Source organism: Aquisphaera insulae, assembly GCF_011064615.1.
In the GTDB taxonomy this organism is placed as follows: Bacteria; Planctomycetota; Planctomycetia; order Isosphaerales; family Isosphaeraceae; genus Aquisphaera; species Aquisphaera insulae.
Map to the genome: position 1 here is coordinate 57,672 of NZ_JAALJH010000018.1, position 57,671 is coordinate 115,342.

The following is a 57,671-nucleotide window of genomic DNA, read 5'->3' on the forward strand; positions in this document are numbered from 1 at the left end:
GACCGCGAAAGGCGACGAGAAGCGGATACAGCTCGGGGGCGCGAATCAGGGCTGCGGACTCCATGAGATTCGACCCGATCAGACCCGCGGCAAGCTCCTCGCGGAGCATCGGCAGCATCCTCCGATCGCCCCGACGGGCGAGGCCGAGGATCGCCTCCTCCCTCGTCTCGAGATCCTCGTCGGCCAGTCGGGCGGCGAGGGCCGCGCGGATTTCCGGCGTGTCCAGGTCCGTCTGCGATCCGAGCCCGAACGTCGCCCAGTCCCGGACGTAGTCGACCGGATCACGCGTCAGCTCGATCAGTGCCGCAACGGCCTCGGGGTTCGCGAGACCCGTCATCGCGAAGGCGACGGCGTGGCGGATGTCGGGATTCCCGTGCTTTCGGAAACGGCCTGCGATCGCGGCCGTTTCCTCCCGCCTGAGATGCGACAGGGCCGTCATGATAGCGGCTAGACTCTCCTCATCCCGCTCTGCTTCGATCATCATGCGAAGCGTGCGGTAGCATTCCTCCGGAAATGTCCGTTCGGGCAGGCCAAGCTGCCCGAGGATGTGTGCCCCGACACGACGCTCGACCGGACAGGTGCTTCGGCAGAGCGCGACGGCCCGGTCCATGATCTCTCGCGATCCTCTCCACTGCAGGATCGAGATGGCTTGCCAGGTAAGATCCTCGTCACTCTCGCAGAGAGCCGACGTCATCAGCTCATCGACCGTTCGCGGATCGTCGGGCGGGTTCAGGGGCCAAGCGACGGTGATCGGCGCGTCTTCAGTCACGATGGAAGACTCCCATCTGCGTCGGGGGCCCCAGCCGGTCATCGACCGGCCCGATCGGCAGGAAGCGGACCTCGTAACCATGCCGAGCGGCGATCCTCTCCGCCCAGGCGTGGAACTCAGCCCTTGTCCACTCGAAACGGTGGTCGGGATGGCGGAGGCGATCGGCCCCGACGTTCTCCCAGGTCACGTTGTACTCGCGGTTGGGCGTCGTGAGGATGATCGTGGATGGCCGGGTGAACGCGAACAGGACTCGCTCGAAGGCGGCCAACCGGGGCGGGTCCAGGTGCTCGACGACTTCCACGACGGCCGCGGCGTCGAACCCCTCTAGTCGCCGATCACGGTAGATCAGCGAGCCGTGGAGCAGCTTGATGCGGGCCGCCTGGCGCTCGGGAAGGCGGTCGAGCTTCAATCGGTCGCGGGCATTTTCCAGCGAGCGGATCGACACGTCCATGCCGACGATCTCGGCGAATTCGGGATCCTTGAGCAGCTCTCGGAGCAGCTTCCCCTCGCCGCAGCCGAGGTCAAGGACCCGTCGGGCTCCGCTCGACCGGAGTGCAGCCAGGACGGCGCCGATCCGCTGTTCGTGGAGGCTCAACGGCTTCTCGAGAATGCTTTCGGCCTGGTCGCTCCGTCGCGGTTCCTCCTCGTTCGTGCTCGCTTCCGCGGGTTCTTCCTCCTCGACCAGCCGGGCGAGGGCCTGCCTGTAGAGGCTCGGTTGCGACCGGAGATAGCGGCGGGTGATCGCCTCCCGCGCGGGATGGTTGGCCAGCCAGCCGGCCCCCTTGGTCAGGAGCTTCTCGATCTCGTCGTCGCCCACGAAGTAGTGCTTCTGGTTGTCGAAGACGGGGACCAGGACGTACAGGTGCGTGAGCAGGGCGGAGAGCGTGACATCGCCGGCGACCGTCACCGAGTAGTACGGGCCCTCGCCCCACTCCGGGAACCGATCGTCGAGCGGATGCCGTGTGGCCTCGACGCGGTAGCCGAGCGGTTCGAAGAGGGCGCGGAGGAAGGGTTCGCCGCCGCGGACGGGGAGGACGTCAAGCCGGGCCTCGAGCGGGATCGGCGTCCTCGCCAGCTCGGGCCGATCGTTGCATCGGCCCTGGAGCGCCGTGCCGAGCACCTGGGAGATCGCGACGCTGAGGAACGACGAGGCGACATACGGCCGGTCGTTGACGTACTGGTCCAGCAGCCCTTCCCCGGCTCCCCTGCCCCGGACCACGCCGACCGGGTCCACGTCCAGCAGCAGGCACGCCGTGCAGCGCTCCGCCGACGCCTCGGGATAGAAGGCATGTGCCTTACCGAAGCTCAGCTCGTAGGTCTGGAACCGCCCCGGATGCTTATGCAGCAGGTAGCTGAGATCCGCGGCGGGCCGGTGGGTGGTGGTAATCGTCAGGAGCATGGCGCTCTCGATCCGGGATCGCGGGATGGGTGCAGGGGCGTAGAGCATCATCCTCGATGCCGATGAAGCGTTGAAGGGCCGCCCAATCGGCCCTGAGAACCGACAATCCGTCGGGAAGTCAGGTTCGCCTCGCCCGGAGGATGTTCGGAGGCCGCTGGTCCGCCCGGAACAGCAATCTGGCGGCGATCGTTCGATCGGCCCGAAAGGTGGATTGCCTGAATGCCCGAAGCCCCTTAAACTAGGACCTGAGTCGATCGCTCTGCCATCATCCACTTGCTCCGGCCGTTGATGGCTGCTCATGCAAGGGGATGACCGCAAAGAGGCGATCTGACAACTCGTTACGAGGACGGAGAGGTGACCGAGAGGCCGAAGGTGCGGCACTGGAAATGCCGTGTACAGTAACATGTACCGTGGGTTCGAATCCCACCCTCTCCGCTGACAACACGAACTGAAAGAGCCTGCGTTCGATCAACGCAGGCTCTTTTCTTTGCGCCTAAAAGCCCGCTTCATCTCGCAAGCCACGACGGTCAAACGGGATAAAGAGTCTCTGGGCAGCCAGCCGTGGTGGAACACTTCGGGACCGCGGTGGTCCGAGAGCAAGCCCCGTCCAGCGTCATGCTTTCCGGTGGTCTTCCACTTCTTGGTTGCCTTTGAAGGGTCTCTCTGACAACGATCTTGCGGTCGACGCCCGGAAAGCAGCCACACCGGACAAGCCGATCTTAGAGGCGCTCAAGGAAGATCTTGGAGGGTTGAACCGATCGCTCGCCTGAGCTTCTTGATAGGCGTCCACCAGAGGATGACCGCGCTGTCTGACGCTGGTCACCATGATGTGTACTCGATCGATTTACGGCGGTTAAGGGTGAAAAGCATCGTTTCTGACAGGCATATTTCGGGGCCGATCAGTCCTCTTTGAGTTGTTGTGCGTAATTGATTGACGAGCCGGGGGGCGATCAGGCGAGCCGAGGGGCGACGGGATGGATGAGCCGGACGACGGCGTCGAGCAGCTCCGGGCCCGCGAGGGTCCGCGACAGCGTCGCCAGGACGTTCGTCCAGGCCTCGAACGCCCGCGTGCCCCGCTCGGTCTTCGTGCAGTGCGACACCTTCCGCGCGATCACCGCCGGCCGCAACGCCCGCTCGGCGCGGTTGTTCGTCGGCTCGATCGACGGGTCGTCCAGGAACCGCAACAGCGACCAGGCGTCGTTGCACCCGCCCAGCCCATCCAGCAACCGTTGGTTGTCTACGTAAAGGTGCTGTAGTCGTCGGGATCCTGGGCGCCGGCCCGGGAATCGACGCCCTCGATCGAGACGGCCAGCGCCTGGACCAGGGGCCATGACAGGCCGGCCTTGGTGAGGTCGACGGAGAGGATGCCGAGGAGGTAGTTGCCGGAGGGGAGGAGATCGACGATCGCGGCGTACTGCACCGCGCCCGAATTGGCCCGCGGCCGAAGTCGCTGATCAGGGCCCTATCGCCGCCGAACTGGGCGCTATCCAGGGCGAAGGAGAAGGCCGAGAAATCCGCTCCGCTCCCCGTCAGGGCGCCGCTGCTGGGCGTGACGTCCAGGCCGAAGAGCCGAGCTCGTAGCTCGACTCGGTGCCGGAGGGGGCGAAGTTCAGGTTGACGTCAAAGCTCAAGATGTCGCCGGAGACGCCCGCCGGACCGAGCGAGTAGACCGCCGTGATGTCCGCCATCGCGGGAGGGCTCGCCATCTGGACCCCGACTTACGCGGCCAGCCGCAGGGCCCGTGACAACATGCGAGTCTCCTCGTCCGTGGTTCGTGGATCGCGATTTGAACCATCCTTACGCCACGAGCCGAATGAGCTTCGCCCGGGGGCGAGGTCTCGTCACCATGCGCCGGGGCCGGTGCGTTGCCTCATCGTCGCGGGAACCATGGCACGGGACGCCTTGCGAATCCGTCAAACCATCCAGTTCGATTGATCTCGGCAACATCGGTTCCGAATCCGAGAGCGATCCACGTTCGGTTGATCGCGACGGTGCTCCCGCCCGGGCGGGAGCCTTCAGGGCCGCGCCCGAGCGGGCGAGTTACCGGCCCGGGGGCGTCGTGCCCAGGCTCGTGGGGCCGCCGCCGGCTGCGGAGCTGAAGGGGGCGAAGGTCGACTCGGGATAGGGGAGGACGCCGTGGAAGCGGCCGTAGTCGGACTCGGGCGGGGCGCCGACGATCTGCACGACCGGGTTGTCGCCGGCCAGGGGGCCGGGTTCGCCGTAGAAGTTCGGGCAGGTCGGGGTCGGGCCGCCGGGGCCCATGAAGTGCGGGAACGGGTTGATCCCGCCGATCCGTCGCAGCCTCGGCGCGGGGTGCGGGTAGCCGGGGCCGCCGTAGAACGGATAGCCTCCCTCGGCGCCCGTCCCCAGGGCCTGGCCGCCGTAGCCGTATCCGCGGTGCCAGTTCAGGCCGAAGCCCTGGAAGCCCGGATGAATGCCCGGCGGCCCGTAGCCGAGCGTCCCGGCGGCCGGCATGGTCGCTTCGCCATGATGGGCGTGCGGGAGCTTGCAGCCCCGGGCGCACCGCCGGACGTCGTCGGCGAGGGCTCGATTCGCGATCCCCGCGAAGCCGACCGCTCCGGCCAGCATCACCACCAGTCTCGTCGCGGTCCTGGCTCTCGACGGCATGATCCTGCTCCTCCTGTGCTTTCCTGGAATCGGGGCGTCACGCGACGCGAGGCACACCGCGACCGGTCAGAAATACCCGCTGAAATCGATCCGGTTCGTCTTCGCGGAAACGAACTCGGCGACGTTCGTGACGGGCAGGCCGTACTTGTACCCCGCGCCTCCCTGCGAGCCGGGGCCGAAGGCGGTGATCCAGTCGAGCGTTCGGGCGAAGGTCGCCGGGTCGTACTTGACCCGCTGGAAGATCCCGGATGGGCCGGGGATCGCCACCGACCGCGCGCCGTCGAGGTTGAACAGGAAGCCGGATTTCACCTGCGAGGGGACCGGGTAGTACTTCTTCGTCAGGACGTAGAAGACGATCCACTCCCCCGGCTTCCACTGCTGATCGCCCGTCAGGATCGGCGTGGTGTAATTCTGCTGGGAGAGCCTCACCTCCAGGCCGTCCGCCGCGACGAACGTCCGGGCGGTGCCGTTGCGGACGACGACCGACAGCACGTTGTATGTCTGGCCGGGGATCGGCTGGTCGCGCTGGACGATGACCTGGTGGAAGGGAGGTTTGACGACCGAGTTGAACCGGTCCGGGTTGGTGATCCGGTAGATCAGGTAGCCGTGGCTCGGCTTCACCGCGGACGGATGGGCCTGCCGTGACGTCTCGGCGGCGACTCGATGCCCGGCCGCGCTCGCGACCGTGCTCGGGAGCTGCTTCGCCTCGAGGCTCTCGAGGTTCGGGCGATACCTGGCGGAAGGACGGTCGGGCACGAGACGTGGACTCCTTGACCTGGCCGTTGTCCGTTCGCAACGTCCCGGCTGACGGGCCGCGCCTGGCTCCTATATCGGCCTTCTTCATCCCGGTCGGTTGCGAGAATCGCAGGGGCTTCTGTGGGTTGTGTCGATTGTGCCGAAGGTGCCATGTCGGGCCGTCGTTTCATGGCGACCATCGCCGGGGGCTGCTAAGATCAGGGGCAAGACACCGGTTCGGTGCCCTGCCTCCTCGCGGCGCGTCCGCCCGCCTTCCCTCCGAGGAACGAATGCACAAGCTCCTCCAGCCCGACCCGTTCCGGATCGCGCCCCGCGACCACGTCCCCGCTCGAGATCACGCCCCGGTCGAGGTCGCCGAGGGGACGCCCGCGTGGCTCCGCGAGGACATGGCCGCCATCGTGGGCAAGGATCGGGTCCTGTCGCGGACGATCGACCTGGTCATGTTCGCGTCGGACGCGAGCCCGTACCGGATGCTGCCGAAGGTCGTCGTCTTCCCCCGCGATACGGACGAGGTCGCGCGAATCTTCGAATACGCCCGGCGGAAGAGGCTGCCGGTGACGATCCGGTCCGCCGGGTCCAGCCTCAGCGGCCAGTCTCAGGGGGACGGCATCCTCATCGAGGCGAAACGACACTGGGCCGGCTGGAGCGTGGAGGACGGCGGCAGGCGGATCCGCGTCCGGCCCGGGACGGTGATGTTCCGCGCCAACCTCGCGCTCGCTCCCTATGGCTACCGCCTGGGCCCGGACCCGGCCAGCGGCGCGGTGGCGACGATCGGCGGCGTGATCGCCAATAACTCCAGCGGCATGTGCTGCGGCACGGCCCAGAACTCGTACCGGACCATCCGCTCGCTGTCGTTCCTGCTGGCGAACGGCCGCCGGATCGACACCGCCGCGTCGGACGCCGAGGCCGCGTTCGCCGCCGCCGCACCGGAGCTGGCGAAGGGGCTGATGGAGATCAAGCGGGAGATCGAGGCCGACGCCGAGCTGACGGAGCGGATGCGGAAGAAGTACCGCATCAAGAACACGACCGGCTATCACATGGAAGCCTTCCTGGACGGGTCGACCCCGCTGGATATCTTCCGCCGCGTGCTCGTGGGTTCCGAGGGGACGCTTGCGTTCCTGGCCGAGGCGGTTTTCGACACCGTTCCCGACGACAAGTATCGCCTGACCTCGATGCTGATCCTGCCGGACATGTACGCGGCGGCGGCGGCCGTCGGGCCATTCGTCGAGCGGGGAGCGGCCGCGGTGGAGATGTCCGACCGGGCCTCAATCCGGGCGGTCCAGGGCCGGCCCGGCGTGCCGGAGCGGTGGCGGGCCCTGCCGCCGAAGGCCACCGCCCTGCTGGTCGAGTTCCGCGAGCCGTCGCCGGAGCGGCGGGCCGAGGTCGAGCAACTCGCCGGGAAGGTCCTCGCCGGGATCCCGCTCCTGGAGCCGGCCGAGTTCACGAAGGATCCGGCAGTCGCCGCGCTAATGTGGAACGTCCGCAACGGGCTCCTGGCCTCGGTGGGCGGTGCCCGCCCCAGCGGGACGTCGGTCATCCTCGAGGACGTCTGCTTCCCGAAGGATCGGCTCGCCGACGGCACGATCGACCTCCAGGCCACGTTCGGACGCCATGGTTACGACGGCGTGGTCTTCGGGCATGCCTCGGCGGGGAATCTCCACTTCCTGATCACGCCCTCGCTCAACGAACAGGCCGAGATCGCCCGCTTCGACGGCTTCATGCGCGACATCGTGGAGCTCGTCGTCGGCAAGTACGACGGCTCGCTCAAGGCCGAGCACGGCACCGGCCGGAACGTCGCCCCGTTCGTCGAGCGCGAGTGGGGGCCCAAGCTCACGGGCCTGATGTGGAAGCTCAAACGGCTGGCGGATCCCGAGGGGATCCTCAATCCGGGGGTGGTCCTCTCGAACGATCCGCAGTCGCACCTGGCCAACCTGCACACGATCCCGACCGTGGAGCACGAGGTCGATCGCTGCATCGAGTGCGGCTATTGCGAGCCGGTCTGCCCGAGCCGCAACCTGAGCACGACGCCCCGGCAGCGGATCGTCCTCCGCCGCGAGATGATGCGGCAGCCGGCCGGTTCCGAGGTCACCGCCGCGATCCTCCGCGACTACGAGTACCAGGCCATCGAGACCTGCGCCGGCGACGGGACGTGCGCGCTCGCCTGCCCGGTCGGGATCAACACCGGCAACCTGATGAAGCAGTTCCGCCACGAGGAGCACACGCGCGGGCAGGAACGCGTGGCCGAGGGCGTGGCCAGGCACTGGGGTTCGATCGAGAAGGCGGGCCGCGCGGCCCTCACGCTGAATCACGCCGCGCAGGCATGGATCGGGGGCATCCCGGCGCAGGGGCTGACCTCGGCCGCGCGGATGGTCGTCAGCAAGGACCTCATACCCGGGTGGCTGCCCAACATCCCCGGGGCTTCGAAGGCGAAGCTCCCCGCCACGGCCCGCGACGGCGCGGCGGCGGTCTATTTCTGCGCCTGCGTCAACCGGATGTTCGGCAACTCCGACGGCTCGTCCGCCCTGCCCGGCCTGGCCGAGGTGATGGTCGCCGTCTCCGCGCGGGCCGGCCTGCCGCTCTGGATCCCGGGCGACATCGCCGGGACCTGCTGCGCGACGGTCTGGCACTCGAAGGGTTACGAGGACGGCAACACCTACATGGCCAACCACCTCGTCGAGCGGATGTGGGCCTGGAGCGACTCCGGCCGCCTGCCGGTCGTCTGCGATGCCAGCTCGTGCTCGTTCGGCATCAAGACCGAGGTGCTCTCCTACCTCACGCCGGAGAACCGCGAGCGGCACCAGAAGCTGACCCTGCTGGACTCGATCGTCTGGGCGAACGATCATCTGCTGCCGCGGCTGAAGGTCCGGCGCCGGGTCGGCTCGGCGGCGCTGCACCCGGTCTGCTCGACCCACCACATGGGGATCGTCAAGAAGCTCCAGGAGCTGGCCGGGTCCCTTGCCGAGGAGGTCGTGACTCCGATCCACGCCACCTGCTGCGGGTTCGCCGGCGACCGCGGCTTCCTCCACCCCGAGCTGACCCATGCGGCGACGGCCGAGCAGGCGGCCGAGCTCTCCGGCCGCGAATTCGACCGCTACGTCTCGAGCAACCGGACCTGCGAGATCGGCATGAACCTGGCAACCGGCAAGGACTATCGCAGCGTCATCTTCCTGCTGGATGAGCTGACGCGCGAGCCGTGACCTGGCCGAGGGGGCAGATGATGGCATCGCGCCCGCCGGGGAGTTAGGATGACCTCATCGCCCGCCCCTCAAGGTTGCGGACGACCTGCCTTCCCCCGCCTCGTGCGACGTGGCCGTGCGGGCCCCCGCCCCCGGCTCACGCCCTGGACTGCGCCAGAGAGAAGCTCCGGACGACGACGGCCGGCCCCCGGACGCAGTGATCCATCCAGGAGAGATGCGATGAACATCCGAAAGACGTTTGCCGTACGGGCCTGCACGCGCGTCGCGGCCGTGCTCGTCGGGCTTGCGGTGCTGGCCGTTGCCGCGCCGGTCCGGGCCGGGGACGGCCCCGCGGCGCCCAAGCCGCCGAGGAAACTGACGGTCTACATCGTCCCCCACTCCCACACCGACATCGGCTACACGGAGATCCAGACCCAGATCGAGAAGAAGCAGGTCGACAACCTGCTCCAGGGCATCGCGCTGGCGAAGCGGACCGCCGGCAATCCGGAGGGCGCCCGGTTCGTCTGGAACGTGGAGGTCCTGTGGGCGGCCGATCTCTTCCTTCATCGTCTGGGCGACGCCCAGAAGGCGGAATTCATCGACGCCGTCAAGCAGGGCCACGTCGCCCTCCACGGCATGTACCTCAACGAGCTGACGGGCCTCTGCCGGACCGAGGAGCTGCTGCGCCTCTTCCGCGAGGGCACGAAGATCGCGGACCTGACCGGCGTGCCGATCGAGGCGGCCATGACCAGCGACGTCCCCGGCCACACCTGGGGCACGGTCACGGCGCTCAACCAGGCCGGGATCAGGTACTTCTCGCCCGGGACGAATTACATCGACCGGGTGGGCGGCGTCCTGGCGAAATGGGAGAACAGGCCGTTCTACTGGGCCTCGCCCTCGGGCAAGGAGAAGGTCCTGGTCTGGCTCTCCACCAAGGGCTATGCGCTCTCGCACCTCATCCACGAGCTCACGCCCAAGTACATCAACGACTACGTCGCGGAGCTGGACAAGATCAATTACCCCTACGACATCGCCTACCTCCGATGGTCGGGACACGGCGACAACGCGGCTCCGGATCCGGGCCTCTGCGAATCGGTCAAGAAGTGGAACGCCGAGCACGAATGGCCCAAGCTGAAGATCTCCTCGACGACCGAGGCATTCCGCGCCCTCGAGACCTGCTACGCCGACAAGATCCCGGTCGTCCGCGGCGACTGGACGCCTTACTGGGAAGACGGCGCGGGGTCGACGGCCCTGGAGACGAGCCTCAACCGCTGGAACGCCGACCGGCTCACGCAGGCCGAGGCGCTCTGGAGCATGATCGATCCGGCCGGCTTCCCGGCGCGGGCCTTCGACGCGACCTGGAAGAATGTCCTGCTCTACTCGGAACACACCTGGGGGGCCCACTGCAGCATCACCGAGCCCTCGATCCCGCTGACCCAGGACCAGTGGCGGATGAAGTCCTCGTATGCGGTCGGCGCCGACGTCCGGTCCCGCCAGCTCGTGGACCAGGTCCTCGCCCGGCGGTCCCGCCCCGGCAACGATGAGGCGGCGTTGAGCAACGACGTGGACGTCTACAACTCGTCGTCCTGGCCGCGAACCGACCTCGTCCTCGTGCCCAAGGTCCTGTCCACGGTCGCCAGCCAGATGGACAGGGTCCTCGACGACCAGGGCCGGCCGGTCCCCTCGCAGCGGCTCTCCGGCGGCGACCTCGTGTTCGTCGCCACCGACGTCCCGCCGTTCAGCGGCCGTCGGTACACGGTCGCGGCCGGTCCCGCCACGCCGCTACCCGCGGGGGCGGTCGCGGCCTCGGCGAAGGACGGCACGCTCGACAACGGCCTGATCCAGGCGAAGATCGACCCGCGCACCGGCGGCGTCGCGGAGCTGCACGCGAAGGGCATCGACGGCAACCTCGTCGATCCCTCGTCGGGACATCAGCTCAACGAATACCTGTACCTGATCGGCGATGACCTGAAGGGCGTCAAGACGTCCGGGGCGCCGACGATCAAGGTCGTGGACAACGGACCGATCGTCGCCACGATCGTCGTCGAATCCCCCGCGCCGGGTTGCCATTCGCTCCGCCGCGAGGTCCGGGTGATCGCCGGTCTCGATCGCGTGGAGCTGTCCAACACCGTGGACAAGAAGCGGCTCGAGGCCGCCAGCTACATGGCGAAGGAAGGCAAGGAGAGCGTCAACTTCGCCTTCCCGCTCAACGTCCCGGGGGGCAAGATGCTCCTCGACCTGCCCATCGGCGTGATTCGGCCCGAGGTGGATCAGATCCCGAGCGCCTGCAAGAACGACATCCCGATCGGTCGCTGGGCCGATGTGTCGAGCCCGGCCGCCGGCGTGACCTGGGTGACGCTCGACGCGCCGCTCGTGGAGCTCGGCGAGCTGTCGGGGCGACTGCTCGGATCCATCCAGACGCAGGAGCCGTGGCGAAAGACGATCGAGCCGACCCAGCAGATCTATTCGTGGGTGATGAACAATCACTGGCACACGAACTACCGCGCCTACCAGGAAGGCCCGGTGATCTTCCGCTACGCCCTCAGGCCGCACGGTGCGCTCGACCTGGCCACGGCCTCGCGGTTCGCGACCGGCCTGAGCCAGCCCCTGGTGGCGACCCTGGCCCGCGGGCCGAAGCCGTCCGGCACCCCGCTCGTCCGGGTGACCGGCGAGGGCGTGAACGTCGTCTCCCTCAAGCCCAGCGACGACGGCAAGGCCTGGATCGTCCGCCTCTACGGCGCCTCCGGCGAGGACCGCACCGTCGACCTGAAATGGTCCGACGGGGTTTCGAAGAAGACCTCGCTGAGCAACACCAGCGAGAAGCCCCTGTCCGACCTGGACGGCCCGATCACCGTGCCGGGCTGGGACATCGTCACGGTCCGGGTGGAGCGGGCGAGTTGAGCCGAGATGAAAGATGATGGGCCGCGCCGGTTACTGACCGGCGCGGCCCGGTCCGTATCTCGTGCTCTCCTTCGTCACGCCCCCGGCGTGACCTTGATCAGCGCCGCGCCGTGGCGGGGCAGCTTCACGGTGTAGCCCTCGGGGCTGACCTCGAGGTCCTTCTGCCGCCAGAGGTCGCGGACGGCCTTCGGGGACTTCGCCTCGATCTCGGACCAGCTCACGGTGGCCGTCGCTTCGTCCTCGCTCAGGTTGAACAGGCCGACGGCGATCGAGCCGTCCTCGAGGGGGCGGGCCCAGACCTCGGTCTCGTTTGACCGCTTGACCACGCGGTGTGCCGGGCGGCCGAGCGGATCCTGATTGACGTCGAGGACCTCGTCGTTGGTCAGCAGGTTGAGCGTGAAGTCGTCCAGCCGGGTCAGGTCGCAGCCGATCAGGAGCGGCGAGGACAGGAGCGACCAGAGGGTGATGTGGGTGTACTGCTCCGAGGGGGTCAGGTGGGTGGGGTGGAGTGCCGGGCCCCAGCCAACCCAGCCGACGACGAGCATGTCCGGGTCGTTCCAGCGGCCCGGGCCGGCGAATTTCTCGTGGCCGTCCTGCTTGAAGCCGATGCCCGCCATGCTGCCCCAGGTGTCGGTGATGTCGCCGGTGGTCCGCCAGCAGTTGCCGTCGACCTCACCGCCCCACTCCCAGACGTTGTCCATGCCGTACTGGCAGAGGCTGAAGAGGATGTCCCTGGGCTGGGCGCGGAGCATCCGGCCCATCAGGTCGTATGGCTTCTTGTAGTAGTCGCGGCCCGACCCGTGTTCGACGTTGCCGTAGCTGCACCAGTCGTATTTGAGATAGTCGAAGCCCCATTCGGCGAACCGCTCGGCGTCTTCCTTCTCGTGCTTGTAGCTGGCCAGGCAGCCGCCGCAGGTCGTCGGGCCGGGCGAGGAGTACAGGCCCGCCTTCAGGCCCTTCGAATGGATGTAATCGGCCAGGCCCTTCATGTCCGGGAACCGCGGGTTGGAGTTGATCTTGCCGGCCGCGTCCCGCTCCGGGCCGTGGAGCGTCGGGTCGCTGTCGCCGCTCTTGGTCATCCAGAAGTCGTCGATGTTGATATACGTCCAGCCGTGATCGCGGAGGCCGGCGTTGACGAAGGCATCGGTGGCGTCGCGGACGTTCTTCTCGTTGACGGCGCCGGCGAAGCAGTTCCAGGAATTCCAGCCGAGCGGCGGCGTGAGGGCCAACCGGTCGCCGACGACGATCCTGAGCTCACGCGTCGCCGAGCCCAGGGCGTTGGTCGCCGTGACCTTGACCTTGTGCTCGCCCTTCGCCGCGGTACATCCGGTGATGATTCCGGTGGCCGGGTCGAGCGAGAGGCCCTCGGGCAGGCCCTCGGCCGCGAAGGTGACCGGCTTCCGGCCGGTGGCCGCGACCGTGAAAAGGAAGGGGCTGCCGGGCCGCACGCCCACAACCTTCGCGCCGTTGATCCGCGGCGAGGGGGACGGTCGGGGCGTCAGGATGTACGGCTCCTCGTGGACGACCAGGAGCGCGGGCTTCGCCCCCTCGTAGGTGATCGTTGCGTCGGCCCAGTCGGCGTGATCGAAGTTCATGCCATCGCCGCCGTCCGTGACCTGGAGGACCAGCCGCTTCACGCCTGTCAGGTTGGCGTCGACCTCCCTGGCGGGATCATGCGTCTTCAAGACGCCGCTCGACCAGAGGGCCTTGCCGTCGCCGACGAGGCGAAATTCGACCGCGCCCTGGCCGGTCACCTCGTCGTCGACACCGACCCAGGCGTGGAACCTGGTCGCCGAGCCCTTGAGGTCGACGACCAGCCGGGATTCGGCGTGCGTGCCGAGGCCGTGATCGAAGGCTCGACCCTGGATCTTCAGCGGGTTTCCGTCGACGCTGCGATCCTTGCCGGGATTGCCCCATCCCTGGGTGACACCGGACAGGTCGAGCGCCGAGACTCGCAACTCGTCGGCCCCGACGGTGGCGACCGACATGATGAGGAAGGCGATCAGGCATGGAACGGACCGAGCCGCCGAATCAGGTCTGGGGAGCTTCATCGAGACGTCCTTCTTTCCTATGGGAGGCGTGCGGCCGGGGAAGCGGCCGCCTTGCCTCAGCCTAAGGCCTGGAGGTACGCCCCACAAGGACGCGTCGGTCAGGGCGGGTCGTAGCCGCCGGGGTGCCAGGGATGGCATTTCGAGAACCTCTTCAGGCCGCGGAAGAGGCCCTTGACGAACCCATACTTCCGGAGCGACTCGGCCATGTAGCGGCTGCAACTGGGCCGGAATCGGCAGACGTCGCCGAGCAGCGGGCTGAGCGTGAGCTGGTAGACGCGGATCAGGCCGAGCAGGAGGGCGACCGCGAGCTTGCCCGGCCAGGAAAGCGATGACCGGAGCGCCCCGGAGGTCATGGCGCGACCTCGCCGACGGGCTTGGGACGCGGGAGCCTGAGGCGTCGGGCCAGGTCGCGAACCAGCTTCGAAAGCGAGGCCCGAACGGCGTCGAAATCCGGCTCGCCGGGGCGGGGGATGACGACCAGGTCGATGCCCGGCGGGAATTCCTCCTTGCCCAGGCGGAAGGCCTCGCGGATGAGCCGCTTGTGACGGTTCCGCGCCGAGGCCTTGCGGACCTTCTTGCGCGAGACCGAGATCCCGAGCCGGGCGTGATCGCGGCCATTCTCGACGCCGTAGATGACGAAGAGCGCGTCGGAGACGCTCCGGCGGCGGTCGAACGCACGGCGGAAATCCGCCGGGGCCTTGATCCGTTCGTGGGGCCGGAACCTTGCGCGTGACAAACCGGCTTCGTCACCCGGATTGGCGGCTTCGATCCCGGGAAGGGGTTCATTCGCTGGCGACGGTTCCATGGTCTTCTTCGTCCTTGGCCGTGAGGTCGGGGAGCGAGACCCTCCTGGGCGGGGCCAGCCGCTCTCGGATCATCCGCGCGCGTCGCCGGAGGTGCCAGATCAGGAACAGGCCCACGATCGCGATCGTGGCGAGGGCTGTGGCCAGCAGGCTGAAGACGGCGCTTCGGACCCTCGGCCGCGCCTCGGGATGCTCGGCGAGGATCCGACCCAGCCGGCTCCGGCGTGGTTCGGGCTCAGGCCCCGGCCCGGCCGATCCCGGTTGCTCAACCATGGCGATCGCGCCGGGGGCCCGGCATCGGGATCGCGGGAGGTTCCGCGGGCTCGGCGTCCTCGATGACTTCGCCCCGATCCAGGATCTCCGAGAGCTCCCCCGCGAGTCCGCCCAGCCGATCGTGGAGCCGGGACATCCGGTCGCAGAGGCGGAGGATGACCTCCACGCCGGCGAGGTTGATCCCGAGGTCTCGCTGGAAGCTGACGATCGTCCAGATCCTCCGGACCTCCGACGGCTCGTAGCCTTCCACCTGATCCTCGCGCGAGGCGCGGATGAGCCCGAGCCGCTCGTACTTGACGAGGGCGTGGGTCGAGACCGAGAGTTCTCTGGCGACGAGGTCGCGAGGGACGAATGGTCGAGTCATGACCGCGAGGACCCGGCTGGGCTCTCCCCCTTGGTTGCTTGCTTCGATGTGCGATCGGGCTCGCGATCGTGGGGACGGCCCCCGCTCACCAGAGTCCGGCGCGTGGGTTCTGCTTGTTCCGATCGGCGAACTCCTCGATGAGCTTCTTGCTGGCGTCGTCGACGTTTTTCGGGACGACGACCTTGAGCTGGACGAAGAGGTCGCCGGCGGCCTTGCCACCGGAGGCCGGGATCCCCTGCCCCTTGAGCCGCAGCTTCTGGCCCGACGAGGAGCCCGCGGGGATGGGGAGCGACTTCATGCCGTCGAGGGATGGGACTTCGATCCTCGCCCCGAGGATCGCCTCGGCCACGCCGATCGGAACCTCGACCACGAGATCGCGGCCGTCACGCTTGAAGTAGGGGTGCGGCTCGACGGAGATCTCGATCGTCAGGTCCCCACGCGGGCCCCCCTTGGTCGCGGCCTCCCCCTGCCCCTTGAGCCGGAGTTTGGAGCCGTTGTCGACCCCCGGTGGGATCTTGACCACCAGGCTCTCGGCGGAGCCGTCGCTCCGGGAGACGTTGATCGAGGTCTCGCCGCCGCGGACCGCGGTCAGGAAGGGGATGGAGAGGTTCGCCTCGAGCGTTCGCCCCGCTCGTGGTCGGGACGCTCCCCGGCTCGACCGCATGCGGCCGAGCAGGTCCTCGAAGATCCCCGCGCCCCCCTCCTCGCCGCCGCCTCCGGCCCCGGGGCCCTGCCCCTGGTTGAACTGGCGGAAGAAGTCGGAGAAATCCACGTTCTCATACCCGTGGCCGCCGAACTGGGAGGTCCAGTCCGAGGCATTCGTCCGCGGCCCGGCGGCGGCCATGCCCTCGAAGGCGGCATTGCCGTAGCGGTCGTAGAGGGCCTTCTTCTCCGGGTCGGAGAGGATGTCGTAGGCCTGCTGGACCTCCTTGAACTTCTTCTCGGCCGCCTTGTCACCGGGATTCACGTCCGGATGGTGCTTCCGCGCCATCGCCCGATAGGCCTTCTTGATCGCCTCCGGCGTCGCGTCGCGAGCCACGCCGAGGACCTCGTAATAATCGCTATCGGGCATGAGAGTGACCAGACCCTGCGAGCAACCGGGACGGAGCCGGCCGGTTCGTTGAGACGCCGATGAACATTCTATCGGCCCGGCGCGGCGGCCTTCAAGGGACGCGGGGACGTCCCCTGTCGGGTTCCTCATCCTCCAAATAAGAAAGCCAGCGTGACGAATGCATACCAGGCCGTGAGGTGTCTTCGCGTCGTGGCGATGACCGCGCGTTCCCCGCATCGGTCAAGCGGGAAGAACTCATGAAAACCCCGAAATGCCCCAAGTGCAGCCAGCCGATGGAAGAGGGTTTCATCCTCGATCAGGCGCACAACTTCCAGTCGGCCGAGAAGTGGGTCGAGGGCCCACCGCAATGGTCTTTCTGGACTGGCTTAAAGCTCAACGGTCGAAAGAAACGCCAGGTGGCAACGTACTGCTGCCCGAAGTGCGGGTTTTTGGAGTCGTATGCGACAATGGAGGATTGACGGAGAGAGGAGCGACTCGGTCTCCTCATCTCGCACCGCTCAGCCGCAGCTTCGATTGCCCGATGCCGATGCGAATTCCGCCCGCGAGCACAAAGCTCCTGCCGAGGCGGGCGCCGACCGGCGACTGTGTGCATGCTCCTTGTCGATCGCAGGGCGGACTGTGGTGGCAACGATAACCGTCACGGTCCGGTCGCCCTGTGGTTCGCTTCCACGAACCATCGTAGAGTGACCAGGTCCACGAGGGTGACATGGTCCGACGGTGCTCACCCGGGGCCCCAAGGAATCTCGAGGTTTGCAGGAAATCTGCGATGCCCGGCACGAATCGATCGCGGTGGCTTTGCCTCGTTTGCCTGCTGGCCTCGACGGCAGCCGGCCAGGAGATACGCCCCCATGCCGAGAAGTATCGCCCCCAGTACCACTTCACGCCGCGATCGGGATGGATCGGCGACCCGGACGGGCTGGTTCATCATCGAGGCAAGTATCACCTGTTCTGGTGGGGCCACGCGGTCTCGGATGACCTGGTCCACTGGCGTGAGCTGCCCTCCCCCATGAAGGGTGACGACGGCTCGTTCGCCTACTTCTCGGGGAGCGTGGTCGTCGATGAGGCCGCGACGAGCGGGCTCGGCCGGAGGCCGGTTCCGCCGCTCATCGCGGTCTACACCGCTCATCGGAGGGAGGATGGCCGGGAGGCTCAGTCCCTCTCCGTCAGCGATGACGGCGGCGAGACCTTCCGGTTCCATCCCGGCAATCCGGTCCTCGACATCGGGAGCAAGTCGTTCCGCGACCCGGACGTCTTCTGGCACGAGCCCACGAGGCGATGGGTCATGGTGGTCGCCCTGCCGGAGGATCGCAAGGTCCACTTCTACGGCTCGCCCGACCTGAAGTCGTGGACGTTCCTGAGCGCCTTCGGGCCCGTCGGGGCGAGCGAGCAGATCTGGGAGGTTCCCGGCCTCGTGAGGTTGCCCGTCGAGGGGGACTCGACCGAGCCGCGATGGGTCCTGATCTGCGGCATCGGGCCGAACAAGGGCCAGTACTTCGTGGGGGACTTCGACGGGACGCGGTTCCACGTCGATCCGGCCCATGCGGCCGCCCTGGTCCGTGGCGCGGACCTGCCGGGCGAGGTCTTCGCGAGTTTTGAAGGCGATCAGTACGACGGCTGGAAGGCCGAGGGAGACGCCTTCGGACGCGGGCCAGACGCGGGCGAGCGGCCGATCGCCGGATATCTCGGCAAGCGGCTCGTCTCGACCCGTCGCGCCGGGCCGCGAGCGACCGGCCGCCTGACATCGCCGCCGTTCACCGTCACGAAACCCTGCATCAACTTCCTGATCGGCGGCGGCGATCATCCGGGCGAGACCGGCATCGAGCTGGTCGTGGACGGCCGGGTCGTCCGCTCCTCCACGGGCCGCAACAGCGACATCCTCCGCTGGGACGGCTGGGACGTTCGGCCCTGGAAGGGGAAGCCCGCACGCCTGAGGATCATCGACCTCGGCCGGGGCGACTGGGCCAACGTCTCGATCGATCAGATCGTCTTCTCCGACGTCCTCCTCGACCACGGCCGCGAGCACGCGAGTTGGATCGACTGGGGGCCGGATTTCTACGCCGTCCGGGCCTGGCGATCCTACGGCGAGCGGTCGGACCGCACGGTCTGGCTGGGCTGGATGGGGAACTGGGAATACGCCCGGACCGTCCCCACCTCGTGGGGCAAGGGCGTCGAGTCGATCCCTCGCGAGGTCCGGCTGGCGAGATCGAGGTCGGGATCGGGCTATCGGCTCCTCCAGCGGCCGATCCCGGAGCTCGCCTCGCTCCGACAGGGTGGCTGGACGGCCGCCCCGCACGCCCTCCGCGATGGCCTCGAGCCCCTGGACTTCCGCCCGGGTCGTAACAGCTACGAGCTCGAGGCCGAATTCGCCTGGGAGGGCGCGGAGGCGGAGTTCGGCCTGAACCTCTGCGTCGGCGAGGGCCGGCGGACGAGCCTCGGCTACGACGCCGCGATCTCGAGCCTCTCCCTCGACCGCCGCGAGTCGGGCGATGTCGGCTTCGATCCGAAATTCCCGAAGCGGGTGACGGCGCCCCATCCCGCAATCGGCAGGACTCTCCGGCTTCGGATCTTCGTCGATCAGTGTTCGGTGGAAGTCTTCGCGGACGACGGCCGGACCGTGCTGACCTCGCTGGTCTTCCCAGCCGAAGGATCGCGGGGCGTCGACCTCTTCTCGCGGAAGGGGCGGGTGACGTTGCGCAGCCTCCGGGCCTGGGAGCTCGAATCGATCTGGTCGTCGGAGCTGAAACGGGGCCCGCAGGCCCGCTGACGATCCGCCGGGACCACGTCATGGGGACGCGGAGGGGGCCGCGGCGGCGGAATTCCCCGTGTCCGGCTTTTCCCGGCCCTCGCCATCGGACAGATACCACGGCACGTCGATCACGACGACGCGGCGGAATCCGCTCAGGAGCAGGTAAATCTTGATGACCGAGGCCGTCTGGTTGTGGAGCAGGTAGTGATACCAGCGGGTGCCCACGAGCTGGGGGATGATCACGGCGATGTCCCGGTCGGGGTGGGTCTTCTGAAGGTCGGAGACCACCTGTTTGAGCGGTGCATAGAGGCGGCGGTACGGGGAGTACACGACGATCAGCTTCGGCGGGATCAGGCCCGCCGCCCGCGCGGGTTCGCGGACCTTCGGCTCCCATCCTTCCTCGAGTGCGACCATCGCATGCTCGTCGTCGGCGATGTGGAGCGCGTACACCTCGTCGGCGACCTTCAACGAGAAGCGAAGCGCCTTCCGGGTGATGGCGCTCCAGCCCCGGATCGGCAGCAGGGCGATCGGCGGCCGGAGGTCCGATGCATCGAGGGGCAAGTCCGAGGCGACTTCCCTTCCCACGGCGCGGTAGTGGGCGCGGACGAGGGTGAAGCAGACAAGTAGCGTCGGCACCAGCAGGGTCATGATCCAGGCGCCCTCGGCGAACTTGGACACCAGGACGATGACCAGGGTCACGGCCGTGCTGGCCGCGCCGACGGCATTGATGAGCGCCGATCGTTCGGCCTGCGGCCCCCCCTCACGCCGCCAGTGCACGACCATCCCGGCCTGCGAGAGCGTGAAGGCGAGGAAGGCGCCGACCGCGAAGAGCGGGATCAGGTGGTCCGTGATCCCTCCGAAGACGATCAGCAGCAATGCGGAGAGGGCGGCCAGGACCAGGATGCCCCAGCTATAGACGAGCCGACGGCCTCGGTGGAGGAAGCCATTGGGCAGGTAGCCGTCCTGGGCGACCACGCGGCAGAGCCTGGGGAAATCCGCGAATCCGGTGTTCGCCGAGAGTGCCAGCACGCCCAGGACCGACCCGATCGTCACGTAGTAGAAGGCCCCGCGCCCCACCACCGCGGCGACGAGCTGGGAGAGGACGCTCTGATATCCCGGCCCGCCCGGCTCCGTCGCGCCGATGCCATAGGCCCGGCAGAGGTAGGCGATCCCCGCGAGCATCACGGCCAGCACGCCGATGATGACCGTCAAGGTGCGGCGTGCATATCGGACCGTCGGCTCATGGAAGGCGGAGACGCCATTGCTGACGGCCTCCACGCCGGTCATCGCGGTGCAGCCGCTGGCGAACGCACGCATCAGGATCCAGAGCCCCGCCGCGGCCTGCGCCGAACCCTGTGGCGCCGGAGGCTCCAGCGGGACCGGCCGGCCCCCGGACAGGACGGCCCTGGCCACGCCGATGGCCAGCACGGCGAGCATCGACACGATGAAGAGGTAGGTCGGCACCAGGAAGGCCATCCCGGACTCGCGGACACCTCGCAGGTTGACCGCGGTGATGATCGCCAGGATCAGGAGGCACAAGGGCAGGATGTAGGGCTGGAGGATCGGCACGGCGGAGACAAGTGCGCCGACGCCCGCCGAGATCCCCACGGCCACCACGAGGACGTAATCGAGCATCAACGCCGCGGCCGCCATGAGGCCGGCCGTGGTCCCCAGGTTCTCGCGCGCCACGGTATAGGAGCCGCCGCCGTGCGGATACGCCGCGATCGTCTGCCGGTAGGAGATGTAGACGACCAGCAGCAGGAGGATGATGAGCGTCGTGATCGGCCCGACGTAGCCGATCCCGGCCGCGCCCAGCGGGATCAGCAGCGTCAGGGCGGCCTCGGGCCCGTAGGCGGCCGAGCCCAGTGCATCCAGGCCGAGCATCGGGATGCCCGCCCAGACACCGACCCGCTGCTCGCCCTCCTCGTCGGTCGCCAGCGGCCGGCCGAAGAGATAATCGGATAGTGACATCGGTGCCCCTCAATTCCAGGACGATCGCAGCGACTCGACCACCTCGTTGATTTCCCCGGTCCGAACCATCCCGGCGGATGAAAGATTCTGCATTCGCGAGGCGTGGCCTTCAACGCTCCAAGCCGCCCCACGCTCGTGACGATGTCGATTTTTTGTGTGTGCGTGCATTGGTGTTCCTCCGCCGAATTCGGCCTTTTTCCGAGGAGTCGTGTCCCGCAACCCATGCGCTTGGGTCATTCACCCCCAGTGAGTCACCTGATCGAAGTCCTCTCCTCCTCCGGCAGCCGGCTCCGGTTGCGCACCACCTGGACACGACGACCATGCGACACCGAGACTCCCTCTCCGCGGCACGCGGCGTGCTCAGGCTGAAGCGACGGCGGGCGCGACGGACCCTCGTCATGTTCGAGGTCCTGGAAGCCCGGCAGATGCTCTCCACCGTCCACTGGATCAACCCCGTCGGGGGCGACTGGGGCGATGCGGCAAATTGGGAGTTCGGCGTCGTGCCCGGGGCGGGCGACGACGTCATCATCGACGCCGGTGGCTCGAAGATCACCCACCTGGCCGCGACCACCGATCATGCTCGCAGCATCACCGCGTCGAGCCCGATCCTCCTGAGGGCCGGGACCCTGGACGTCTCGGGGACGATCCGCGACACCGCAACGGTGTGGATCGTGGGGGCCACGCTCGCCAACGCCACGGTCGCGGCGGGGACGACCCTGGAGACGAATGATAATGCGTCGATTTTCGGCGGTGCCACCAGCACGCTCCAGGATGTGACGATCGCCGGCTCGCTCCACTACGCCAACAACCGCGACACCATCGTCGTCCACGGGGCGGGCCTCCGCCTCGACGGCGGGACGGTCTGGATGGAGGGCACGCTCAGCTTCTCCGGGACCCAGACCCTGGGCGGCACGGGGACCGTCACCATGCCCGAGGGCCTCATCGCCCTGACGGGCGACGGCGGGAAGCTGACGGTCGCGCCGGGCGTCACCATCGAGTACACGGCGCAGAACTACTGGGCTTCGATCAGCTCGGGCACGGGGACCATCGACAACCAGGGTACGATCACGGCCGACGCTCAGAGCGACCCGCACACGCTGACGATCAGCAGCTCGCTCGTGAACCATGGCACGATCTCGGCGACGAATGGCGGGACATTGATCCTCGACGGCGCGTGGACCAACGCCGCGGGAGGTCGGCTCCTCTCGGACGGCGGGAACCTGAAGCTGCACGGCGTGTGGAGCAACCTGGGCTCGTTGGAATCGGCGGGCACGGGCTGGGTCTATCTCGGCGGCGACTTCACGCTCGATACGCTCGGCTCGTATACGCGGGCCGCGGCCGGCAAGGACCTATTCATCGTCGAGGGGACCCTCGATCTGGCGACCCGGGCCCTGGACACGACCGCCGGGCCGGGCGCCTGGGCCCTGCTCAACGGGACGATCAAGAACGGGACCGTGGCCGTGACGCTCCACGCGAACCCGTTCACCGGAGGATTCATCTCGTCGGTGGGCACGCTGCGCGACATTACGCTCACGGGGACGCTCGACTTCCCCAGGAGCGGCGACGGCGTGAACATCGCCGGCAGCGGCTTGACGCTGTCCGGCGGGCAGGCCTTGCTGGGATTCAACGGGGTCCTGCTGTTCGCGGGCACGCAGGCGCTCGCGGGGACCGGCACGATCCGCGGCGGCGGAGGGGGAGGCGGGATCGCCTTCACGTCCGCGGGCGGCCAGCTTGATATCGCGACGGGGATCACGATGGCCGGGTCGTTCACGATCAACGCCGGTATCGGCCACATCGACGTCCGCGGGCCAATCCTGGTCGATACCGGTAGCGCCCAGGTTACGAGCGATGCGGGTGGCTCCTGGACGGCCACGGGGCCGATCACGATGAAGGCCGGACAGCAGAAGCTCTCGTTCAGTGGCGCGGGGGCGATCTCGGGCGGCACTCCGATCGTCATCGACGGCTTCGCCGCCGAGGTGGACCTCCTGGGGACGGTCACCAATGCCGATCCGGTGCAGGCGAAGAACGGCGGGATCTTCGCGATCGGCCAGGCGACCTGGACCAACTCCGTACCGATCTCGCTGGACTCGGCTCGCCTCTACTGGTCCGGCAATGGCACGAACAAGGCCAACATCACCGCGGTCAACAGCTACATCGTGCTCGACGGCACCTGGACGAACAGCGCGACGATCGACTATTCGAATTCCGGCTCGACCGCCACCCTCCAGGGCTCGTGGACGAACACCGGGACGCTCCGATTCGGCGCGACGTTCGCGAACCTGTCCGGGACCTGGACCAATTCGGGCCGTATCGAGGGTTCGTCGAAGACGACGATCAACGCGTTCGGCACCTGGTCGAACCCCGGGGCGATCGCAATCTCGAGCCAGGCGACGCTGAATGCCGATGCGGCGACCTTGCCGGCCTCGTCGTCGATCATGGCGGACGGCGGCAACCTGAACTTCACGGGCGCGTGGGCGAACGAGGGGACGATCGAAGGCGTGAACGCCTCGACGATCCAGTTGCTGGGCACCTGGACGAATCCGGGCTCGATCCGTGAGACCTCCTCCACCCTCTATCTCGGAGGCTCGTTCAAGACCTCCACGCTGGGGACGCTGCGTGGCCTGGGCGGCAGCATCCTCATCATCGGGACGCTCACGAACGACGGCAATTTCGTGCTGGATGACGCGACGACCGGGCCGGTCTATCTGAGATACGGAGGCGCAATCGTCGGCGGTCGCGTGACGACCTCGGGCTCGGCGGCGTTGCTGATGTACGGCGGGACGCTCGATGGCGTCACGCTCGCCGGGACGCTCGACGGCTCGCGGTTCGATGCGCAGAGGGACTTCGTCATCCGCGACGGGCTGACGCTCGACAATGGACTGATCCTGATGGACTACACATCGCTCCGCTTCGAGGGCTCCCAGGCGCTGGGAGGTGCCGGCACGGTCCGCTTCCTCAATTCGGAGAAGAGCACCACGGCCACGCGGGCGTTGCTCTATTCACCCAACGCAGGAGACGTGCTGACGATCGGGCCCGACGTGATCCTGACCGGGACGTCAGGTTCCATCGGCGGCGCGGGAAGCGGCCTGATCGACAACCGGGGGACCATTCGGGCCGACGGCAACGGTCGGATCGAGGTGGCGAACCTCGCGAACCTGTCGAACAACACCCTGACTGGCGGGACGTGGGCCGCGGCGAATGGGGGCTATCTCCTGATCGACAAGCTTACACTCGCGACCAACGCCGCCAACGTCGCGATCGATGGGCCAACGTCCGGAATCTTCCGGGACATCAGCTCGACGCCGCTCCTCCGGGACCTGACGACGAACGCGGCGACGGCCTCGCTGACGCTGACCGGCGGGGCTTCGCTGACCACCTCGGGGCCGCTGGTCAATCGCGGCACGGTCACGATCGGCGCGGGGAGCAAGTTGACGGTCCCGGCATATACCCAGATCGCAGGGACCACGAAGATCCTCGGCGGGACGCTCGTCGCCGCGGGCGGGGTGGACATCCAGGGCGGAGCCATGCGAGCCTTCGGTACGGTCCAGGCCGACCTGGTGAATTCCGGCCTGCTCGACCTGGGCGAACTGCCGGCCACGCTGTCCATCCAGGGGAATTACACGCAGGCCGCCGGGGGCACGCTGACGGTCAAGGTCGCCGGGGCGGCGACCTCGGATTACGACCGGATCGCCGTCGCGGGCACGGCAACGCTCGCCGGCACGCTCGTCGCGACCCTGGGAAGCGGCTTCGGCCCGAAGGTCGGCCAGGCCTTTCCGGTCCTCACCTACGCGGGTCTTGCTGGGGCCTTCGGCGCGATCGTCGTCCCGAAGATCAACGGCAACGACGTCTTCGGCACGCTGTCCTCGCCGACCCACTTCGACCTGGTCGGCCTGGCGTCGGCCGCCGACCTGGCGGTGAGCGGCGTGACCGTGAGCCCGAATCCGGTCAGCCCCGGCGACCAGGTCACGGTCGGCTTCACCGTGACCAACCAGGGCACGCCCGCGTCAGGGACATGGACCGACTCCGTCTATCTCTCGCAGGATGACACTCTGAGCGCCGATGACCTGCTCCTGGGCCGCGTCGATCACGGCGGAGGGCTCGCGACGCTGGGCAGCTACGCGTCGAGCGTCAAGGCCGCACTCCCCGCGACGGGAGATGGCTCATACCGCCTGATCGTCGTCGCGGATAGCTCGCTCCAGGTGCCGGACGCGGATCGCTCCAGTAACATCGTCGCCTCGCCGGTGGCCGTGCAGGCGCGCGTCAATCCGCTGACCCTGGGCACGCCCGTCGGCGGCACAATCGCGGAGGGGCAGGATATCCTCTACAAGGTGACGGTGCCCCCGGGGGCAAACGTCTCCATCTCCGCGACCTTCGCCGCGGCGATGGAATCCGAGTTCGTCGTCCGCTTCGCCGCAGCGCCGACGCGATCGGTCCATGATCTCGCATCGTCGAGCCTGTCGGACCTGAACCCGTCGATCGTCCTCCCCGACGGCAAGGCCGGGACTTATTACATCCTGCTCCATGGGCGCGAGGGGGCGTCCGCGGGCAAGGCGTTCACGATCGAGGCGAAGCTGACGCCGTTCGGCATCCTCGACTTCACGCCCGTGGAGACATGGAACTCGGCCGGCGTCCGCAACATGACCCTGACCGGCTCCGGTTTCACGCCGGACACGAAGCTCACCTTCGAGGGCCACGGATCCTCGTTCAAGCCGCTGACCGTTACGTTCGTGGACTCGCAGCACCTGCAGGCGACGTTCAACCCCGGCGGAGTCGCGGTCGACACCTACTCGGTGATCGCCCAGGACGGCAGCCGTACCTCGACGGCCCCGAAGGCGCTCGACATCAAGAGCGGGGCGAGCGGCCCGCTGGTGACCACGGTCATCATCGCGCCGGGTGAGGTCGGAGTAGGCGAGCCGATCATTCTCGACGTGACCTTCCGGAATGACGGGGACGCGCCGGCCGTCATCCCGGTCTCGAGCCTGGCGGGGAGCAATGCGAAGCTCGTCTTTCCCACCTCATCGATGATCAGCAGCGTGATCGTGAGTCCGCATGGCAGCTTTCATTCGGGGTTCATCTTCTCCCCGACGGGCGGCCGCGATTCGACGAGCAGCTTCGACCTCGGTTCGGCCGGGGGAGAGAGCAAGATCGACTGGTATTCGATGGAGGACGAGTACCGCCCCGACGGGGTGTCGCCGTCCGTCTGGAGTATGGTCTACGGGAACTTCGTCCGCACGATGGGCGACACCGTGGGCCAGATGCAGGCCGTCTTCTCGACGGACATCGCCTACTTCGCCGGCCTCGGCCAGACCATCACGGATACCTCGAAGCTCATCACGTATGAGCTTCAGAAGGCCAACGCGGAGATGCTCGGCCCGACGCAGGCCACGGCCGTCGACGCCTCGTACGACGAGCCAGGCCTGTCGTTCGTCTTCGGCCGGTCGTTCGCGTCGTCGATCACCGGTCGGCACACCGAAGGGCTGTTCGGTCAGGGCTGGTCGTCGACCTGGGACATCGGGCTGACGTTCGACGACATGAACGTGGCCAACGTGCGCTTCGGGGCCTCCAACCGACGATATGTCCCGATGAAGGACGGCTCGTACAACTCCGTCTCGGCGGACGGCTCGATCTTCGATTCGGCGGGCGCCGGCTGGCGGCTGATCGAGCGCGACGGATCCATCCTCTATTTCGACATCAAGGGCCGTTTCCTCTCGACCGAGGACGCCAGCGGCAACTCGATCACCGCCGGCTACACCGGTAGCCGGATGACGAGCCTGACCCACACCAACGGGGACGTCGTCACGCTCGGCTACAACGCGAGCGGCCACGTCACGTCGATCACCCTGCCCAACGGCCTGGTGCGGGCCTTCACCTACGACGCCACCGGCCAGCACCTGGCCTCGGCCACCGGCATCGGCGGCCGTGACGCGTACGATTACGTCGCCGACGTCAAGAGCCGGGCCGACGGTGCGCTCGCCGCCGTGACCGCGGCGGACGGCACCCACGTGAACTTCTCCTACGACAGCGACAACTACGGGCGACTCGCGCAGGTGACTCGCGACGGCGGGCTCGGCAAGGTCACCTATGAGTATCTCACCGGGGGCGGCTACAAGGCGACCGACGCGCACAACCAGACCACGACCGTGCTCACGGACATCAGCGAACGCCCCGTCCTGGTCACCGATGCGCTCCAGAAGCAGACGAGGATCGACTACGACGGCTACGGGCGTCCGAAGCTCGTGAAGCTCCCCTCGACGTCCTCCAGCTCGACGATCTACGACGAGAATGGCAACCCGACCTACCAGATTGACGCCCTGGGAAATACCACGCATTCGACATATAACGCCTTCGCCGAGATGACGCGGTTCGAGGATGCACTGGGCAACGCCACCCGGTTCCTCTACGACACGAGCCGCAGGCTCGTCACCGGGATCGTCTACGCGGACGGATCGACCTCGAGCATCACCTACGATTCCGCGGGCAATCCGACTGTCACCACCAACGCCCGGGGCCAGGCGATCCGCTACGAGTACGACGCCAGGGGCCGGCTGACGCGGCGGTCGCTGCCGGATGGCTCGGCGACCGTCTACGGCTACGACGCCCTCGGGAACCTCGTCGCGGTGACCGATCGCGACGGGACGATCCGGATGCGGTACGACGACGCGGACTACCCGACCGCGATGACGGAGATCGATTATCCCGACGGCCAGCTCCTGACGTTCGCCTATGACTCCGGAGGCCGCCTCATCCAGCGCGGGGATCAGGACGGACTCGCGGAGGACTACGCCTACAACGCCCAGGGGCTGCTCTACCAGGTGACGGATAGCCTGGGGGACGTCGTGGTGACCTACAACTACAACGACCTGGGGCAGATGGTGCTGGCGACGCACGGCAACGGCTCGTACACGAACTACGAATACGACGCGGCGGGCCATCTCTTCAAGCTCATCAACCGCGCGCCCGACACGTCGATCAACTCGTCGTTCGTCTACGGCTACAACGACGACGGCCTTCGGTCCAGCGTGACGACGACCGACGGGACCACGAGCTACGCCTACGATGCCGCGGGCCAGCTCACGAAGGTGATCCTCCCCGGCGGCCGGACGATCGTCTACGCCTACGACGCGATGGGGAACCGCGCGACCGTCTCGGACAGCGGTGCCACGGTCACCTACGGCGTGAACAACCTCAATGAGTACACGGCGGTCGGCGGCGTCAGCTACTCCTACGACGCCGACGGGAACACCATCTCGAAGACCGGCCCGGGGGGCACCACGACCTACCAGTATGACGCGTTCAATCGACTGGTCGCGGTCCGCGCACCGGGGGACTCGTGGACGTATCACTACAATGCCCTGGGCGCGATGGACGCCGTGAACCACAACGGCGTGACGACCCATTACCTCGTCGATCCGAGGGGAATCGGCGTGGTCGTCGGCTCTTATGATTCCGGCCTCAACCTGGTCGCGCGGTACACCCAGGGAGCGGGGCTGGTCGGGCGGATCAACGGCGACGGGACGTCCTCGTTCTACGACTTCGACGGCACGGGCTCGACCGTGGGCATCAGCGGCGCCGGCGGAACCTACGCCGCGAGCTTCAGCTACCTGCCATTCGGCGAGACGCTCACGGCGACCGGCTCGTCGGCCGACCCCTTCCGCTTCGGCGGCCAGCTTGGCGTCGTTAGCGACGGCTCGGGACTGGACTTCATGCGGTCTCGGTTCTACGACGCCGGCCTGGGACGATTCCTCAACCGAGACCCGGCCGGCCTGGCGGGCGGCAGCAACCTCTATCGGTATGCCGGGAACAGTCCCGTCAATCAGGCGGATCCGACCGGCCTGCTCCCCGAGCTGATCCTCCTCAACGGAATCACGATCGACGCCGAGATGGCCGAGCTCGTGGAAGGCGTCGTCGAGGAAGGGATCAGCCAGACGATGCCGTACGGCGTGGAGGCTGCCGACACGATGCTGGCCACGGGTGAGCTGGCGACGGAGGAGGCGCTCGCGGCCAATTACCTGGCGTCTCTCGGCGTGACGAGCTTCCCGGGCACCGCGGGCCTGCCGAGCGCCGCCAGCCTGGGCATGGCACCGACCGCGGCTCCGGCGGCGGGAGTGGGCGCCGCGGAGGCCGCCCTCAGCGGCGGACTCTACACCCTCCTGGCCGCGGAGGTCCTGGTCATCTTCGTGGCCGCCGGTTCGATCATCTACGCGGAGAGCATCGGCCATCTCCCCCAGTGCGGGGATCTCGGGCCGCTCAACTTCCTCAACGGAAACGTCATCGCCTGCGACGACACCCCGACCATCACCGCCGAGTCGCTTTCCGCCCATGCCGACGTGAAGGTCGTCGCCCCTGACGACCCCAACTACATCTCCGGACCCGCGGGCTACGGCCCGGCGAATCACATCCTGCCGGACACCACGCTCCCCTACAGGATCGGCTTCGAGAACAAGCCGGATGCCTCCGCGCCGGCCCAGGTCGTCACCGTGACCCAGCAGCTCGACTCCGACCTCGACTGGAGCACATTCGAGCTGGGGAACTTCGGCTTCGCCGGGCTCAGCTTCCTCGTTCCCGAGGGCCTGACGTCCTACCAGACCCGGATCGACGCCACGGCCCTGGTCGGCGTCTACGTGGACGTTTCGGCCTCGTTCAACGTCCTGACGGGCCAGCTCGCGTGGACGTTCACGTCGATCGACCCGACCACGTTCGACCGGCCCCGCGGCAAGCCGCTGGAAGGCTTCCTGCATCCGAACGTCGCCGCGCCGGAGGGAGACGGTTACGTCACCTATCGGATCGCCCAGAAGGCGGGCCTCCGCTCGGGAACGGCCATCGACGCGAAGGCGACGATCGTCTTCGACCGCAACGATCCCATCGACACCGATCCCTATCTCAACACGATCGACGCCGGCGACCCCACGAGCACCGTCGGCTCGCTGCCGGCGATCTCTTACGCGTCCGACGTGACGGTAAGCTGGTCGGGACTTGACGAACCGGGGGGCTCCGGCATCGCCTCGTACGACGTCTACGTTTCGCAAGACGGCGGCCCATTCACCGCCTGGCAGGCCGGCACGGCCGACACCTCGGCGATCTTCCACGGCCAGTTCGGCCACGCGTATGGCTTTTACAGCGTCGCGACCGACGGCGTAGGTCATCGCCAGGCCACGCCAACTTCGGCCCAGGCGACCATCCAGTTCGTCTCCCAGGCGCCAACCTCCGTGGTCGTGACGTCCAGCCTCAGCCCTTCGACCTATGGCGACTCGCTGAGCTTCACGGCGGTCGTCTCCTCGAGTCGGCCCGGAACTCCGTCGGGCACCATCCAGCTCTTCATCGACGGCACGGCGTTCGGGACACCCCTGGCGCTCGTTGGCGGGAAGGCCGCGTTTCCGGCGTTCGGCTCGCTGCCGGCGGGGCATCACGTCGTCACGGCGTCCTACTCGGGCGACATCGCCTTCGACGCGGCGGAAGCTCCGGCGTTCACGCAGGACGTCCGCAAGGCCGTGCTCGTGGTGACGGCGGCGTCGAAGTCGATGAATCATGGCGACTCGCTTCCGGCGCTGACCTACGGGATCACGGGCTTCCGCAACGGAGACCCGTCTTCGGTCGTCGCGGGGGCTCCCTCGCTGGCCACCACGGCCACCTCGTCCAGCCCGGCGGGCTACTACGCGATCCACGCCGGCCTCGGCACGCTGACGGCGGCGAACTACGACTTCACCTTCCAGGACGGCCTGCTCGCGGTTCATCCGAAGATCCAGGACGTTCGCGTCCTCTGGGGCAACCGTTCGCTGTCGGTGATCGGCCTGAAGCGTGACCTCCCCTTCGACAACATCAAGGGCCTCGAGGTGGTCTTCAGCGACGACGTTACGGTGGACGGGGCCGCCCTCGTCCTCCGGGGATCCGGCGGCTCTTACGTGCCGAGCAGTTTCCATTACGACCCGGCCGCGCACTCCGCCCGCTGGGGCCTGCCGACGGCCCTGGACGTCGATCGGCTGATGCTGGCGCTGGACGGCGACGACGCGGCCGGCGACGGCCACGACGGCATCCGCGTCCAGGATCTCTATGCGGGCGATTTCTCGGTGGGCTTCGATGTCCTCCCGGGCGATGTCAACGGCGATCGCGTGGTGAACGCACAGGATGCGGTCATGGCCGCCAACGCCATTCGGGGGATCGGGGACATCGAGCTCCTGATCTGGGCGGATCTCGACGGGGATGGCGCCGTGACGCTGACCGACTATAACAGCATCCGCAAGCGCATCGGCAGGAAGCTGAGCTGATCGCCGGACCGGGAGTCCGGCGGCGGCTCCCGGTTCAGCGCGTGAGGCGATGACGATGAACACGCGCTGCTTCGGGAATGCTCGAAAGGACGTCCCGATCATCGGCCAGGGGACGTGGGAGATCGACCGAGGCGACCGCGCCGTGGCCATCGAATCGATCCGGGACGGGCTGGACTCCGGCATGGCCCACGTCGACACGGCGGAGATGTACGGCGATGCGGAACCGCTGGTCGCCGAGGCGATCGCCGGACGCCGCGACGAGGTGTTCCTGGTCTCCAAGGTGCTCCCCTCGAACGCCTCGGCGAAGGGAACGATCTCGGCCTGCGAACGCTCGCTCGGCCGCCTGAAGACGGACCGGCTGGACTGCTACCTGCTCCACTGGCGCGGCTCCTATCCGCTCGCGGAGACGATCGCCGCGTTCGAGGAACTTCGACAGGCCGGCAAGATCCTCTCCTGGGGGGTGAGCAATTTCGACGCGGACGACCTCGATGAGGCCCTGGCGATCGCGGGCGAGGGTCGGATCGCGTGCAACCAGGTGCTCTACCACCTTCAGGAACGCGCGATCGAGCATGCCGTGATCCCCTGGTGTGAGGCCCACGGTGTCGCCGTGGTCGGCTACAGCCCGTTCGGCCATGGCAAGTTCCCGAAGCCCGGCTCGCCGGGCGGGCGGGTCCTCCATGCGATCGCCGAGGCCCATGACGCGACGCCCCGCCAGGTCGCGCTCGCGTTCCTGTCGCGCCGGCCGCCACTGTTCACGATTCCCAAGGCGTCACGCGGCGAGCATGCCGCGGAGAACGCCGGCGCGGGGTTGCTGGCCCTCTCCGACGACGAGCTCGGGCGAATCGATGCGGCATTCCCGGTCGGCCCGAAGCCACGCTCGCTGCCCATGCTCTGAGCCTCGCTGCCGAAGGATCGAGGGGGCTGGAGACGGTCCCAGGAAGAGGACTTTCATCGCTCAATCGAGGAAGGTGATGTTATGATGTCTATCCTATGCATGGCTCTGGGCTTCGCGATCACGGCGGGCGTCGACGAGGTGCATGAGCTGACCCTCTCCGGGCCTGCGACGACCGACGCGTCGCTGGCAAAGTTGCGCGGCCTGACCTCCCTTCGACGGCTGCGGCTCATCGATGCCGGGACCACGGATGCCGGCCTGGCCCAGCTTGCGAGCCTCACGCAGATCGAGGAGATCTCGTTCTCAGGGATGAAGGTCGGGAACTCCGGGATCGCTCGGCTGGAATCGCTCACGAACCTGAGACGCCTCGATCTGAGCGACACGGACGTCAGCGACGCCGGCCTGAACTGCCTGGCGGGCATGTGGCGCCTCGAATCCCTGAGCCTCAAGGGGACCCGGGTCACCGATGCCGGCATGTTCGATGTCGCCACTCACACCAGCCTACGTGAATTGAACCTCGGCGAGACCCGGATCGGCGATGCGGGGATGATCTGCGTCGGATTCCGGAACCAGCGACTCCGGGAACTCAGGCTCGACGGCACGCAGGTCCATGACCGGGGGCTCGCTTCGCTCGCCGGGCTCTATCAACTCCGCGTGCTCTCGCTCAGGGATACGCACGTGGGAGATCCCGGGATGGCCCATCTCGCCGGCCTGTCGCGACTTGAGAGCCTGGACCTCGGCGGAACGAAGGTCGGCGATGCCGGATTGATGACCCTCAAGGACCTCCCCGCACTTCGCCTGATCGGCCTGCGCGAGACGTGCGTCACCGAATCTGGCCTGGCGGCCTGGCTCCGCGGGAAGAACGGCGTCAGGGCCGTCCGTTAGGCGGCTTCGACGAGTGCCCACGCGGCGGACCTGTCGGCCGCCAGGTCGCGAGGACTCATGGGCCGAACGGCCTCGCCGGGAACGCGATGTCCTGCAACAGGAGCTGAAAGTCGGGGCGGGGCCGGAGAGGTGCAAGGTCCGGATCCTCCGAGAACAACTGGTACTGGCGATTGCCGGCCGCGACGGCCATCCGGAGCGAACCCATCGCGCGGTCGTAATGTGATGTCGCGGCGGCCTTGCGATCGGCCAATTCTCCGGATCCGGCTTCCAGGGTGAGGTCGCCGATCCGTGCCTCGACGCAGGCGATGTTATAGAGGTCGATCAGCTCCGGGGTCGGCAATTCCGCGTAAGAGGCCGCGGCGCGCTGATACTCGGCGAGGGCGTCGCCGGGCAACTTGAGCTCGTTGAGCAGGGAGGCGAGGATCACCCGTGATGTCGAGAGGTCGCTGCGGTAGGCGCGGACCCGGGGATAGTCTCGGACCAGGTCCTGCTGCACCTCGATCGCGTGTTCCAGCCGCGGCCGGCCCTCGGCGGCGCGATGGATGGCCCGGAGGGAATCGCCGATGTTCGCCTCGACGAGGGCGACGAGCGACCGATCATCGGCCGAAGCCGGATTGTCGGCAGCGAGGCGTTCATGGAGCCGAAGAGCACGCTCGTATTCGGGGATCCCCTCGGCGGGGCGGCCGGTGTTATTCAGGAGCCAGGCCATGCCGCGATGAGCGTCCGCCAGGCCGCGACGATGCCGGGAGACCGTCGGCTGTTCCCGCAACAGCGGCTCCCACAGCTCGAGCGCCCTCCTGTACGCCTTCATGGCCCTCGCCGGCTGGCCGGACGTGACGAACAGGCTGCCGGCATTGGTCGTGTGCCAGGCCAGGTTTCTCCGGTATTCGAGGACGTCCGGACGGGTCCGGCAGACCTCCTCACCGATCGTCAGGCACTTCTCGAACTCGGACAGGCATTCGGCCGCGGATCCGGCGTTGCGGAGGCACAGGGCGAGGTCGTGATGGGCGTCCGCCAGCGCACTTCGATACTCCGGATCGGCGTCGCTCGCGACGACGGCTTCCAGATGCTGGATCGCCGCGCGATGCTCGCGTATCGCATCCTCGGGGCGATTGAGCTGTCCGTGCAAGAGGTTCCCAAGGGTGTCGTGGCTCCACGCGAGCTCCTTGCGAGCCCTCGCGTTTCCGGGCTGGCTGACCAATGCCTTCTCCTGCAGCTCGATGGCCTTCCGCAGATTCGCGGCGGACTCATCGGCTCGCCCGGCCAGGCTCTGGAGCTCACCCTGTCGGTAGAGCCCGAGCGCCAGGGCTCGCAGGCTTCCGGCATCTCCAGGACGTTCGCCCGCGATCGCCTCTCGGATCGTCACTGCGTGACCAGCGGCCTCGATCGCGTCCACCTGCGAGCCGACCTGGCCGGTAATCTTGGCGACCTGTTCGTAGGCCGTCGCCAGCTCGTCGCGATGCGACTCGCCGGCCTCGGTCTCGAGCACCGCCTGGAGCTTCTTGTAGAACTCGAGCGAAGATCCCAGCAACTTCTTGCGGAGCGCCTCGAGCTGCGGCTCCTTCAGGAGCACGTCCTCACTGGCGCCGGTGTGGAACGCCTCGATCGCCTGGCGGGCCAGGTCGAATCGCCGCTCCGCCTGCTGGCGGGCCGACACTTCTCGGGCGTTCGCCGCTCTCAGCTCGGAGTTCGCCCGCGCCTGGACGCTCAGGACCACCGCCAGCCCGGCGATCGCCATGACGGCCGTCTCGGCCATCGCCGTCACGAGCGTGCGATGGCGTCGCATCCAGCGGCGTGCGCGCTCGGCGAGCGGCTCCTTGCGGGCCGTCACCGGCTCATCGGCCATCCAGCGATCGACGTCATCGGCCAGCGCCCGGCAGGTTTCGTAGCGGTCCTCCGGGCGGCTGGCCATCGCCTTCAGGCAGATCGCCTCGAGCGCCGGGGCGATGGTTGCGTCGACCGCCCGGGGGGCCGGAAATCGACCCTCGCGGACCGCGGCCAGGATCTCTCCGACCTTTCCCTCGAAGGGAGCCCGCCCGCTCAGCAGGTAGTAGAGCGTGGCGCCCAGGCTGTACACGTCGGACTTCGGCCCGAGGAGGCCGATCTCCCCCGCCGCCTGCTCGGGGCTCATGTAGGCGGGGGTGCCCATGGCGCTGCCGGCGACGGTCTCCGCGGTGACACCGGAGGCCGGGACGAGAGCCGGCTCGGGGGGACTGACAACCGCATCCGCGCGGCCCAGCGGCTTCGCCAGGCCCCAGTCCACCACGAGCGTCTCGCCGTGCTTGCCGACGATCACATTGCCCGGCTTGATGTCGCGGTGGAGGACTCCCCGAGAGTGGGCGTAGCCGATCGCGTTGCAGACGTCGGTGAACCGTCGCAGCAGATTTCGCAGCTCCAGGGATCGTCGGCCCGGGTCACCATCCGAGCCGCGCTCCGCGTGGAACCGCTCGATCGCATCCTTGAGGCTGTCTCCCTTGATGAACCGCATCGCATAGAAGGGGCGGCCGTCGGCGTACGAACCAAGGCCGTAGACGGGCACGATGCCGGGATGCTCCAGGCCGCCGGTCACCTCCGCTTCCAGGAGGAACCTCTGTCGGCTCGTCGGATCGTCCGCATGGGGGGCGAGGATCTGCTTGAGCGCCACCTCGCGGTTGAGCTCCGAGTCGATCGCCACGAAGACGGCCCCGAGGCCCCCACGCGCGTGGGGGCGGACGATGCGGAACCGCTGCCCGCCGGAGGAGGCCTCGCCGATCGCGTGATTGGGCGTGGACTCATCCACGTTCGTTGTCGCCTCGGAATCCCCGCCCACCACGCTCAGCGTCGCCTGCAGGTCCGGATCGCCGACGGCGGCGAGCGCCTCGATCGACGTTCGCCCCGGCTGCATCGCGGCGAGACTTGCCTCCGTGCTGCCGTGCTTCCGGACGAACAGCGAGGCCAGCGCCTCCAGGGCGGACCTCTCGTCCTCGCCGAGAAACCCCATCGCCTCCAGGTGATCGGACAGGGGAATGGATCGCGCCAGGGTCCACGCCCGGACCGCCTGGACGAGCTGGTCCTGGCTGATGACGTTGTTCTGGACGGCGATCAGGGCGAGCAACACGTCACGCGCGAGGGTCGTCTCGGCCATCGGGCAGGTGCTCCGGATTTCGGAACGGGGACCGTAGCAAGATCACGCGATAGAGTTCATCATGCAACCGGCCCGCGGGGCGCAATCGGACCGGGTCGAAGCACGAGAGGTCGTGATGACGGGGCCGAATCCGCTAAAATGGGCGTTGGATGCACAATCATCCGACGCGAACGACCCGGGACATAACCCCATACCCGGAGGCTTGCGGTGGGACCGGCGATGGATTTCACGCGTATCCCGATCATCGACGCCGCCGGCCTGAGCCGGGATCGCTCCGCCCGGGAGGCCGTCGCCCGTGAGCTCGACGCGGCCTGCCGGGAATGCGGCTTCTTCTACGTCGTTGGCCACGGCGTGGACGAGGGCCTGCAAGGGCGCTTGCGCGACCTGAGTCGCGCGTTCTTCGGGCTCGAGACCTCGGAGAAGATGCGGATACGGATGGCCCTGGGGGGCAAGGCCTGGCGGGGGTACTTCCGCGTGGGCGACGAGCTGACCTCCGGCAAACCCGACCAGAAGGAGGGGCTCTACTTCGGCGAGGAATTGCCCGCGGAGGACCCTCGCGTCCTGGCGGGCACGCCGCTCCACGGCCCGAATCTCTTCCCGGAGCGGCCGGCGGGACTCCGCGACGCGGTGCTCGACTACATGGCCGCGATGACGGACCTGGGGCATCGCCTCATGGCCGGACTGGCGCTCGGCCTCGGCCTCGACGAGGCGTATTTCGCCGATCACGGCACGCGGGAGCCGCTCACGCTCTTCCGCATCTTCAATTACCCGCCGTCGGCCGACCCGAGCTTGTGGGGCGTCGGGGAGCACACGGATTACGGCCTCCTGACGATCCTGCTCCAGGACGATGCCGGTGGCCTCGAGGTGAAGTCGCGGTCGAGCTGGATCTCGGCCCCTCCCCTGCCCGGCTCGTTCGTCTGCAACATCGGCGACATGCTGGACCGGATGACCGGCGGCGTCTACCGCTCGACGCCGCATCGCGTCCGAAATCCCGCCCCCCGCGATCGAATGTCGTTCCCGTTCTTCTTCGATCCCAGCTTCTCCGCCCCCGTCCGCCCGATCGAGATCCCCGGCCGCGATCGACCGCCCGATGATGCGGCCGAGCGCTGGGACCGCGCGAGCGTCCACGCGTTCGAAGGGACATACGGCGACTACCTGCTCGCCAAGGTCGGCAAGGTCTTCCCCGAGTTGCGTTCCACGGTGCTTTGACCGGGAGGATGGGTATGCGGATGGGGAGTTCACTGCGACTCGTGGCGGCCGCCGCCTGTTCGACGATGATCATGGCCATGAATCCCACCAATGCGGTCGCAGCCGAGACGCTGCCGCCCCTGTCGAAGGATCAGGCTTCCGCCTTCGCGCGGCTCGTGCTCAGGGGGCTCAACAGGGAGTACCCGAACAAGCTCGACCACGTGATGGCCGGGCCCGACGACGTGAAGGCGCCCCGGAGCCTTCATCCGGCCTTCTTCGCGGCCTATGACTGGCATTCGTGCGTTCACGGTCACTGGACGCTCTGCCGGTTGCTCCGGCTCTTCCCCGACCTTCCCCAGGCGGCCGAGATTCGGCATCTGCTCAACGACCACTTGACCACCGCGAACTTGAAGGTCGAGGCGGACTACTTCGCCCGCAAGGAGAGCAAATCGTTCGAGCGGACCTACGGCTGGGCCTGGCTCCTGAAGCTCGCCGAGGAGCTGCGCGGCTGGGATGACCCGGACGCGAGGCGATGGTCGGAGGCGCTCCGGCCGCTCGCGGACGCGATCGTCGCCCGCTACCTCGACTTCCTGCCGAAGCAGACCTATCCGATCCGCACGGGCGTGCATCCGAACACGGCCTTCGGGCTGGCGTTCGCCCATGATTACGCACGGGCCACCGGGAACGTCGATCTCCGGAAGCTCGTGGAGGAGCGGTCGCGGAACTACTACGGCGACGACCGCGACGCCCCGGCCCGATGGGAGCCCTCCGGAGCCGACTTCTTCTCGCCGGTCCTCGTCGAGGCCGATCTCATGAGGCGAGTCCTGTCCAAGGACGAGTTTCGCGGCTGGATCGGCCGCTTCTTGCCGGCGGCCGCGAAGGGTGAGCCGAAATCCCTCTTCGATCCGGCGATCGTCACCGATCGGTCCGACCCCCAGCTCGTCCATCTGGATGGCCTCAACCTGAGTCGGGCCTGGTGCCTGCGGGGCATTGCCGCGGCCCTGCCGTCGAACGACCCGGCCCGATCCGCGCTCACGGCCTCGGCCGGACGCCACGCGGCGGCCGCCCTCGGGCATGTTGCGAGCGGCGATTTCGCGGGCGAGCACTGGCTGGCGTCGTTCGCGGTGTTCTTGCTGACGACGGAAGGCGACTGATTTCGGAGAAGAAGGTGAAAGGCCGGGCCGCGTCGGCTGTAAGGGATGGTAGGAGAGAGACGATGCATGATCCACCCCGATTCGACGCGACCGAGCTTGCTGCTGCGGATCCGGGATCCCGGTGACAGACTGGCTTGGGAGCAGTTCGTCGAGATCTACGCGCCGCTCGTCTACCAGGCGGCGCGGCGGCGTGGCTTGCAGGACTGCGACGCGGCGGACCTGACGCAGGAAGTGCTGCGCTCGGTCTCAACCGCAATCGGCCGGCTCGAGTACGACCCCCGCAGGGGGACGTTTCGTGGTTGGCTTTTCACCGTGACGCGCAATGCCCTGAATTCGTTCCTGGAGGCTCGTCGACGATCGCCGCAGGCGACAGGAGATCCGGACGTCCAGGCGTTGCTCGAGGCGCAGCCGTCGCGTGGAGATTCGTCGGAAGAATGGGACCGGGAGTACCAGCTCCGGATCCTTTCCTATGCCGCCGAGCAGGTCCGGCCGTCGTTCGAGGACGCCACCTGGCAAGGCTTCTGGAGGACGGCCGTGGAGGGGAGGCCGAACAAGGAAGTCGCCGCGGAGCTCGGGATGTCGCTGGGGGCTCTCTACATCGCCCGGAGCCGCGTGCTGGGACGGATCCGGGAGCATGCACGCCTCTTGCTGGAGGATGAATCGCCATGAGCTTCGCCGCGACCTGCCCCGACGACTCCGCGTTGAAGCGATTGCTGGACGGGTTGCTCCCGGACGGCGAAACCGTACGCCTTCAATCCCACCTGGAGTCGTGCGGCGACTGCCAGGAACGGATTGAGGCGCTTGCGTATGACCGCCATGGGAACCCGCTATCCATTCCGTGCCCTTCGCCCCGGGTGATTCAGAGATACCTGGACGGCAACCTCGAGGACCATGCGAGCGACGTGATCGGACATCACACGGACGCTTGCCGGTCGTGCGGGGCCGTCCTCGAGGCGCTTTCGAGCGGTGAGTCTTTTGACGAGGCGTCTGGATGTCCTCCCGTGGCGGAGTGGCAGCGGCTGGTCGTCGGCACGCTCCCGGAAGGCCGACAGATCGCGCTGGAGGGCCACCTCGACGGCTGCGCGGCATGCCGTGATCGGCTCGAGGCACTCGCCGGCGGTGATGGTCTGCCGGGCCGCTTGGAAGCCCTACGCTCGGCTCCCGTTGCGGATGAGCCAGGCCTCAGGCGCGTCATCGGGGCGCTGAAGGACTGCTATCAGGCAGCCTCGGCGGCGACTGAGTCATTCCCGGCGTCGGGCGCGGTTCCCCCCGCGGAGTTGCTGGAGCTTCTGGACGCCCCCTCGAGTCCCGGCGATCTCGGGACGATCGGGACGTATCGCGTGCTCGAGGTCCTCGGCTCTGGTGGAATGGGAGTCGTCCTGCGGGGGTTCGACCCGGGGTTGAATCGGCCCGTGGCGATCAAGGTGCTCGCCCCGCAGCTCGCGACGAGCGGCACGGCCCGGCAGCGGTTCGCCCGCGAAGCCCGCGCGGCGGCCGCGATCCGCAACGAGCACGTGGTGGCGATCCACTCGGTGGATGAGTGGCGGGGCCTCCTCCCCTACCTGGTCATGGAGTTCATCCCCGGGCGGTCACTCCAGGCCCGGATCGAGGACCCGGTCCCGCTCGACGTGAACGCGATCCTCCGGATTGGGATGCAGGCCGCGACGGGGCTGGCGGCGGCCCATGCCCAGGGGCTCGTCCATCGCGACATCAAGCCGTCGAACATCCTGCTCGAGAACTGCGTCGAACGCGTGAAGATCACCGACTTCGGCCTGGCGCGGGCCGCGGACGACGCCAGCCTGACGCACAGCGGGTTCGTCGCCGGGACGCCCCTGTTCATGGCCCCGGAGCAAGCCCGCGGCGACGCGATCGACCACCGCGCCGACCTGTTCAGCCTGGGCGTCGTGCTATACGCCATGTGCACCGGCCGCTCACCGTTCCGGGCCTCGACGACGCTCGCCGTCCTCAAGCGCGTGTGCGACGACCTCCACCGGCCCATTCGCGAGACGAACCCGGACATCCCCGATTCGCTCTGCCGGGTCATCGATCGGCTCCTCGCCAAGGAACCCTCCGACCGGTTCTCGTCGGCCGACGAGGTGGCGAGGGTCCTGGCCGATCGCCTCGCGGCCCGCCAGCGAGGCGCGGCCGAAGGCCCCGACGCCATCGGATCGAACGATCCTCCAGCTTTCGGCCAGTCCCTCGTGGATCACCACGACGTCGGCCCTGAGAAGGAGATGACGAGGAGTCGCCGATCGCCTCGCAGGTTTCGGTCGGTGGCGACGATCCTCGTGGGACTTGCCGCGCTGGCGGTCGTCGCCTTCGCCGTGATTCACGCCATCCGCTGGATTCGGTCGGGCGTCATGTCGTCGCGCGAAATGGTTGCCCCATTGAGCCGGGTGATCGTCCGGCTCCCGGATCGCTCATTCGAGGTCTGGCTCAACGGAAGGCAGGTCGACCCCCTCCCGAACACGTTGATGTGTGTGCGGTCCTTGCCGCCAGGGCCGGTTATCGTGGATGCCCAACGTGAGGGGATGGCCCCGGGGCGGAAGTCTGTCTTCCTTAGGAGGGACTCTGAGCTGGAACTGGTCGTCTCGCCCGACGGAACCGTGGAGGTGCTCTTCGAGCGGTCGCTTGACACGTCGCCACTTCGACGAAGGCCCGAAGTGTCCGAACGTCGAGATTGGCTGGACAAACGCGTTCAGGACACCTTCCTGTCCGACCCCGAGGTCCTGGCCTTGATCGAGCGAATCAAGATCTTCCAGGAGGAGTACGACCATGTGAAGAGGATGACCAGGCGGGCAGGCGACCCGGCGTTCAAGGCGGTCCGGCAGGAGCTCGATCGGCTCAATGAGCAGTATAACGGTCTCTGGACCACGAAGGGCGCGGAGATACGCGGACGGCTGAAACGTGAGGAGGGCCTGCTCGGTCATGTCAGCGAGTAACGAACTCACGGTCGAGGTCGCTCGATCGTGATCAGAGTGTGGATGGGCTGGGATCCTCGAACTCCGAATTCAACAGCCGCTCCCGAAGAGCCTTGGTATCGTCTCCGAGCTCCGAGGGCGCAAACGTCAATAGGGTGATGATGTCCGCCTGGGTGTGCTCGGGCAGATTCTTGAGAACCCGTTCGACCATCGCGTCTCGCTTCGCGATGCTCTTACCTTCAAACTTCTCGTCGATCACGCGGACACGAATCGATGCGGAATTATATCGATATGCATCGGAATTTCGAAATCCTGCTTCTCGAAGTGCGTTCTCGACATCTCGAGTCTCGTCGGTCCGTTTTCGCTTCCAGCGAGAATTGCCGGTGCTCGTCGTGGTATCGCTGCGGGTCATGCCAGTTGCCCTCCTACCCAAGCGTAGATCTCCTTCGCGGTCTTGAGCAATGCCCTCGTCTCGCCCGTGTCGCGCCGGCCAGTCTTGTAGCGAAGGTCGGTGCTCCAGTCGAAGAGTCTCATTCGCCTTGCGAGCCTTAACGGCAGATTCACCCCGTGACTCTTGAGCATCCCCAAGAGGATTTCCGGCTTGTGCATCTTGGCCCCCTTTGTCAGCTCTTTCAGCATCTTCGGCTGATCAGAATCGGGCGTTCGCTCGAGGATGAGTGCCTTCAGACAACATTCAACCGTGTAGCCACCTATATACTGTGCATCCAGCGTCAGTCCCTCGCGGAGCAAGACCTCAGCGGCAATAAACCGTTGCGCGGCGACCTTCTGGAAGTCACGGCTGGACGTCGGAGGCATGGTGTCGCTTCTCCGCCCGCCGGATCCACCGCGTGGACTTCTTCCGGTCGAGCTTCTCCCAGACCTCGAAGAAGGAGTTGCGAGACTTCTCGCAGGCCTTCCGCTGGGACTTCAGGAGGTGGCGGGCCTCGGCGACCGCGGCCTCGTCCTCGGGCGGATCGGCGAGGAATTGACCGAGCTCGGCGGCGGCGACGACGGCGTCCTGGTGCTCGCCCAGGACGTCCTGGACGAGCGTCGCCAGGCGGATGAAGCGGCGGGCTTCCTTCTGGACATCGGGACCGAGGGCCGGGGCGATCAGCTCGGCCGTGTAGCGGGCACGCTTGGCGCGCTTGCGGACATCGTGGAAGGCCTGGTCGGGCGTGTGCGTCTTGAGGCCCCTGCCCCCCTTCTTCAACCGTCGCCAGGCGGCGCGGGCGATCGGCGGGAGGGCGACGCGGCAGGGCTGGTGGGCCTCGTCCACGAGGGGAGGTGTTTCCAGGGCCGATTCCAGCTCCGCGATCAGCCCGCGATAACGCTCGCCGTCGAGGGCCTCGCGGAGGACGCGCGAGTTCTGGTGATGCCGCTCATGGAGCCGGTTGAAGAACGGCTCGGCTCGGGCCGGCGCGGGCGAGTCGACGTTCTCGGTGGTCGCTCTCGACTTCGTCTTCTCGTCCCCTTGCAGGCGATTCTCGAGGATATCCAGGTCGCGGACGTCGCCGAGGAGTCCGGCCAGCCATTTCAGCTCTGCTTCCACGTGCTGGCGCCATTCCGGCTCGATCAGGTCGCGGAGAGCGTGCAACTCACTCCGGAGCCGCCGCGAGGACGTCCGCATCCGGTGGATCCCCTCAGGCTCGCCCCCACGGGCCGGCGGATTCGCGGCTCGCAGGCGCGAGAGTGCTCCTCGGATTGCCGACAGGATCAGGTCGGCGGCGGGCCGATCGGGCGAGCTCGCCGGGATGAACGCTTCTGCGGGGCTCTCCGCGAGCGGGGCGACGCGGATGGCGGGATGGTGGATGCCGTTTGCGGGGCCGCTCCCGTCGACCGAGTCAATGTCACCCGGGGTCGTCCCCGGACGGCGGGTAGGCGCCCGGCGTCGGGCTCTTGGCTTGAATCTGGGATTCATGAGGGCACCGATGGGTGCAAGAGACGGCCCGTCATTCTGAGGCGAAGCGGGCGGAGGCTGGGTCGTGAAGGGCTCTTCCCTGAACCTTCACGACCGTCAAGTCTAACGGGCCGGTGCGGTGTCGTGTCAAGCGGTTGGCAGGTTGGGCAAGAGCCGCCCAGGCCGATTGTGGCGGCAGTTCAGCTCGTTACGGCAGGCAGCAGGGCGCGGACGGTCTCCAGCGAGTCCGCCTCGGCGGCGGTCTTGTCCGTCCGCCACCGGAGGATCCGCGGGAAGCGGACGGCGATTCCCGACTTGTGGCGGGTCGATCGATTCAGGCCCTCGAAGGCCAGCTCGAAGACGAGCTCCGGCTTGACCGTCCGGACGGGCCCGAATTTCTCGATCATGTTGCGGCGGACGAAGGCATCCACCTTGCGGATCTCTTCATCCGTGAGCCCGGAGTAGGCCTTGGCGATGGGGACCAGCCCGCCCGTGGCCGGATCCCAGACGCCGAAGGTGTAGTCCGTGTACAGGCTCGCGCGCTTGCCGCTGCCGCGGGCGGCCAGGATCAGGACCGCGTCGATCGTGAGCGGCTGGACCTTCCACTTCCACCAGTCCCCCCGGCGTCGACCGACGCCGTAGGCGGAATCCCGGCGCTTCAGCATCAACCCCTCGGCCTCTCGCTCGCGACTGGTGGTCCGCGCGGTGGCCAGTTCCGGCCAGGTCGTCGCCGGCACCGTCGGCGACAGCCGGATCCGGTGGGCCAGCACCGGCTGGTCGCGTTCCACGCCCGCGACCAGGTTCGCAAGCCTCTGCCGGCGTTCGGTGAGCGGCTCGCCCCGGATGTCCGCGCCGTCGACCTCGATCAGGTCATATGCCATCAGGATGACCGGGACCTGTGCCAGGATCGTCTTCGTGACCGACTTGCGGCCGATTCGCTTCTGGAGCATCGCAAACGGCAGGACGCGGCCCTCCTCGAAAGGGAGGATCTCGCCATCGAGCGCCGTGCCGTCCGGAAGGCAATCGCCGACGGCGGCGAGCTCGGGATACGAGTCGGTGACGAGCTCCTCCCCGCGCGACCAGAGGAACGTCTGCCCTGCCCGGCGGATGAGCTGGCTGCGGATGCCGTCCCACTTCCATTCGGCCTGCCAGTCGAGGATCTCTCCCAGCGACTCGAGCGGATCCTCGAGCGGATAGGCGAGGAAGAACGGGTACGGCCGGCTGATGTCGGCGTCGGCCGGATCCTCGGCGATGAGCCGCCCGAAGAAGGCCGTCGTGGGCTCCCAGTCGCCCATCAACCGATGGGCGACGACCGCGGGATCGACCTTGCCGAACGTGCCGATGGCCCGGGTGACGAGCTGCTGCGAGACGCCCACCCGGAAGGCCCCGCTGATGAGCTTGTTCCAGACGAACCGTTGCGGCTGGTCGAGCGACCGCCAGGCCGCCACGACCGCCGCGTGCTGGGCCTCCTCGCTCATACTCCTGAGCGGGAGGAGGCGATCCTCGACCCAGCGGCAGAGGGCCAGGTCGCTCGATTCGCGCGGCGGCGGGAGCAGCAGTGCGATCGTCTCCGCGATGTCGCCGACGGCGTCGTAGCTCTCCTGGAAGAGCCACGGCGCGATGCCGGCCTCCTCCATGGCCCAGGCGCGAAGCCTCGCGCTGGGGACGACCTGCCGGGGCTTGCGGCCGATGAGGAAGTACACGGCCCAGGCGGCATCGGCCGGTGAGACCTTGCCGAAGTAGTCCACCAGGGCGCGGACCTTTTGCGAAGTCTTCGTCGTCTCGTCGAGCGCGACGTACAGGTCGGCGAACGCCTTCATGCGGTCGACTCCTCGGCAGGCCGCTCTTCGGAGAAGGCCAGGTTCAACGCATCGGAATTCGCCCCGAGGACAGGCCCCTCCGGCTCCGAGGCGTCGTCGCGCTCGCCCGTGTAACGAGTTGCGAGGATGCCGGCGTCCTTGCCCTGTTCCTGGAGCCAGCGGGCGACGACCGACGTGTAGCCGTGAGTGAGGAGCACCCGTTCCGCGCCCGTCGCGTCGATCGCGGCGAGCAGGCTGGGCCAGTCCACGTGATCGGAGAGGACGAATCCGCGATCGACCGACTTCCGCCGTCGCGGCCCGCGGATTCGCATCCAGCCCGAGGCGAATCCGGTGGAGATCGGCCCGAACCTGCGGAGCCAGGGCGTCCCCTGCACCGACGGCGGCGCGACGATCAGGGCCCGCGACCAGTCGGTCTTCTTCTCGGCGTCGCCGGCATACGTCGTCGCGGGAAGTGCGACCCCGGCCGCGCGATAGGCCCGCGTCATCACCTCGACGGCGCCGTGGGTGTAGATCGGGCCGGGCAGGTCCCCCTTCGCGGCCAGGCCGGCGAGGATCCTCTGCGACTTCCCCAGGGCGTAAGCCATGACGAGGCTCGCCTTGCCGGCCTCCTGATTCGACCGCCACCAGCCGAGGACCTCGTCGAAGACGGCCTCCTGCGGCTGCCATCGATAGATCGGCAGGCCGAAGGTCGATTCCGAGATGAAGGTGTGGCAGCGGACGGGCTCGAACGAAGCACACGTCAGGTCGGGCTCGGTCTTGTAGTCGCCGGACGCGACCCAGACTTCGCCCCGGTGTTCGACCCGCACTTGAGAAGACCCGAGGATGTGCCCGGCGGGGTGGAACGAAACGCGGACGCCGCGGATGTCCAACGTTTCACCGTACGGGAGTGTCTCGATCTCCGCGGTCTCGCCGACGCGGGCTCGCAGGACGGTGCGGCCGTCGTAGCTCGTGAGGTACTTGCCGCATCCCCAGCACGCATGATCCGCGTGAGCATGCGTAACGACGGCCCGCGGCACCGGCCGCCAGGGATCCACGTGGAAGTCCCCAGCGGCGCAATAGAGGCCCGCGTCGGTCGGTTCGAGGAGTGCTTTGCTGGGCATCATGTCGGGATTATAGGCACGAATCGTGCCCCGAGGTCGTAAATGAGGAGCTTGTCGCGGAGCAGAGTCCATCGGAGGACGGGATGGTCAATACAGGCCGGGCCGGACGACGATACATCCGCTTCCGGGGTAGGAGGCCGCATGGATCAACAGCTTGAGGCCGATCGTGATGAAGAGGGCACACCCGAAGAGGCCGGCCCAGGCTCGACGTTCGCCGAAGAGACCCGCGGCGGCGAAATAGGGGGACACCCACCAGAGTTGCCAGAGAGCCTCGATGTTCGTGCTCGTGCTCCGGAACGGATTATTCACCCACAGGACGAGGGTATATACGAGTAGCGAAGTGGACAGGATCGTGATCCCCTTGATTCCGGTCGGGGGCGATTCGGCCATGGAGCGGAAGAGCTCGATGAGAAAAGTGCCGATGGCGAATCCGGTGAGGAGGAGGATCGCTTGCCGGTTCCAGGAGTAGTCCGCCTGAAACTCCGATCCCCATCCGATCCCGAGGATAATCGACGCATGGAGTGCGACGGTCGTGACGATGAGGCGGTCGTGACGCGCGAGGCAACGCCCGATTCGTTTCATGGCCAGCCTCCCAGGCGCAACGCCTGTGCCGCGTCTCCACGGCCCGCATCTCCACAACGGCAAGTGTGATGAACTCAGGACGCAATCGCAAGCAAGGACGGGATGGGGAGCAAGCCCTTGCGAATGACGCAACTCAGGCCTGGTCACTGCAGCGGGTGCAGGCCCGCTTCCCTGCGATGCTCGTTCACGAGAGCCAGCGCCCGCGGCTCGTCCTTGAGCAGGCGGATGAGCTGTGAGGACGAACAACCCAGGGAGAGGGCGGCTCGCTTCGGCTCCCACGCGACCTCGGCGAGGACGTCGAGGGCCTCGGAGAGCACGGCGGGGAAGTCATCGTGACCGGGATTGACCGAGATCTTGCCGCCGCGGCAGCGTCGGGACCAGAGGTCGGTCGGGCGATACGGATCGAGGCCCGTCGCCCCGGCGGGACGTCGGATCTCGAGGGCGAGCTTGACGCGGAGGCGAAACAGCGCGGTGGCGCGGTTCTCGCCCTGGGTCCGGCGCTCGGCGGCCTCGGCGGAGAGGCCGGTCGGGCGATGGGTCAGGATGACGGCGGTTTCCACCTTGTTCCGATTCTGGCCGCCGGGGCCGGATCGTCGGGTGGCGCGAAAGTCGCACTCGGCGGCCAGGGCGTCGGGCGCGAGCCTCGCGGGATGGTCGGTCGAGCTCATGAGGAGATTCACGCGGCGGGGATCTGGCCCAGGAACGACTCGAGATCGGCCACCGTTGCGGCGCCCGTCGTCCCGAGCTGGTGGATGACCACGGAGGACGCGACGGCCGCCAGCGCGATCGCCTCCCGGAGCGTCGCCCCGGCGGCGAGCGCGGCGGCGAGGTTGGCCGTCACGGAATCCCCCGCGCCGACGATATCGATCGGTCCCCGCACCGGGAGGGCGGGGACGTGCTGGGTCTCGCCGTCGGTCCCGGCGGCGACGATCCCGCGCTCGGCGAGCGTGACGAACACCGGCCGGCGGTTCCGCCCCGCGAGCGTCGCCGCGATCGCTCGGACCGAGGCGAGGTCGCGGTCCGCGTCGGCACGCTCGCCGAGCAGGGCGGCCAGCTCGACCGCGTTCATCTTGAAGCTCAGTCCCGGCCAGTCGGCCAGGCCGCGGCGGGAATCCGCCAGGATCGGCAGGTCGGGGTGAGCGGCGGCCAGGGCGGCGATCTCGTCGAGCAGTCCCCGCGTGACCACGCCCGTCTCGGCCCGGTCCACCTGCTCGAGGACGATGAGGGCGTCGAGCGTCGGTCCCAGGGCGCGAAGATCCTCGCGGAAGCGATTCGTCAGCGAATCGGGGGTCGGCGTCCAGTTCCTGGAGTCGAGTCGATTCAGCTCGACCGGGGGCCTGCCCGGCTCGATCAGGAGCGGCTTGCAGTAGGTGAACGTGCGCCGCTCGGGCGTGGTGAGGAAGTGGTCGAGGACGACGCCGGGCTTGGACCCGAGTGCCCGGCGAAGCTCGTAACCCTCGCCGTCGTCACCGCAGAAGCTCATGGCGAGGATCCGGCCGACACCCAGCGCGACCAGGTTGTTCAGGATGGTCCCCGCGCCGCCGGGCTGGGCCCGGACCGAGACGACCTGGTGCACCGGCAGGCCGGTCTCGATCGACGTCTCCTGCCGCGCCGGATCGATCTCGAGATAGCGGTCCAGGCAGAAGTCGCCGAGGACCCCGATGGTCAGCCCGGAAAAGGCCGAGGTCAAGGCGCGGAACCGGTCGTGGTTCATGAGTCGGCCCGCAGGAGCAGGTGGTGGAGGTTGTGGATGAAGGCCGCGTTGTCGGACTGGACGTAGTGCATCTCCCCGCCCATCCGCGCGTAGCTCTTGCAGAACCGCAGGTAGTAGGCCGGGTTCGACTTGGGGGGCTCCCCCTGCGTCCAGTCCCAGCCGCCGCCGTCCTGGAGGTCGACGACGAAGATCGAATGGCCGGAGACGATCGGCCGGCCGTCCTGGAGCCGGAGGTTGTTGACGCAGCTCAGCGTCTTCTCGAAGACCTGCGGCCCCATGATCGCCGAGCCCACGGAGAGGACGACGCCGTCGTCCAGGGTGTCCACCGATCCGGCCATCAGGCGGAAGTCGGCCGCCGCCGCCCGGCCGATCGCGGCACCGTTGAACATGGGATGATTGGCGATGATGTCGTAGCCGATCCCCGGATGGATCGTCATCGCCACGCCATGCCGGAAGGCACCGGCCAGGATGGACGCCTCTTTCCAGCGGTGGTGGACGTCGATCCGGCCCGACGGCAACCCGTGAGCGTGCATCGCGAGCAAGGTGTCCGCCCAGGCGGGGGCGAGCGGGTGCAAGGGGGCCTCGCGGAGGAGCCGCTCGAGCTCCGCTCGCTGCGGCAGCGTGGTCCCGTCCTCGGCGATGAATCGGCCGAGCGAAGCCCCGTAGCCCTCGCCGCGGAGGCCGCCCGAGAGCAGGGCCAGGTGGATATTGCGGCCGGTCTCCTCCCAGGAGCCGAACGTCCCGGTGGCGACGTTGGCCCGGACGCTCTCGGTCGACCGGCCGAACCAGGAATACTCCCAGTCGTGGATCGTCCCCGCGCCGTTGGTGGCCAGGTGGGTGAGGAAGCCGCCATCCATCAGCTCCGTGAGGAGCCGGACGGCGCCGTTGCGGAGCAGGTGGGCGCCGTAGATGAGTATCACCCCGGCGCCCTTCTCGCGGGCCTGCCGGATCTTCGCCGCGGCGGCCGTCACCTGGGCGGCGACCGGCGCGGAGAGGGCCGGCGGCGGCGCGGCGGGATCGATCACGACGTCCTCGACGCGCGTGAGGCTGTTCCTCTGCTCGAGCGGCAGGGTCTTCAGTCGGCTGAGATCGAGCGGCCTGGCTGTCATCGTCCGAGGATCCGTTGCAGGAGCGGGGCGGCATCGCGGTAGTCCGGGATCAGGACATCCGCCCCGACGCCCGTGAGCCGCTCGCGCTTCCATTCGTCCATCTTGCCGGAGCCGTTGTTCGCCTCGTCGCTGCAGACCGCGACGGCGAGCCCGCCGGCCTCCTTGGTGTTCTCGATCTCCACGTAGCCGTCGCCGAACGAGAGCAGCCCCGCGCCCGGGATGGCATTCTCGCGGAGGATCCGCTCGATGACCATCTTCTTGGAGAAGGTCTTGTAATCGTCCTGGGCGCCGTAGATCCGCGGGCCGAAGAACTCGTTCAGGCCCAGCAGCTCCGCCTCCTGCTTGACGAAGACCTCGTCCGTGCCGCTGGCGAGGTAGATGGCCAGGCCCCGGCCGCGGAGGTCCTCGAGCAGGGCCCTGGCGCCGTGGACGAGCAGCTCATCGGGACGGATCGTGCCGGCGCGAAGGCCCTCGACGCGGTCGGCGATCCGGAGGTCGAGGCGGCGGAGGTACTCGTGCTTGTACCAGAGCGGCTCCTTCGGCTCGCCGCCGCGGTCGCGGATCCGGTCGGCGAGCTGGATCATCTGGTAGATCGTCTGCTTGCCGTTGAGCCGCATGATGTCGTCGTAGGCCAATCGCCGGCGATCCTGTTCGGACTCGCCCGGCAGCGGCGGCAGGGCCTCGGTGAACATCGGGACCATGACCTCGGGCCAGCCCTGGCGGATCAGCGACAGGGTGCCGTCGAAGTCGAACAGGACGTGGCTGATCCCCGGCCTGGGGGAGAACGAGGGCCGGAGGATCACCTCCCCGGCGAATTCGCCCGACGAGGGGACGGCGGAGTCCGGCGGTGTGGGCACGCTCATCGTGTCTGGATCGTCCTGGGGAACGTGGCGGGATCCTCGGTCGGCGGCCGGCGACCATGACCCGGCCTCGCTGGGACGATGATACGTCCGAGAGCCCCGGACCGCGAGAGTGGACCGGGGCGGAAACTTGCCGGCTCGCGGGCCGGCCTGTAACCTGAACCGGGCGAGGCCGGCGCCCCGCGCGGCGGGATCGCGCCCGGGCGTCGGCGGCCCGCAGTCGGAGACTCGTCCCGCCGATGCCCGTAGCCCGCTGGAAACGCCCGCTCGCCCTGACGATCAAGGTGGCCGTGACCCTGCTGGTCCTCTGGGCGCTCGGGCGGCAAGTGCTCCGGACCTGGGACGACCTCAGGAGCCATGAGGTGGCCTTCCACCTCCGGCCCGCTCGGCTGGTCCTGTCCGGTCTTCTCTATCTGGTCGGCCTCGGCTGTTGCGGTGCCTTCTACCAGCAGGTCCTCCGCGCCAGCCCCTCGCCGATCGGGATCGCCCCGGCCCTGCGAGCGTACCTGATCAGCCACCTGGGGAAATACGTCCCCGGCAAGGCGATGGTCGTCGTGATCCGGGCGGGCCTGTCCGTCCCCTACGGGGCCCGCGCGGCGACGTCGGCGATCGCCACGTTCTACGAGACGCTCGTGATGATGGCCTCCGGCTCGCTGGTCGCCGCGGCGGGCTTCGCGCTGGCCGGCCCCAGCCCGGTGCTGGCGCTTCGGCTGCCGGCGGTCGGGACGATCGCGGTGGAGCAATACCAGCTCGCGGCGGCGGCCTCGCTGGGGCTTGCGCTCGCGTTCCTCCTCGTGGTCATGCCGTGGGCCTTCCGAAGACTCTCGCTCCTCTTCAGCCTCCCGTTCCCGAAGGTCGGGGTGGAGGCCCTGCCGCGGTTCGACGGCGGATTGATGCTCCGAGGGCTCGGCTGGACGACCGCGACATGGATCTGCTTCGGCGCCAGCCAGATCGAGGTCGTCCGGGCGCTCGTCCCGGTGGAGGCGAGCCGCTGGCCCGGGCTGATGCCGGTGGTGACGGCCGCGGTGGCCTTCGCGACGGTCGCCGGCTTCCTCGTCGCGGTGATGCCGGGGGGGCTCGGCGTCCGCGAGGGGATCCTGATGCTGGCCCTCGCGCCGGCGGTCGGCGGGGAGGACGTCGCGGTGGTCGCCGCGCTGGTGCTCCGGCTGGTCTGGGCGGCCGTGGAGGTCCTGTCCGCGATGATCCTGCTTCCCCTCGGTGCTCACGCACGGCGGGTCCCCCAACTGCCGGCCGAGGCCGGATCGAGCGTGCCATGATCAGCGTCGTCATCCCCGTCTACAATGAGGAAGGGAGCCTGAGCGAGCTCCACCGCCAGCTCGCGAGCGTCCTCGCCGACGGCCGGCTCGGGCCGCATGAGCTCGTCTTCGTGGACGACGGCAGCACCGACGGATCCTGGCGGACGATCTCGGAAATCTCCCGGGCGGACCATCGCATCCGGGCCATCCGATTCCGCCGCAACTTCGGCAAGGCCGCGGCGCTCACGGCCGGGTTCCAGGCGGCGCAGGGCTCGCGGGTCTTCACCATGGACGCGGACCTCCAGGACGATCCGGCGGAGATCCCCCGCTTCCTGGCCAAGCTCGACGAGGGATTCGACGTGGTCAGCGGCTGGAAGAAGGTCCGTCACGACCCGTGGCACAAGGTGATCCCCAGCCGGATCTTCAACGCGATGGTGAGCCGGATGACCGGCTGCCGGCTGCACGACCACAACTGCGGCTTCAAGGCGTACCGCGCGGAGGTCCTCCGCGAGGTCGGCATCTACGGCGAGTTGCACCGGTTCGTCCCGGTCCTGGCACACGCCCGGGGATTCCGCGTCTCCGAGATCGTCGTGACCCATCGGGCCCGGCGGCACGGCCGCTCCAAGTACGGTTTCTCGCGGTTCATGAAGGGATTCCTGGACCTGCTCACGGTGCGGTTCCTGACGGGCTTCCGGCAGCGTCCGCTGCACATCCTGGGCGGGGCCGGGCTCGCGCTCACGAGCGTCGGCGTCCTCGTGCTCCTGTACATGGCCGGGCTCTGGGTCGCCGGCGAGAGGCCCATCGGCAACCGCCCCCCGCTCCTCTACGCGCTCGCGTTCCTGATCGTGGGGGTCCAGCTCCTGGGCGTGGGGATCCTCGCGGAGATGGTCACGTCCTACAACATCCGCCCCGGAGACACCTACAGCATCGCCGAGCGGCTGGAGCCCCCGGACGAGGATCCCGAAGGATGAGCCGGGGCGGACGTCTCGACGCCTGGGGCGGGTCGGTCCCGATCGGCCTGGTGGCCTGCGTCGCCCTGGCCCTGGCCGCGCGGGGACTGGCGAGCCCGCTGGAGGCGGCGTCGTTCGTCACCGGGGCCGTCTGCGTCTGGCTGACGGTCAAGGAGAACGTCTGGAACTTCCCGATCGGCCTGGTGAACGTCGCGACCTTCGGCGTCGTCTTCGCCCGCGCGGGGCTGTACGCGGATGCGGCCCTCCAGGCCGCGTATTTCGCCCTCTGCTCGCGCGGCTGGTATCTCTGGGCCCTGGGCGGTGAGGACCGTTCGGGCCTGAAGGTGGCGGTCGCCGGGGCCGCGGAGCGGCTCGGGGTGGCCGCCGCGGTGGCCGCGATGACGGCCATCGTCTGGCCGATCCTCGCCCGCGCGGGCGACTCCGCCCCGTTCTGGGACGCCTTGACGACGTCCATCAGCCTCGGGGCACAATGGCTCCTGAATCGCAAGCGGCTGGAAAGCTGGCTGGCCTGGATCCTCGTCGATGCCATCTATGTTCCCCTGTACGCGTCGAAGGAGCTCTACCTGACCGCGGTCCTGTACGCGATCTTCCTGGGGATGGCGGTCCTGGGGCTCCGAGAATGGCGGGCGCGGGCGGATCGCTCGAAGCCGGCCGTGGCCGCGGAGGTGCCGGGATGACGCTCGGCTTCGTCGTCGGGAAGTTCTACCCGCCGCATCGCGGGCACAAGTACCTGATCGAGACCGCGAGGCGGCAGGTCGATCACCTGGTCGTCATGGTGGCGGATCATCCGTCGCAGGTGATCCCCGGTGCGTTGCGGAAGGCCTGGCTCGAGGAGATCCACCCGGACTCCGACATTCGGCTCGTGCCCGACGAGCTCGGCGACGACACGGCGCTCTGGGCCGAGTTCACGCTGGGATACCTTGGCCGGGCGCCGGACGTCGTCTTCACGAGCGAGGATTACGGTTGGGAATTCGCCCGGCTCATGGGGGCACGTCATGTCCTGGTCGACCAGCCAAGGGCCGCGGTGCCGATCTCCGGGACGAAGGTCCGCGAGTCGCCCCTCGATCATCTGGACTGGCTGGAGCCATGCGTCCGGGCCCACTTCGTCCGCCGGGTTGTGCTTGTCGGTGCGGAGTCGACGGGGAAGACGACGCTGGCCCAACGGCTGGCCCGCCGCTTCGGGACGATCTGGGTCCCCGAGTACGGCCGCGAGCACTGGGAGGCGAAGATCGCGGGGCTCTCGATGGACGACCCGGCCCCGTCCTGGACGCGCGAGGAGTTCGTCCAGATCGCGAGCACGCAGCAGGCCCGCGAAGGCGAGCTGGCGAGGGCGGCCGACCGCGTCTTGTTCTGCGACACCAACGCCTTCGCCACCGGGACGTGGTTCGAGCGTTACCAGCATCGGCGCGATCTCGAGGTGGACGCCATCGGCGCGCGGGACCGCGTGGACCTGTACCTCCTGACGGCGCCGGACGTCCCCTTCGTGCAGGATGGTTTTCGCGACGGTGAGCGGATCCGCGGCTGGATGCACGGACGGTTCCTCGAACAGCTCGCGGCGGGGAAGACGCCGTGGCGTTTGCTGGAGGGGCCCTATCCGGATCGCGAGTCCGCGGCGGTCGCCGCGATCGAGGAGCTTCTCCGGGAACGCCGGCCGGTGCGTTGACAGGAGCGGAGACGGCCTTGATGCTAGTAAAGGCCCATGCGCTTCCGGTTTCGCGCGTCGGGCCTCCCTCCCGTTCACCCTCCCCGCGAGCCAGACGATGCAGGATGAGAACCTCGACCTCGGCACCGATCTTGAGCCGCGCCGGAGCGAGCCGCGGCAGTTCGTGGCGATGATCGTCATCACCGCGAGCGTGGCGATTGCCCTGGGAGTCCTGCTCCGTCAGCCGTCGATGATGGGGGCGAATGATATCTCGCGCTGGTGCACGGTCTGGAGCCTGCTGGAGCGCGGGACCTACGTCATCGACGAATGCCCCTGGCAGGTGGAGACCCAGGACAAGGTGAAGCGTGCGCCAGCGGGGGCCCCGAAGGACGACGAGTCGGCGAAGCACTACTACTCGAGCAAGCCCGCCCTGCTCTCCACGCTGATCGCGGGGATCCTCTACCCGGCCCGCAAGCTCACCGGGGTGCCGCTGGACCGCGTGGTCCTCCAGGAGCGTGAGGAGCGCTGGACCCAGAAGCCCGATCCCGGGTCGCCGGGGGGCGTGAAGGGGGTGCTCGAGAAGCCCCCGGAGGCGGTCAAATGGCCGGCCTACGTCTTCTACTTCAAGCCGGTGATGATCCTCCTGAACATCATCCCCTTCGCGGCCTTCCTGATCCTCTACGCGCGGTTCCTGGACCGCTACGCCGCCGGGGACTGGACCTGGTTCTTCTGCCTGGTGGCCGCGGCCTTCGGGACCTATCTCCTCCCGTTCACGCAGACGCTCAACAACCACACGGTCGCGGCCTTCTCCGCCTTCTTCGCGATCTACAACCTGCTGCGGATCTGGGATGAGGGGCGGCTTTCCGGCTGGCGGTTCGCGGCCGTCGGCTTCTTCGCCGCGTTCGCGGCGGTCAACGAGATCCCGGCGCTCGCCTTCCTCGCCCTGGCGGTGGGGCTGCTGCTCTTCCGATTCCCGAAGCCGACGCTCCTCTTCTTCCTGCCCGCGGCGATCGTGCCGCTGGCGGGCTCGGTGGCGTCGCAGTACGCGGCGATCGGCGAGGTGAAGCTGGTCTACACGGAGTTCGGCACCGAGGCTTACCTGTGGGAGGGGAGCCTCTGGAAGACACCACTGGAGATGGACGCGCTCAACGATCCGTGGTTCAACCCGGAGCAGGCGGCGAAACGGGGGCTGGTCGCCGAGTCCTATGCGAAGTACCTGTTCCACATGACCCTCGGCCATCACGGCTTCTGGTCGCTCACGCCGATCTTCTTCCTCTCGCTGGCGGGGCTGATCCGCCTCCTGCAAGGGGGCGGACGGGGCCTGGCGGCGGTGGCCCTCCTGGTCTGCCTCGCCAGCCTGGGAGTGGGGACCTGGATCGCTCTCGATCAGGCGGCCTGGATGTCCGGCGGGACGTACCATCCGTACGCGCGCGGCCTGCTGGCGATCCCGGGCCTGCTGGGGTTGCTGGCGTTCCTGGGCTGGTGGTCGCTGGTTCGCCGCGGCGGCTCGCCGATGGCGGTCGGGGCCTGGATCACGGCGGTCCTCACGGCGGTGATCCTGGCCTTCTACACCTGGACTCCGCAGGCCCGCAACTACGGCGGCTCGACCCAGGGCCTGCGCTGGCTTTTCTGGCTGATCCCGTTCTGGTTGATCGTCCTGCCGGCGGGAGTCGCGGGGGGCCAGACGCGGCGATGGATCCGCGTGGTCTCGCTGCTGGCCCTGCTGGTCTCGGCGATGTCGGTCGGCTACGCGGTGCGGAACCCGTGGACGCACCCGTGGGGGCTGGATCTCCTGGAGCACCTGAACCTCTACACGCTGCCGCGATGAGGAGGGGGGGGAGGAGCTGCGCGATGAGCAGGCCGTTCGCGAATCGAGCGGAGGCCGGCCGGGTCCTCGCCGAGGGCCTGACGGCGTACGCGGGCCGCGCCGACGCGATCGTCCTGGCTCTGCCGCGTGGGGGCGTCCCCGTGGCCTTCGAGGTCGCCCAGGCCCTCCGGCTGCCGCTCGACGTCTTCCTCGTCCGCAAGCTGGGTGTCCCGGACCAGGAGGAACTCGCCATGGGGGCCGTGGCCTCCGGCGACGTCCTCGTGATCAACGATGAGCTCGTGCGCTCGCTCCGCGTCCCGCGGGATGAGGTTGAGGCCGTGATCCTCCGCGAGCGGCAGGAGCTGCACCGTCGAGAGCAGGTCTATCGTGCGGGCCGGCCGTCGCCCGACCTCAAGGCGAAGACGGTGATCCTCGTCGACGACGGCCTGGCAACGGGATCGACCATGCGGGCGGCGGTCCGGGCCCTTCGGGGGCTCGGTCCGGCGCGGATCGTGGTGGCGGTCCCGACCGCGGCACCGGCCACCTGCGAGGAGATCCGATTGCTCGCGGACCAGTGCGTCTGTTCGATCACGCCGGAGCCTTTCCGGGCCGTCGGCCTCTGGTATGACGACTTCAGCCAGACGAGCGATGAGGAGGTCTGCGATCTCCTGAAGCGAACCGGCACAACCTGACCCGCCGAGCTGATCGCGGATGGGCCGGGCTATCGCGTCGCACCGCGGGGATCCGACTCGGCCACGGCCGCCGAACCGGAGGCGCACGGCAGATTGACGGTCACTGTCGTGCCTTGACCGAGCGCACTCTCGAGCGTGATGGTCCCGTGGTGCGACCCGACGATCGACCGGCAAATCGCCAGCCCCAATCCAATCCCGCCCGTGCGTCGGCTGCGGGCCGAGTCCACCCGGTAGAAGCGATCGAAGACCCTGGGCAGATGCTCCGGGGCGATGCCGATGCCGGTGTCCGCGACGACGAGTCGCACCTGCCCGTCGGCGGCACCGGCCCGGACCTCGATCGTCCCGCCGGCGGGCGTGAACTTGATCGCATTGTCCAGGAGATTGAATAGCAGGCGGCGGAGCTGCTCCGGATTGCCCACGACCCGGCAGGGCGCGTTCGCCTCGACGGTGAGCGTCTGCTCGCGCTCGGAGGCCACCACCCGGACGTGGTCCGCGATCTCCTCGATGACGGCGTCGATCTCGACCGGCTCGCGCCGGTTGGAACCGAGGCCGGCATCGCCGCGGAAGAGGATCAGGAGCGCCTCGGTCAGCCGGGAGAGGTGGTCGATCTCCTCCAGCATGTCTTCCAGGCAATCCCGGTACTGGTCGGAATCGCGCGGGACGCGGAGGGCGACCTCCGCCTCGTTGCGGAGGATGGCCAGGGGCGTCCGCAGCTCGTGGGCGGCGTCGGCCGTGAATCGGCGGACCTCCTGGAAGGAGCGCTCGAGCCGTTCGATCATGCCGTTGAAGGTGTCCGCCAGCCGGCCGATCTCGTCGTCGGGGTTGGCCACCTCGATCCGCCGATCGAGCTGACTGGCGGTGATCTCGTCGGCCGTCGCCACGATCC

General features: G+C 68.1%; 43 protein-coding genes and 1 tRNA gene (2 of these 44 cut by a window edge). 18 read left to right on the plus strand and 26 right to left on the minus strand.

What is annotated here, in order from left to right; all coding sequences use genetic code 11:
• Together G6O54_RS12555 and G6O54_RS12560 are read right to left on the minus strand one after the other, a co-directional pair.
• On the minus strand, positions 1-811 hold the 5' portion of the coding sequence (locus G6O54_RS12555) for a HEAT repeat domain-containing protein (protein WP_250846861.1). The gene continues 83 nt to the left of window position 1, outside the view; the window shows 811 of its 894 coding nt (coding positions 1-811); its start codon is at positions 809-811; its stop codon lies beyond the left edge, outside the window.
• On the minus strand, positions 762-2,168 hold the full coding sequence (locus G6O54_RS12560; protein ID WP_165225593.1) for a 3' terminal RNA ribose 2'-O-methyltransferase Hen1: 1,407 nt from the start codon (positions 2,166-2,168) through the stop codon (positions 762-764). Before G6O54_RS12560 ends, G6O54_RS12555 begins: the two co-directional genes overlap by 50 nt.
• A 348-nt stretch (positions 2,169-2,516) precedes the next feature.
• On the opposite strand from G6O54_RS12560, the gene G6O54_RS12565 reads away from it, so the two are divergent.
• A tRNA-Ser gene (locus G6O54_RS12565) sits at positions 2,517-2,603 on the plus strand.
• 515 nt (positions 2,604-3,118) lie between these two features.
• Here the strand turns inward: G6O54_RS12565 and G6O54_RS39040 are convergent.
• The 5 genes from G6O54_RS39040 to G6O54_RS12590 form a co-directional block, all read right to left on the minus strand.
• Positions 3,119-3,394, minus strand: a complete 276-nt coding sequence (locus tag G6O54_RS39040) for an IS66 family transposase (RefSeq protein WP_165225595.1) — start codon at positions 3,392-3,394, stop codon at positions 3,119-3,121.
• 11 nt (positions 3,395-3,405) lie between these two features.
• Complete coding sequence (locus tag G6O54_RS12575) at positions 3,406-3,588, minus strand: hypothetical protein (protein WP_165225597.1); 183 nt, start codon at positions 3,586-3,588, stop codon at positions 3,406-3,408.
• A 109-nt stretch (positions 3,589-3,697) separates the two neighbouring features.
• Positions 3,698-3,856, minus strand: a complete 159-nt coding sequence (locus tag G6O54_RS12580) for a hypothetical protein (RefSeq protein ID WP_165225599.1) — start codon at positions 3,854-3,856, stop codon at positions 3,698-3,700.
• Between the two features lie 352 nt (positions 3,857-4,208).
• A complete protein-coding gene (locus G6O54_RS12585; RefSeq protein ID WP_165225601.1) occupies positions 4,209-4,796 on the minus strand; it encodes a hypothetical protein in 588 nt (195 codons plus the stop codon).
• A 66-nt stretch (positions 4,797-4,862) separates the two neighbouring features.
• Entirely contained in the window at positions 4,863-5,552 is a 690-nt protein-coding gene (locus tag G6O54_RS12590; RefSeq protein WP_165225603.1) for a hypothetical protein, read from the minus strand.
• Between the two features lie 269 nt (positions 5,553-5,821).
• Between G6O54_RS12590 and G6O54_RS12595 the strand changes: the two genes are divergently transcribed.
• Both G6O54_RS12595 and G6O54_RS12600 read left to right on the plus strand, forming a co-directional pair.
• Positions 5,822-8,749, plus strand: coding sequence for an FAD-binding and (Fe-S)-binding domain-containing protein (locus G6O54_RS12595; RefSeq protein ID WP_165225606.1), 2,928 nt, complete (start codon positions 5,822-5,824; stop codon positions 8,747-8,749).
• A 219-nt stretch (positions 8,750-8,968) separates the two neighbouring features.
• Positions 8,969-11,629 (plus strand): glycoside hydrolase family 38 N-terminal domain-containing protein, encoded by a 2,661-nt coding sequence (locus G6O54_RS12600; RefSeq protein ID WP_165225609.1) that lies wholly within the window; start codon positions 8,969-8,971, stop codon positions 11,627-11,629.
• Between the two features lie 74 nt (positions 11,630-11,703).
• On the opposite strand, the gene G6O54_RS12605 is transcribed toward G6O54_RS12600, so the two are convergent.
• The 6 genes from G6O54_RS12605 to G6O54_RS12630 form a co-directional block, all read right to left on the minus strand.
• Entirely contained in the window at positions 11,704-13,680 is a 1,977-nt protein-coding gene (locus G6O54_RS12605) for an NPCBM/NEW2 domain-containing protein (protein WP_165225612.1), read from the minus strand.
• A 98-nt stretch (positions 13,681-13,778) separates the two neighbouring features.
• Positions 13,779-14,033: a membrane protein insertion efficiency factor YidD gene (yidD, locus tag G6O54_RS12610; RefSeq protein ID WP_165225615.1), complete on the minus strand. Its 255-nt coding sequence runs from the start codon at positions 14,031-14,033 to the stop codon at positions 13,779-13,781.
• Positions 14,030-14,416: a ribonuclease P protein component gene (rnpA, locus tag G6O54_RS12615; protein ID WP_250846862.1), complete on the minus strand. Its 387-nt coding sequence runs from the start codon at positions 14,414-14,416 to the stop codon at positions 14,030-14,032. Before rnpA ends, yidD begins: the two co-directional genes overlap by 4 nt.
• A 46-nt stretch (positions 14,417-14,462) precedes the next feature.
• On the minus strand, positions 14,463-14,756 hold the full coding sequence (locus G6O54_RS12620) for a hypothetical protein (RefSeq protein WP_165225621.1): 294 nt from the start codon (positions 14,754-14,756) through the stop codon (positions 14,463-14,465).
• Positions 14,749-15,120 carry a chaperone modulator CbpM gene (locus G6O54_RS12625; RefSeq protein ID WP_165225624.1) on the minus strand — a complete coding sequence of 124 codons (372 nt, stop codon included), beginning with the start codon at positions 15,118-15,120 and terminating at the stop codon, positions 14,749-14,751. Before G6O54_RS12625 ends, G6O54_RS12620 begins: the two co-directional genes overlap by 8 nt.
• 85 nt (positions 15,121-15,205) lie before the next feature.
• Entirely contained in the window at positions 15,206-16,192 is a 987-nt protein-coding gene (locus G6O54_RS12630) for a DnaJ C-terminal domain-containing protein (RefSeq protein ID WP_165225627.1), read from the minus strand.
• A 236-nt stretch (positions 16,193-16,428) separates the two neighbouring features.
• Here G6O54_RS12630 and G6O54_RS38805 point away from each other — a divergent pair, with 236 nt between their 5' ends.
• Entirely contained in the window at positions 16,429-16,650 is a 222-nt protein-coding gene (locus G6O54_RS38805) for a PF20097 family protein (protein ID WP_369432139.1), read from the plus strand.
• A gap of 308 nt (positions 16,651-16,958) precedes the next feature.
• Complete coding sequence (locus tag G6O54_RS12635; RefSeq protein WP_165225630.1) at positions 16,959-18,956, plus strand: glycoside hydrolase family 32 protein; 1,998 nt, start codon at positions 16,959-16,961, stop codon at positions 18,954-18,956.
• Between the two features lie 18 nt (positions 18,957-18,974).
• Here the strand turns inward: G6O54_RS12635 and G6O54_RS12640 are convergent, their stop codons facing one another.
• Positions 18,975-20,909, minus strand: coding sequence for an APC family permease (locus tag G6O54_RS12640; RefSeq protein ID WP_165225634.1), 1,935 nt, complete (start codon positions 20,907-20,909; stop codon positions 18,975-18,977).
• A gap of 320 nt (positions 20,910-21,229) precedes the next feature.
• Here G6O54_RS12640 and G6O54_RS12645 point away from each other — a divergent pair, with 320 nt between their 5' ends.
• The 3 genes from G6O54_RS12645 to G6O54_RS12655 all read left to right on the plus strand — a co-directional run bounded on the left by G6O54_RS12645 (position 21,230) and on the right by G6O54_RS12655 (position 32,948).
• Positions 21,230-31,171 (plus strand): RHS repeat-associated core domain-containing protein, encoded by a 9,942-nt coding sequence (locus G6O54_RS12645; RefSeq protein WP_165225637.1) that lies wholly within the window; start codon positions 21,230-21,232, stop codon positions 31,169-31,171.
• A gap of 55 nt (positions 31,172-31,226) precedes the next feature.
• The gene (locus G6O54_RS12650; protein ID WP_165225640.1) at positions 31,227-32,066 is read left to right on the plus strand and encodes an aldo/keto reductase; all 840 of its coding nucleotides are present in this window, start codon (positions 31,227-31,229) and stop codon (positions 32,064-32,066) included.
• 99 nt (positions 32,067-32,165) lie between these two features.
• Positions 32,166-32,948 (plus strand): leucine-rich repeat domain-containing protein, encoded by a 783-nt coding sequence (locus tag G6O54_RS12655; protein WP_165225643.1) that lies wholly within the window; start codon positions 32,166-32,168, stop codon positions 32,946-32,948.
• A 55-nt stretch (positions 32,949-33,003) separates the two neighbouring features.
• On the opposite strand, the gene G6O54_RS12660 is transcribed toward G6O54_RS12655, so the two are convergent.
• Positions 33,004-36,072 carry a serine/threonine-protein kinase gene (locus G6O54_RS12660; RefSeq protein WP_165225646.1) on the minus strand — a complete coding sequence of 1,023 codons (3,069 nt, stop codon included), beginning with the start codon at positions 36,070-36,072 and terminating at the stop codon, positions 33,004-33,006.
• Positions 36,073-36,291: 219 nt separating this feature from the next.
• Here G6O54_RS12660 and G6O54_RS12665 point away from each other — a divergent pair, with 219 nt between their 5' ends.
• The 4 genes from G6O54_RS12665 (at position 36,292) to G6O54_RS12680 (ending at position 41,356) form a co-directional block, all read left to right on the plus strand.
• Positions 36,292-37,281, plus strand: a complete 990-nt coding sequence (locus G6O54_RS12665) for an isopenicillin N synthase family dioxygenase (protein WP_165225649.1) — start codon at positions 36,292-36,294, stop codon at positions 37,279-37,281.
• A gap of 20 nt (positions 37,282-37,301) precedes the next feature.
• Positions 37,302-38,414, plus strand: coding sequence for a DUF2891 domain-containing protein (locus G6O54_RS12670; RefSeq protein WP_214654226.1), 1,113 nt, complete (start codon positions 37,302-37,304; stop codon positions 38,412-38,414).
• 66 nt (positions 38,415-38,480) lie between these two features.
• Positions 38,481-39,083, plus strand: coding sequence for an RNA polymerase sigma factor (locus G6O54_RS12675; protein WP_165225653.1), 603 nt, complete (start codon positions 38,481-38,483; stop codon positions 39,081-39,083).
• A complete protein-coding gene (locus tag G6O54_RS12680; protein ID WP_165225655.1) occupies positions 39,080-41,356 on the plus strand; it encodes a protein kinase domain-containing protein in 2,277 nt (758 codons plus the stop codon). Before G6O54_RS12675 ends, G6O54_RS12680 begins: the two co-directional genes overlap by 4 nt.
• 31 nt (positions 41,357-41,387) lie before the next feature.
• Here G6O54_RS12680 and G6O54_RS12685 read toward each other — a convergent pair whose 3' ends face one another.
• From G6O54_RS12685 to G6O54_RS12730, 10 genes are all read right to left on the minus strand, one after another.
• Positions 41,388-41,747: a BolA family protein gene (locus tag G6O54_RS12685; protein ID WP_165225658.1), complete on the minus strand. Its 360-nt coding sequence runs from the start codon at positions 41,745-41,747 to the stop codon at positions 41,388-41,390.
• Positions 41,744-42,151: a HEPN domain-containing protein gene (locus G6O54_RS12690; RefSeq protein WP_165225662.1), complete on the minus strand. Its 408-nt coding sequence runs from the start codon at positions 42,149-42,151 to the stop codon at positions 41,744-41,746. The genes G6O54_RS12685 and G6O54_RS12690 overlap by 4 nt, the downstream gene beginning before the upstream one ends.
• Positions 42,129-43,253, minus strand: coding sequence for a CHAD domain-containing protein (locus tag G6O54_RS12695; RefSeq protein WP_165225665.1), 1,125 nt, complete (start codon positions 43,251-43,253; stop codon positions 42,129-42,131). The genes G6O54_RS12690 and G6O54_RS12695 overlap by 23 nt, the downstream gene beginning before the upstream one ends.
• 179 nt (positions 43,254-43,432) lie before the next feature.
• Positions 43,433-45,052 carry an ATP-dependent DNA ligase gene (locus G6O54_RS12700; protein ID WP_165225668.1) on the minus strand — a complete coding sequence of 540 codons (1,620 nt, stop codon included), beginning with the start codon at positions 45,050-45,052 and terminating at the stop codon, positions 43,433-43,435.
• Complete coding sequence (locus tag G6O54_RS12705) at positions 45,049-46,155, minus strand: ligase-associated DNA damage response exonuclease (RefSeq protein WP_250846863.1); 1,107 nt, start codon at positions 46,153-46,155, stop codon at positions 45,049-45,051. The genes G6O54_RS12700 and G6O54_RS12705 overlap by 4 nt, the downstream gene beginning before the upstream one ends.
• A gap of 84 nt (positions 46,156-46,239) precedes the next feature.
• Complete coding sequence (locus tag G6O54_RS12710; RefSeq protein ID WP_165225671.1) at positions 46,240-46,734, minus strand: hypothetical protein; 495 nt, start codon at positions 46,732-46,734, stop codon at positions 46,240-46,242.
• Between the two features lie 143 nt (positions 46,735-46,877).
• Entirely contained in the window at positions 46,878-47,402 is a 525-nt protein-coding gene (locus tag G6O54_RS12715; RefSeq protein ID WP_165225674.1) for a peptide chain release factor family protein, read from the minus strand.
• A gap of 8 nt (positions 47,403-47,410) precedes the next feature.
• Positions 47,411-48,448, minus strand: coding sequence for a bifunctional heptose 7-phosphate kinase/heptose 1-phosphate adenyltransferase (locus tag G6O54_RS12720; RefSeq protein ID WP_165225677.1), 1,038 nt, complete (start codon positions 48,446-48,448; stop codon positions 47,411-47,413).
• A complete protein-coding gene (locus tag G6O54_RS12725; protein ID WP_165225680.1) occupies positions 48,445-49,557 on the minus strand; it encodes a GSU2086 family protein in 1,113 nt (370 codons plus the stop codon). Before G6O54_RS12725 ends, G6O54_RS12720 begins: the two co-directional genes overlap by 4 nt.
• Entirely contained in the window at positions 49,554-50,420 is an 867-nt protein-coding gene (locus G6O54_RS12730; protein ID WP_165225683.1) for an HAD family hydrolase, read from the minus strand. The genes G6O54_RS12725 and G6O54_RS12730 overlap by 4 nt, the downstream gene beginning before the upstream one ends.
• Positions 50,421-50,656: 236 nt before the next feature.
• Here G6O54_RS12730 and G6O54_RS12735 point away from each other — a divergent pair, with 236 nt between their 5' ends.
• The 6 genes from G6O54_RS12735 to G6O54_RS12760 all read left to right on the plus strand — a co-directional run bounded on the left by G6O54_RS12735 (position 50,657) and on the right by G6O54_RS12760 (position 56,785).
• Complete coding sequence (locus G6O54_RS12735; protein WP_165225686.1) at positions 50,657-51,694, plus strand: lysylphosphatidylglycerol synthase transmembrane domain-containing protein; 1,038 nt, start codon at positions 50,657-50,659, stop codon at positions 51,692-51,694.
• Positions 51,691-52,644, plus strand: a complete 954-nt coding sequence (locus tag G6O54_RS12740; protein WP_165225689.1) for a glycosyltransferase family 2 protein — start codon at positions 51,691-51,693, stop codon at positions 52,642-52,644. The genes G6O54_RS12735 and G6O54_RS12740 overlap by 4 nt, the downstream gene beginning before the upstream one ends.
• Positions 52,641-53,321: a nicotinamide riboside transporter PnuC gene (gene pnuC / locus G6O54_RS12745; protein ID WP_165225692.1), complete on the plus strand. Its 681-nt coding sequence runs from the start codon at positions 52,641-52,643 to the stop codon at positions 53,319-53,321. The genes G6O54_RS12740 and pnuC overlap by 4 nt, the downstream gene beginning before the upstream one ends.
• Entirely contained in the window at positions 53,318-54,307 is a 990-nt protein-coding gene (locus tag G6O54_RS12750) for an AAA family ATPase (protein WP_165225695.1), read from the plus strand. Before pnuC ends, G6O54_RS12750 begins: the two co-directional genes overlap by 4 nt.
• Before the next feature lie 97 nt (positions 54,308-54,404).
• Positions 54,405-56,114, plus strand: a complete 1,710-nt coding sequence (locus tag G6O54_RS12755) for a hypothetical protein (RefSeq protein ID WP_165225697.1) — start codon at positions 54,405-54,407, stop codon at positions 56,112-56,114.
• 23 nt (positions 56,115-56,137) lie between these two features.
• Positions 56,138-56,785: a phosphoribosyltransferase gene (locus G6O54_RS12760; protein WP_165225700.1), complete on the plus strand. Its 648-nt coding sequence runs from the start codon at positions 56,138-56,140 to the stop codon at positions 56,783-56,785.
• 29 nt (positions 56,786-56,814) lie between these two features.
• Here the strand turns inward: G6O54_RS12760 and G6O54_RS12765 are convergent, their stop codons facing one another.
• Positions 56,815-57,671 carry the 3' portion of a HAMP domain-containing sensor histidine kinase gene (locus G6O54_RS12765; protein ID WP_165225703.1) on the minus strand. It continues 244 nt past the right edge of the window, so 857 of the gene's 1,101 nt are visible here — the last part of the coding sequence; its start codon lies off the right edge, out of view — the gene reads right to left on this strand; it ends in the stop codon at positions 56,815-56,817.

Bases quoted from the DNA above. Each gene is read 5' to 3' on its own strand.
- G6O54_RS12560 (WP_165225593.1), bottom strand. From the start codon at position 2,168: ATGCTCCTGACGATTACCACCACCCACCGGCCCGCCGCGGATCTCAGC.
- G6O54_RS12580 (WP_165225599.1), bottom strand. From the start codon at position 3,856: ATGGCGGACATCACGGCGGTCTACTCGCTCGGTCCGGCGGGCGTCTCC.
- G6O54_RS12585 (WP_165225601.1), bottom strand. From the start codon at position 4,796: ATGCCGTCGAGAGCCAGGACCGCGACGAGACTGGTGGTGATGCTGGCC.
- G6O54_RS12595 (WP_165225606.1), top strand. From the start codon at position 5,822: ATGCACAAGCTCCTCCAGCCCGACCCGTTCCGGATCGCGCCCCGCGAC.
- G6O54_RS12600 (WP_165225609.1), top strand. From the start codon at position 8,969: ATGAACATCCGAAAGACGTTTGCCGTACGGGCCTGCACGCGCGTCGCG.
- G6O54_RS12605 (WP_165225612.1), bottom strand. From the start codon at position 13,680: ATGAAGCTCCCCAGACCTGATTCGGCGGCTCGGTCCGTTCCATGCCTG.
- yidD (WP_165225615.1), bottom strand. From the start codon at position 14,033: ATGACCTCCGGGGCGCTCCGGTCATCGCTTTCCTGGCCGGGCAAGCTC.
- G6O54_RS12620 (WP_165225621.1), bottom strand. From the start codon at position 14,756: ATGGTTGAGCAACCGGGATCGGCCGGGCCGGGGCCTGAGCCCGAACCA.
- G6O54_RS12625 (WP_165225624.1), bottom strand. From the start codon at position 15,120: ATGACTCGACCATTCGTCCCTCGCGACCTCGTCGCCAGAGAACTCTCG.
- G6O54_RS12630 (WP_165225627.1), bottom strand. From the start codon at position 16,192: ATGCCCGATAGCGATTATTACGAGGTCCTCGGCGTGGCTCGCGACGCG.
- G6O54_RS38805 (WP_369432139.1), top strand. From the start codon at position 16,429: ATGAAAACCCCGAAATGCCCCAAGTGCAGCCAGCCGATGGAAGAGGGT.
- G6O54_RS12635 (WP_165225630.1), top strand. From the start codon at position 16,959: ATGCCCGGCACGAATCGATCGCGGTGGCTTTGCCTCGTTTGCCTGCTG.
- G6O54_RS12640 (WP_165225634.1), bottom strand. From the start codon at position 20,909: ATGTCACTATCCGATTATCTCTTCGGCCGGCCGCTGGCGACCGACGAG.
- G6O54_RS12645 (WP_165225637.1), top strand. From the start codon at position 21,230: ATGCGACACCGAGACTCCCTCTCCGCGGCACGCGGCGTGCTCAGGCTG.
- G6O54_RS12650 (WP_165225640.1), top strand. From the start codon at position 31,227: ATGAACACGCGCTGCTTCGGGAATGCTCGAAAGGACGTCCCGATCATC.
- G6O54_RS12655 (WP_165225643.1), top strand. From the start codon at position 32,166: ATGGCTCTGGGCTTCGCGATCACGGCGGGCGTCGACGAGGTGCATGAG.
- G6O54_RS12660 (WP_165225646.1), bottom strand. From the start codon at position 36,072: ATGGCCGAGACGACCCTCGCGCGTGACGTGTTGCTCGCCCTGATCGCC.
- G6O54_RS12665 (WP_165225649.1), top strand. From the start codon at position 36,292: ATGGATTTCACGCGTATCCCGATCATCGACGCCGCCGGCCTGAGCCGG.
- G6O54_RS12670 (WP_214654226.1), top strand. From the start codon at position 37,302: ATGGGGAGTTCACTGCGACTCGTGGCGGCCGCCGCCTGTTCGACGATG.
- G6O54_RS12675 (WP_165225653.1), top strand. From the start codon at position 38,481: ATGATCCACCCCGATTCGACGCGACCGAGCTTGCTGCTGCGGATCCGG.
- G6O54_RS12680 (WP_165225655.1), top strand. From the start codon at position 39,080: ATGAGCTTCGCCGCGACCTGCCCCGACGACTCCGCGTTGAAGCGATTG.
- G6O54_RS12685 (WP_165225658.1), bottom strand. From the start codon at position 41,747: ATGACCCGCAGCGATACCACGACGAGCACCGGCAATTCTCGCTGGAAG.
- G6O54_RS12690 (WP_165225662.1), bottom strand. From the start codon at position 42,151: ATGCCTCCGACGTCCAGCCGTGACTTCCAGAAGGTCGCCGCGCAACGG.
- G6O54_RS12695 (WP_165225665.1), bottom strand. From the start codon at position 43,253: ATGAATCCCAGATTCAAGCCAAGAGCCCGACGCCGGGCGCCTACCCGC.
- G6O54_RS12700 (WP_165225668.1), bottom strand. From the start codon at position 45,052: ATGAAGGCGTTCGCCGACCTGTACGTCGCGCTCGACGAGACGACGAAG.
- G6O54_RS12705 (WP_250846863.1), bottom strand. From the start codon at position 46,155: ATGATGCCCAGCAAAGCACTCCTCGAACCGACCGACGCGGGCCTCTAT.
- G6O54_RS12710 (WP_165225671.1), bottom strand. From the start codon at position 46,734: ATGAAACGAATCGGGCGTTGCCTCGCGCGTCACGACCGCCTCATCGTC.
- G6O54_RS12715 (WP_165225674.1), bottom strand. From the start codon at position 47,402: ATGAGCTCGACCGACCATCCCGCGAGGCTCGCGCCCGACGCCCTGGCC.
- G6O54_RS12720 (WP_165225677.1), bottom strand. From the start codon at position 48,448: ATGAACCACGACCGGTTCCGCGCCTTGACCTCGGCCTTTTCCGGGCTG.
- G6O54_RS12725 (WP_165225680.1), bottom strand. From the start codon at position 49,557: ATGACAGCCAGGCCGCTCGATCTCAGCCGACTGAAGACCCTGCCGCTC.
- G6O54_RS12730 (WP_165225683.1), bottom strand. From the start codon at position 50,420: ATGAGCGTGCCCACACCGCCGGACTCCGCCGTCCCCTCGTCGGGCGAA.
- G6O54_RS12735 (WP_165225686.1), top strand. From the start codon at position 50,657: ATGCCCGTAGCCCGCTGGAAACGCCCGCTCGCCCTGACGATCAAGGTG.
- G6O54_RS12740 (WP_165225689.1), top strand. From the start codon at position 51,691: ATGATCAGCGTCGTCATCCCCGTCTACAATGAGGAAGGGAGCCTGAGC.
- pnuC (WP_165225692.1), top strand. From the start codon at position 52,641: ATGAGCCGGGGCGGACGTCTCGACGCCTGGGGCGGGTCGGTCCCGATC.
- G6O54_RS12750 (WP_165225695.1), top strand. From the start codon at position 53,318: ATGACGCTCGGCTTCGTCGTCGGGAAGTTCTACCCGCCGCATCGCGGG.
- G6O54_RS12755 (WP_165225697.1), top strand. From the start codon at position 54,405: ATGCAGGATGAGAACCTCGACCTCGGCACCGATCTTGAGCCGCGCCGG.
- G6O54_RS12760 (WP_165225700.1), top strand. From the start codon at position 56,138: ATGAGCAGGCCGTTCGCGAATCGAGCGGAGGCCGGCCGGGTCCTCGCC.